The 57,671-nt window shown below is 38.6% G+C and carries 57 protein-coding genes, 1 tRNA gene, 1 pseudogene and 1 riboswitch (1 of these 60 running past the window's edge); of the genes and pseudogenes, 12 read left to right on the top strand and 47 right to left on the bottom strand.

Annotation, left to right across the window (positions count from 1 at the left end; all coding sequences use genetic code 11):
- From PCY08_RS07770 to PCY08_RS07750, 5 genes are all read right to left on the bottom strand, one after another.
- On the bottom strand, positions 1-283 hold the beginning of the coding sequence (locus PCY08_RS07770; RefSeq protein WP_000254784.1) for a formate/nitrite transporter family protein. Its footprint begins 515 nt before the window's first position; the window shows 283 of its 798 coding nt (coding positions 1-283); it begins with the start codon at positions 281-283; the stop codon falls past the left edge of the window.
- Between the two features lie 388 nt (positions 284-671).
- The gene (locus tag PCY08_RS07765; RefSeq protein WP_301559974.1) at positions 672-1,469 is read right to left on the bottom strand and encodes a formate/nitrite transporter family protein; all 798 of its coding nucleotides are present in this window, start codon (positions 1,467-1,469) and stop codon (positions 672-674) included.
- A gap of 71 nt (positions 1,470-1,540) precedes the next feature.
- Positions 1,541-2,188 carry a hypothetical protein gene (locus PCY08_RS07760; RefSeq protein ID WP_301559973.1) on the bottom strand — a complete coding sequence of 216 codons (648 nt, stop codon included), beginning with the start codon at positions 2,186-2,188 and terminating at the stop codon, positions 1,541-1,543.
- A 66-nt stretch (positions 2,189-2,254) separates the two neighbouring features.
- Complete coding sequence (locus tag PCY08_RS07755; RefSeq protein WP_148131272.1) at positions 2,255-2,728, bottom strand: hypothetical protein; 474 nt, start codon at positions 2,726-2,728, stop codon at positions 2,255-2,257.
- A gap of 60 nt (positions 2,729-2,788) precedes the next feature.
- Positions 2,789-3,298: a QueT transporter family protein gene (locus PCY08_RS07750; RefSeq protein ID WP_045763277.1), complete on the bottom strand. Its 510-nt coding sequence runs from the start codon at positions 3,296-3,298 to the stop codon at positions 2,789-2,791.
- A riboswitch (PreQ1 riboswitch) is annotated at positions 3,299-3,396 on the bottom strand.
- A 28-nt stretch (positions 3,397-3,424) separates the two neighbouring features.
- Here PCY08_RS07750 and PCY08_RS07745 point away from each other — a divergent pair.
- The 3 genes from PCY08_RS07745 (at position 3,425) to PCY08_RS07735 (ending at position 4,490) form a co-directional block, all read left to right on the top strand.
- Positions 3,425-3,859 carry a GtrA family protein gene (locus PCY08_RS07745; RefSeq protein WP_301559972.1) on the top strand — a complete coding sequence of 145 codons (435 nt, stop codon included), beginning with the start codon at positions 3,425-3,427 and terminating at the stop codon, positions 3,857-3,859.
- A gap of 70 nt (positions 3,860-3,929) precedes the next feature.
- Positions 3,930-4,310 (top strand): large conductance mechanosensitive channel protein MscL, encoded by a 381-nt coding sequence (gene mscL / locus PCY08_RS07740; RefSeq protein ID WP_045763279.1) that lies wholly within the window; start codon positions 3,930-3,932, stop codon positions 4,308-4,310.
- Between the two features lie 108 nt (positions 4,311-4,418).
- Positions 4,419-4,490, top strand: a tRNA-Arg gene (locus tag PCY08_RS07735).
- A 45-nt stretch (positions 4,491-4,535) separates the two neighbouring features.
- Here the strand turns inward: PCY08_RS07735 and PCY08_RS07730 are convergent.
- The 3 genes and pseudogenes from PCY08_RS07730 to PCY08_RS07720 form a co-directional block, all read right to left on the bottom strand.
- Positions 4,536-5,701, bottom strand: a pseudogene (locus PCY08_RS07730) (MFS transporter).
- A 75-nt stretch (positions 5,702-5,776) separates the two neighbouring features.
- Positions 5,777-6,640 (bottom strand): XRE/MutR family transcriptional regulator, encoded by an 864-nt coding sequence (locus PCY08_RS07725; RefSeq protein WP_301559971.1) that lies wholly within the window; start codon positions 6,638-6,640, stop codon positions 5,777-5,779.
- Position 6,641: 1 nt separating this feature from the next.
- Entirely contained in the window at positions 6,642-8,543 is a 1,902-nt protein-coding gene (locus PCY08_RS07720) for an ABC-F family ATP-binding cassette domain-containing protein (RefSeq protein ID WP_301559970.1), read from the bottom strand.
- A 150-nt stretch (positions 8,544-8,693) separates the two neighbouring features.
- On the opposite strand from PCY08_RS07720, the gene PCY08_RS07715 reads away from it, so the two are divergent.
- Both PCY08_RS07715 and PCY08_RS07710 read left to right on the top strand, forming a co-directional pair.
- Positions 8,694-10,412 carry a phospho-sugar mutase gene (locus tag PCY08_RS07715; protein ID WP_301559969.1) on the top strand — a complete coding sequence of 573 codons (1,719 nt, stop codon included), beginning with the start codon at positions 8,694-8,696 and terminating at the stop codon, positions 10,410-10,412.
- A gap of 257 nt (positions 10,413-10,669) precedes the next feature.
- The gene (locus tag PCY08_RS07710; protein WP_301559968.1) at positions 10,670-11,017 is read left to right on the top strand and encodes a thioredoxin; all 348 of its coding nucleotides are present in this window, start codon (positions 10,670-10,672) and stop codon (positions 11,015-11,017) included.
- A 136-nt stretch (positions 11,018-11,153) separates the two neighbouring features.
- Here the strand turns inward: PCY08_RS07710 and PCY08_RS07705 are convergent, their stop codons facing one another.
- From PCY08_RS07705 to mutY, 7 genes are all read right to left on the bottom strand, one after another.
- The gene (locus tag PCY08_RS07705) at positions 11,154-11,927 is read right to left on the bottom strand and encodes a potassium channel family protein (protein ID WP_223140898.1); all 774 of its coding nucleotides are present in this window, start codon (positions 11,925-11,927) and stop codon (positions 11,154-11,156) included.
- Between the two features lie 52 nt (positions 11,928-11,979).
- Positions 11,980-12,234: a type II toxin-antitoxin system RelE/ParE family toxin gene (locus PCY08_RS07700; protein ID WP_045763285.1), complete on the bottom strand. Its 255-nt coding sequence runs from the start codon at positions 12,232-12,234 to the stop codon at positions 11,980-11,982.
- 1 nt (position 12,235) lies between these two features.
- Positions 12,236-12,478, bottom strand: a complete 243-nt coding sequence (gene relB / locus PCY08_RS07695) for a type II toxin-antitoxin system RelB family antitoxin (protein ID WP_223140897.1) — start codon at positions 12,476-12,478, stop codon at positions 12,236-12,238.
- Positions 12,479-12,567: 89 nt separating this feature from the next.
- On the bottom strand, positions 12,568-13,377 hold the full coding sequence (locus tag PCY08_RS07690) for an MBL fold metallo-hydrolase (RefSeq protein WP_045763287.1): 810 nt from the start codon (positions 13,375-13,377) through the stop codon (positions 12,568-12,570).
- A 1-nt stretch (position 13,378) separates the two neighbouring features.
- Entirely contained in the window at positions 13,379-14,728 is a 1,350-nt protein-coding gene (gene vicK / locus PCY08_RS07685) for a cell wall metabolism sensor histidine kinase VicK (protein ID WP_223140896.1), read from the bottom strand.
- Positions 14,721-15,425, bottom strand: coding sequence for a response regulator YycF (yycF, locus tag PCY08_RS07680; RefSeq protein WP_000722070.1), 705 nt, complete (start codon positions 15,423-15,425; stop codon positions 14,721-14,723). Before yycF ends, vicK begins: the two co-directional genes overlap by 8 nt.
- Positions 15,426-15,489: 64 nt before the next feature.
- The gene (gene mutY / locus PCY08_RS07675) at positions 15,490-16,653 is read right to left on the bottom strand and encodes an A/G-specific adenine glycosylase (protein WP_301559967.1); all 1,164 of its coding nucleotides are present in this window, start codon (positions 16,651-16,653) and stop codon (positions 15,490-15,492) included.
- A gap of 177 nt (positions 16,654-16,830) precedes the next feature.
- On the opposite strand from mutY, the gene PCY08_RS07670 reads away from it, so the two are divergent.
- Entirely contained in the window at positions 16,831-19,170 is a 2,340-nt protein-coding gene (locus tag PCY08_RS07670; protein ID WP_301559966.1) for a Xaa-Pro dipeptidyl-peptidase, read from the top strand.
- Positions 19,121-19,591: an arginine repressor gene (locus PCY08_RS07665; protein WP_001030117.1), complete on the top strand. Its 471-nt coding sequence runs from the start codon at positions 19,121-19,123 to the stop codon at positions 19,589-19,591. Before PCY08_RS07670 ends, PCY08_RS07665 begins: the two co-directional genes overlap by 50 nt.
- 35 nt (positions 19,592-19,626) lie before the next feature.
- On the opposite strand, the gene PCY08_RS07660 is transcribed toward PCY08_RS07665, so the two are convergent.
- From PCY08_RS07660 to ybeY, 31 genes are all read right to left on the bottom strand, one after another.
- On the bottom strand, positions 19,627-19,791 hold the full coding sequence (locus PCY08_RS07660) for a hypothetical protein (protein WP_000502583.1): 165 nt from the start codon (positions 19,789-19,791) through the stop codon (positions 19,627-19,629).
- A gap of 9 nt (positions 19,792-19,800) precedes the next feature.
- Positions 19,801-21,111 carry a GTPase ObgE gene (obgE, locus tag PCY08_RS07655; protein ID WP_301559965.1) on the bottom strand — a complete coding sequence of 437 codons (1,311 nt, stop codon included), beginning with the start codon at positions 21,109-21,111 and terminating at the stop codon, positions 19,801-19,803.
- A gap of 75 nt (positions 21,112-21,186) precedes the next feature.
- A complete protein-coding gene (locus PCY08_RS07650) occupies positions 21,187-21,321 on the bottom strand; it encodes a DUF4044 domain-containing protein (RefSeq protein ID WP_000863850.1) in 135 nt (44 codons plus the stop codon).
- A 29-nt stretch (positions 21,322-21,350) separates the two neighbouring features.
- The gene (locus PCY08_RS07645; protein WP_301559964.1) at positions 21,351-21,542 is read right to left on the bottom strand and encodes a PspC domain-containing protein; all 192 of its coding nucleotides are present in this window, start codon (positions 21,540-21,542) and stop codon (positions 21,351-21,353) included.
- 25 nt (positions 21,543-21,567) lie between these two features.
- A complete protein-coding gene (locus tag PCY08_RS07640; RefSeq protein ID WP_301559963.1) occupies positions 21,568-22,884 on the bottom strand; it encodes a glycosyltransferase family 4 protein in 1,317 nt (438 codons plus the stop codon).
- 8 nt (positions 22,885-22,892) lie between these two features.
- Entirely contained in the window at positions 22,893-23,945 is a 1,053-nt protein-coding gene (locus PCY08_RS07635; protein ID WP_261673717.1) for a glycosyltransferase family 4 protein, read from the bottom strand.
- Positions 23,946-24,045: 100 nt separating this feature from the next.
- Positions 24,046-24,375, bottom strand: coding sequence for a metal-sulfur cluster assembly factor (locus tag PCY08_RS07630; protein WP_000331926.1), 330 nt, complete (start codon positions 24,373-24,375; stop codon positions 24,046-24,048).
- Positions 24,376-24,392: 17 nt separating this feature from the next.
- Positions 24,393-25,502: an RNA polymerase sigma factor RpoD gene (gene rpoD / locus PCY08_RS07625; RefSeq protein WP_000201894.1), complete on the bottom strand. Its 1,110-nt coding sequence runs from the start codon at positions 25,500-25,502 to the stop codon at positions 24,393-24,395.
- Between the two features lie 2 nt (positions 25,503-25,504).
- Positions 25,505-27,265 carry a DNA primase gene (dnaG, locus tag PCY08_RS07620; RefSeq protein ID WP_301559962.1) on the bottom strand — a complete coding sequence of 587 codons (1,761 nt, stop codon included), beginning with the start codon at positions 27,263-27,265 and terminating at the stop codon, positions 25,505-25,507.
- Between the two features lie 180 nt (positions 27,266-27,445).
- The gene (locus tag PCY08_RS07615) at positions 27,446-27,877 is read right to left on the bottom strand and encodes a hypothetical protein (protein WP_049503529.1); all 432 of its coding nucleotides are present in this window, start codon (positions 27,875-27,877) and stop codon (positions 27,446-27,448) included.
- 160 nt (positions 27,878-28,037) lie between these two features.
- Entirely contained in the window at positions 28,038-28,796 is a 759-nt protein-coding gene (locus PCY08_RS07610) for an ABC transporter ATP-binding protein (RefSeq protein ID WP_070459428.1), read from the bottom strand.
- On the bottom strand, positions 28,793-29,659 hold the full coding sequence (locus PCY08_RS07605; protein ID WP_301559961.1) for an ABC transporter permease: 867 nt from the start codon (positions 29,657-29,659) through the stop codon (positions 28,793-28,795). The genes PCY08_RS07610 and PCY08_RS07605 overlap by 4 nt, the downstream gene beginning before the upstream one ends.
- 61 nt (positions 29,660-29,720) lie before the next feature.
- Positions 29,721-30,722 (bottom strand): tryptophan ABC transporter substrate-binding protein, encoded by a 1,002-nt coding sequence (gene trpX, locus PCY08_RS07600; RefSeq protein ID WP_301559960.1) that lies wholly within the window; start codon positions 30,720-30,722, stop codon positions 29,721-29,723.
- Positions 30,723-31,156: 434 nt separating this feature from the next.
- On the bottom strand, positions 31,157-33,982 hold the full coding sequence (gene ppc, locus PCY08_RS07595) for a phosphoenolpyruvate carboxylase (protein WP_301559959.1): 2,826 nt from the start codon (positions 33,980-33,982) through the stop codon (positions 31,157-31,159).
- A 25-nt stretch (positions 33,983-34,007) separates the two neighbouring features.
- Positions 34,008-35,219 carry an FtsW/RodA/SpoVE family cell cycle protein gene (locus PCY08_RS07590; protein WP_301559958.1) on the bottom strand — a complete coding sequence of 404 codons (1,212 nt, stop codon included), beginning with the start codon at positions 35,217-35,219 and terminating at the stop codon, positions 34,008-34,010.
- A 271-nt stretch (positions 35,220-35,490) separates the two neighbouring features.
- Positions 35,491-36,432 carry a peptidylprolyl isomerase PrsA gene (prsA, locus tag PCY08_RS07585; protein WP_301559957.1) on the bottom strand — a complete coding sequence of 314 codons (942 nt, stop codon included), beginning with the start codon at positions 36,430-36,432 and terminating at the stop codon, positions 35,491-35,493.
- A 73-nt stretch (positions 36,433-36,505) separates the two neighbouring features.
- Positions 36,506-37,219, bottom strand: coding sequence for an O-methyltransferase (locus tag PCY08_RS07580; RefSeq protein WP_083500989.1), 714 nt, complete (start codon positions 37,217-37,219; stop codon positions 36,506-36,508).
- 5 nt (positions 37,220-37,224) lie between these two features.
- Positions 37,225-39,027, bottom strand: a complete 1,803-nt coding sequence (gene pepF / locus PCY08_RS07575) for an oligoendopeptidase F (protein ID WP_301559956.1) — start codon at positions 39,025-39,027, stop codon at positions 37,225-37,227.
- An 18-nt stretch (positions 39,028-39,045) separates the two neighbouring features.
- Positions 39,046-40,002 carry a competence protein CoiA gene (locus tag PCY08_RS07570; RefSeq protein WP_301559955.1) on the bottom strand — a complete coding sequence of 319 codons (957 nt, stop codon included), beginning with the start codon at positions 40,000-40,002 and terminating at the stop codon, positions 39,046-39,048.
- A 95-nt stretch (positions 40,003-40,097) separates the two neighbouring features.
- Positions 40,098-41,246 (bottom strand): hypothetical protein, encoded by a 1,149-nt coding sequence (locus PCY08_RS07565; RefSeq protein ID WP_301559954.1) that lies wholly within the window; start codon positions 41,244-41,246, stop codon positions 40,098-40,100.
- 198 nt (positions 41,247-41,444) lie between these two features.
- Complete coding sequence (tehB, locus tag PCY08_RS07560) at positions 41,445-42,305, bottom strand: SAM-dependent methyltransferase TehB (RefSeq protein ID WP_301559953.1); 861 nt, start codon at positions 42,303-42,305, stop codon at positions 41,445-41,447.
- Between the two features lie 14 nt (positions 42,306-42,319).
- The gene (smpB, locus tag PCY08_RS07555; RefSeq protein WP_153224728.1) at positions 42,320-42,787 is read right to left on the bottom strand and encodes an SsrA-binding protein SmpB; all 468 of its coding nucleotides are present in this window, start codon (positions 42,785-42,787) and stop codon (positions 42,320-42,322) included.
- On the bottom strand, positions 42,750-45,095 hold the full coding sequence (rnr, locus tag PCY08_RS07550; RefSeq protein WP_301559952.1) for a ribonuclease R: 2,346 nt from the start codon (positions 45,093-45,095) through the stop codon (positions 42,750-42,752). Before rnr ends, smpB begins: the two co-directional genes overlap by 38 nt.
- 98 nt (positions 45,096-45,193) lie before the next feature.
- A complete protein-coding gene (gene secG / locus PCY08_RS07545; RefSeq protein ID WP_000282514.1) occupies positions 45,194-45,427 on the bottom strand; it encodes a preprotein translocase subunit SecG in 234 nt (77 codons plus the stop codon).
- A 39-nt stretch (positions 45,428-45,466) separates the two neighbouring features.
- Positions 45,467-45,616, bottom strand: coding sequence for a 50S ribosomal protein L33 (gene rpmG / locus PCY08_RS07540; protein WP_001809104.1), 150 nt, complete (start codon positions 45,614-45,616; stop codon positions 45,467-45,469).
- Positions 45,616-46,815 carry a multidrug efflux MFS transporter gene (locus PCY08_RS07535; protein WP_301559951.1) on the bottom strand — a complete coding sequence of 400 codons (1,200 nt, stop codon included), beginning with the start codon at positions 46,813-46,815 and terminating at the stop codon, positions 45,616-45,618. Before PCY08_RS07535 ends, rpmG begins: the two co-directional genes overlap by 1 nt.
- On the bottom strand, positions 46,802-47,407 hold the full coding sequence (gene coaE, locus PCY08_RS07530; protein ID WP_301559950.1) for a dephospho-CoA kinase: 606 nt from the start codon (positions 47,405-47,407) through the stop codon (positions 46,802-46,804). The genes PCY08_RS07535 and coaE overlap by 14 nt, the downstream gene beginning before the upstream one ends.
- On the bottom strand, positions 47,407-48,231 hold the full coding sequence (gene mutM, locus PCY08_RS07525) for a DNA-formamidopyrimidine glycosylase (protein WP_301559949.1): 825 nt from the start codon (positions 48,229-48,231) through the stop codon (positions 47,407-47,409). Before mutM ends, coaE begins: the two co-directional genes overlap by 1 nt.
- A gap of 48 nt (positions 48,232-48,279) precedes the next feature.
- Entirely contained in the window at positions 48,280-49,179 is a 900-nt protein-coding gene (gene era / locus PCY08_RS07520; protein WP_301559948.1) for a GTPase Era, read from the bottom strand.
- Between the two features lie 16 nt (positions 49,180-49,195).
- Positions 49,196-49,591 (bottom strand): diacylglycerol kinase family protein, encoded by a 396-nt coding sequence (locus PCY08_RS07515; protein WP_000378151.1) that lies wholly within the window; start codon positions 49,589-49,591, stop codon positions 49,196-49,198.
- On the bottom strand, positions 49,572-50,069 hold the full coding sequence (gene ybeY, locus PCY08_RS07510; protein WP_075229443.1) for an rRNA maturation RNase YbeY: 498 nt from the start codon (positions 50,067-50,069) through the stop codon (positions 49,572-49,574). Before ybeY ends, PCY08_RS07515 begins: the two co-directional genes overlap by 20 nt.
- 104 nt (positions 50,070-50,173) lie before the next feature.
- Here ybeY and PCY08_RS07505 point away from each other — a divergent pair, with 104 nt between their 5' ends.
- Both PCY08_RS07505 and PCY08_RS07500 read left to right on the top strand, forming a co-directional pair.
- Complete coding sequence (locus tag PCY08_RS07505; protein ID WP_301559947.1) at positions 50,174-51,829, top strand: NFACT family protein; 1,656 nt, start codon at positions 50,174-50,176, stop codon at positions 51,827-51,829.
- 62 nt (positions 51,830-51,891) lie between these two features.
- Positions 51,892-52,749 carry a YitT family protein gene (locus tag PCY08_RS07500; protein WP_301559946.1) on the top strand — a complete coding sequence of 286 codons (858 nt, stop codon included), beginning with the start codon at positions 51,892-51,894 and terminating at the stop codon, positions 52,747-52,749.
- 93 nt (positions 52,750-52,842) lie between these two features.
- Here the strand turns inward: PCY08_RS07500 and nox are convergent, their stop codons facing one another.
- A complete protein-coding gene (nox, locus tag PCY08_RS07495) occupies positions 52,843-54,222 on the bottom strand; it encodes a H2O-forming NADH oxidase (RefSeq protein WP_049525814.1) in 1,380 nt (459 codons plus the stop codon).
- Between the two features lie 317 nt (positions 54,223-54,539).
- On the opposite strand from nox, the gene PCY08_RS07490 reads away from it, so the two are divergent.
- Genes PCY08_RS07490 through PCY08_RS07480 form a run of 3 tightly spaced genes read left to right on the top strand, consistent with a single transcriptional unit; the run spans position 54,540 to position 57,362 of the window.
- Positions 54,540-55,460 (top strand): FAD:protein FMN transferase, encoded by a 921-nt coding sequence (locus tag PCY08_RS07490; protein ID WP_301559945.1) that lies wholly within the window; start codon positions 54,540-54,542, stop codon positions 55,458-55,460.
- 34 nt (positions 55,461-55,494) lie between these two features.
- Complete coding sequence (locus PCY08_RS07485) at positions 55,495-56,100, top strand: NADPH-dependent FMN reductase (protein ID WP_000915942.1); 606 nt, start codon at positions 55,495-55,497, stop codon at positions 56,098-56,100.
- A gap of 17 nt (positions 56,101-56,117) precedes the next feature.
- Positions 56,118-57,362 carry an NAD(P)H-dependent oxidoreductase gene (locus PCY08_RS07480; protein WP_223140874.1) on the top strand — a complete coding sequence of 415 codons (1,245 nt, stop codon included), beginning with the start codon at positions 56,118-56,120 and terminating at the stop codon, positions 57,360-57,362.
- Positions 57,363-57,671: the final 309 nt, after the last annotated feature.

The following is a 57,671-nucleotide window of genomic DNA, read 5'->3' as shown; positions in this document are numbered from 1 at the left end:
TACCAGCTGTCAAGAACATCATGTTAGATGTTACCAATTCAGCATTTAAGAATACAATGTAAGCCAATCCCCAAGCGAAAACAAATGGGAAGAGGAAGCGTCCACTACCTGGAGCAATTTTATTAATCAAGTCAGCTCCAACTGCACCAGCTGCTGTACTAAATGTTAAGAATGCACCAGCAAACATTGAACGGATAGCATACTTGAATTTACTTTGACTGTAAAGACTTTCCTTTTTCTTACAAGCAAACTCAATTTTTGAGATAAATTCTGAAGAAACCATATTAACTCCTAAAACTTTTATTTGTGAATATTATAACATAAAATCGAAATTATGGGAAGGCTTTCTTAATTCTATTTACAATATTTTTATCACTTTTAGCAATCGTTTCCATTTGCTTTGTATCAGCATATTTAATGTTTTCAACTCTTTATTTTCAAATTCTCTACTCTATATATTTAATATATGTTTTTCGCTTTGATCTATATGGAATTTACAAAAAATTCTCTTTAGTTTTCAGCTAAAGTCCATGTACTAATAATTTGTTTAAATTTATAGACAGAAAAAATAACGTTTTTATCAAAAGCTTCTTTGGAAAAAAATCGAGGTCTGGATTTTTAGTCCCGACCTCCTCAATTATTAATATTCATTTTATTTTCAAAAGCTTGTCCTAATCAACATAGGTCTCTTCATTTCTATTAAGATAAGCGTATGGTAAACCTATCAGGAATCCTCCACCAATCAAGTTAGCAATGAAGGTAACACTCCAATGACGTAGGATATTTGGAATATCAAAGTTTGCAATCTGATCAGCTACAATACTAAATTTAATAATACTAAAAGATGAAAAGTTAGCTGCAATATGCTCGTTAGATAAGAAAACAAACATAGAGATAGCTGACAAGATAATCCAGAGTTTGGCATTGCTATCCTTAACCAAAATTGAAGACAGAATGGCAATATTTACGAACATATTTGCCAAAATCCCTTCCAACAAGACCAACTCACTAGGTCGTGCCAACTTCTTGGCTACAATCTTTGGAAGATAACTGTCGTGTGTCAGGTGTGAAAAAGCCGATGAATTAGCAAAGCACCAACCTGCTAACAGAGCGCCAACTAAGTTGAAAAAGGCACAATAAAGTAAAATGATAAAAGTTTTTTTCCAATCAATCTTCTTCAAAAATGTTCCAGCTGTCAAGTACATCATATTTGAGGTAACCAACTCGGCATTCAAGAAAACGATATAGGCAAGTCCCCAAGCAAATACAAAGGGAAATAGGAAATATCCAGCACTTGGAACGATGCTATTGAGTAGATCAGCACCTATGGCCCCAGCGGCTGTACTAAAGGTTAAGAAAGCACCTGCAAACATCGAGCGAATGGCATATTTAAACTTACTTTGGTCAAATAGACTCTCTTTCTTATGGCAATAATAATCAATCTTTGAAATAAATTCTGACGAACTCATATAAACTCCTTAAAATATCATTGTTAATATTATAACATAAAATATTTTAAGTGGAAATAAATTTTTGTCCTTTACATTTGATTGTTTTTAGTGCTAGCAAAAGCTTCAATTTCTTCTGCAGTCAACCCTACCAGCTCTGAAACCCACAAGCCGACAATATCTGACAAAACAGAATCGCAGACATATTCATTCTCACCATGACCATATTTACAAGTAAATAGTGGGGTTCTTATCGCGGATTGATAAAAATTGAAAGCTAACTCTTGCAGTTTCTCTGGCTGAAATTCAAGTCCCAACTCTTGTGCGAGTCCAGCTCTCACTTTGTCCCACTTTTCGCCTTTTGACTGGTAGTTTTGTCGTGCTTTATTGATAAATCCCTGACAAAATTTTGACAACAAATGCTTGTTTTGATAGAGCAAACGACAGGAAAAGTCTGAGATAGAACCAGCATGAAGTAAGAAGGTAAGCAGGTCATCAAGGCTTTCTGCAACTCTCCCAACTTGGCCTTCACTCCCTATAAATCCGATACTATCATCTTCAAGAATTACATATTCTCCCCCACTACCGTCTTTAGCAAAGGCTATGGGCGAAAGAGAATAAACTTCATTGTTCTGAGAAAATTCAACCTCTTTCAACTGGTCATAAAAGAGAATATCGCATTCTTGCATCAATAAAATTCTTAGTTGTTTATCTTCTCTTATTACTTGTAGTTGATTCATATTAGCTACTCTCCTAGCTTTGACAACTGTCACAAGTGACAACAATCCAATTTTAGCAATCGACTCTTAATAATAATAATAGATTTTAATATGGCACTTCTTGGCCACATTGGCAAGATTTTTCAATAACTCCTCGTTTCTTTTGCTTTTTCCAAAATGAAAAGTAAAAGATTTTCCATCTTTCCTTGTAAAGTACAGATGATACCTGTCCCCATTCATTCTTCTCCCACGAACGTAATCAATATCAATCTGTCTAATTTCAGCTAGAGGAACAATCCTTTTTCTAAAAAGAATAATCGTGTGAATGTATAATCTTCCCTTTGCAATATGAAAAGGATCCAACATACTCCCACCACTTTTTAAAGATGTCTTAACTCTTTGGAAAAAAAGATAGAAATAAAATAGTGCTAAAAAAATTAACAAAAATCTAATGACCTGATTTTTCCAAAGGACTTCAAAAACTGAAATACGATAACCATACATATTAAAATAATCCCTTTTTTCTTTATTATACCACTTTTGTTGAGCTTCTAGGTTCATGGATAAAGAAAAAGACTGAACAATGTTCAGCCATTTTCAATAATATTTCATGTGATATCTTTATCTGGTCAAATCAAGACGTTTACCGATTTTACCGATAAGAATAGCACCAACAATGAGTGAAGCGAATTCCCCGATAGCAGTTGTAAACCAAGTTAAGAAGAAAGGTGCTTCTGCTACGATGTTCAATTCAGCAGCAATGGTGATCATTGAAATCGAAAAAAGAATTGAAAAGAAGAAATGATCTTTTCGAATCAATCCATTAAAAAGATAGTCTTTTTTATATTTGCTAAACAACCATACACCTAAACTTAGGAAGACAAGAGTTGATCCTCCACCAACCGCGACATCGATGATTCCAAAACTGAAGAAATTAGCAATCATACAGCCAAGAGTAACACCGATAATGTACTTAGGATTGTAAAAGGCAAGAAAATTCATCATTTCAGAGATACGGAACTGATAAGCACCGTAACTGATAGCATTAAGGGGTGGTGTGATTGTCAAAACCACATAAATTGCTGCGACAATGGCAATATCTGCCAAATCACGGACAGTAAGTTTTTTCATCTATTATTCTCCTTTAGCGATTAACCCGCGTATAATATGCTTGGTGAAAGAAGCTAAGCACCAAGGGTTGAACAAGTCAACCTTTCAAGTATAGCACATTTATGTCCTTTATGCTATACTATTTTTATGAAAACATGCATAAAAAATTTTTTCGATAATGAAATCCTCTCCTACTTATTTTTTGGAGTTGCAACGACACTTGTTTCTATCATTGTTCGTATCACTATTTTTTACTTTTTCCAACAAGAATTATGGGCGACTGCGCTGGGAAATATAGCTGGAATTCTTTTTGCTTTTTTCACCAATGATACCATTGTTTTTAAACAAAAACGAAAACATTGGTTCAAGCGCCTGATAAAGTTTACGACTGCAAGATTCATAACCTTCCTATTAGACCTACTTCTGACCTTTATTTTTGTGACTAGTTTCCCCCATATTATAGGTCAATTCGTAGGTGATAATCTCAATACTATCAATTCAATTGAGACTATTTTTGCACAGGTCACCATCATAGTCCTCAATTACATCTTCAGTAAAGTTTTTGTTTTTAAAAAACAATAAGCATACTTCTTGCATTCTAATAACTATTATACTATAATTAAGACTGTTAAATTACGAAAGGAAAAAGAAAATGTTAAAAGATCTTAAAGAATTTTTGCTCCGCGGTAACGTTGTAGACCTTGCTGTCGGTGTGATCATTGCATCTGCTTTTGGTGCTATCGTAACTTCATTTGTTAATGATATCATCACTCCACTTCTATTGAACCCTGCTTTGAAAGCAGCGAAAATCGAACGTATTGCTGAACTTTCATGGAATGGGGTTGCTTACGGTAACTTCTTGAGTGCTGTTATCAACTTCCTTGTAGTTGGTACTGTTCTATTCTTTGTGATTAAAGCAATGGAAAAAGCTCAAAACCTTCGCAAAAAAGAAGAGGTTGCTGAAGAAGCACCTGCTGGTCCAACTGAGTTGGAAGTTCTTCAAGAAATCAAAGCTCTTCTTGAGAAAAAATAATCATCTAGAGGATTCGGTTCAATACTGAATCCTTTTTTACTTCCCCTTTTGCTGAGTTTAGAAAAAACTTGAGTTCAGCTCTCTTTTTTGATATAATAATTAAAGTTTCCACCCTTAGTGTAATGGATATCACGTAAGATTCCGGTTCTTGAGATGGGGGTTCGATTCCCTCAGGGTGGATAGATGTAAACAAAAAAGCAACGGCGCCGTTGCTTTTTTTCTGTGTTACCCTTGTCTTTGAATATAGAAGATTGATACTAAAGAAAGAAAAATAACTCCAAGACCGATAATTAAAAAGGAACCTAAATGAACACTTGGTAGAAAGGTCATTAACCCTTCGCAATCGGCATAAAGAGAATTGCCAGTGTAAAAATGGTACTCAATACCCTCCCCAGATAGTCTCCGTCAACCTTGGTCTGTACTTGTGTAAAGAAGTGAATATTAAAAATTGTCATAAATAATTCACAAACTAGGTTTCCTGAAAAAGTGAGAAAATTAGGTAGTGGCAAGCCCATCATGAAAACTCCTACTCCTGTGAGGATCAATAAGAACAAAAGTGTATTCATACTGGATTTAAATTTATTTGCAATCAATGCTCCGATGATTGAGCCAATTGCACCCATGGTTAAGATAGTTGCATAGGCTCCTTCTACACCATAGAGTTTATTTGAAAAAGGGAGCAAAAACTCAAAAGCTGCAAAAAAGAAATTCACACTGGAAGCCACTAACAAGAGAAAGAAAATTTCTTTTTGATGCCAGATATAGTGCAAGCCATCTTTGATATCTGCAAAAATATCTTTCCCTGTAAAACTCTTCTGCTCTTGAACCTTTGGTTCTTCTTTGGGAAGTAAAGCGACTAGGGCAAAAGCGATGAAAAAGGTCAAAGCATCTAATAAGAGCGTCAGATGGAGACTAGCAAATTGTAAAACAAGGAAAGAAAGCACTGGAGAACTGACTCCTACAACCTGTAAAACTAACTCCAAGCGAGAGTTATATATCACTATCTCGTCCTTTGCTACAACTTCAGTTATAATAGCTTTATTGGCAGTTCGAGAAAATGCAAAGGCAATCGCTTGAACAATATTAGCAAAGATCAAAGCTCCAATCATCCAGTTATCATTTCTGATAAAGGAAATGGTCAGACAGAGAATCCCACAAACCAAGTCTGTTGTCATCAAAATCTTGCGACGGGAAAAACGGTCTGAAATCACGCCTCCAAAGGGATTAACTAGTATGGATGTAACGAGTTCAGAGATCTGATAAATCCCTAGAACGGTTTGCCCAATCGTTCCCATTGATGCCAACCAAACACTATTCCCATAATCATAGAGCATATTTCCTAGTTTGTTAATAGCTCCACGACTAATCAACTGTACTGCATATCGATTCATAAAAACTCCTCTCAAATTTTGAAACTATTGTATCAAAACTTGAAGGAGTTTCTCATTTTTCCCATATTTGGGAAATTAATCTTTTACAAATTTATCGTAATGTTCCTGATAGTAAGCTACTTGCTCCGGAAGACCTAGCAGGTCAAAAATATGCATGGCTTCCTGCATTTGTTTACAACCTTCTTCTTTTTGCCCCTTCTGATAAAGAGAGAATCCTTTAAGATAGTGGAAAACATTACGCTCATAGAGTTTGATGCTCTTACCTATAATCTTCTCTATATAAGCTTCAAAGTAGCTGGCATTTTCAAAAGCAAGATGTTCTAAACAATGCTGGTAACAATTAAGAGCTAAAATCAAGACCAGTTTTCGATGGCGGCCAATTTCTTTGTAGAAATCTTCCCTCTCCATCACTTCTCTACCAAGGCGAGCAACATAGTCCACATCATAAAAGCTGTAGAGATTGCCAAACAGAATCAACTCATACATGGTCCATTCGTCTGTTTGAAAAAGATAATCCGCCACCTTATCCAGATCTGCTTGCTTCATAGTGAAGCTAGCAGATCTTTGACAAATCAGACCTTGTAACAAAATCCAGTTCAGCTCAAAATAGAGGGGATTAGTTGAACTCTTTGCTTTTTCAAGTTGTTCTTCTTGAAGTTTTTGAAAACCTGCAATATCATTTGAGTAGTAAAGTGGAATAATCTGAGCCATCAAGCTCACATGCTCATGATGTTGAAAATTTCTAGTCTTATCCATAAAATTCTCAATCGTCACATGAATATTATCTAATATTTCAAAGAAACGAGATGCAGCTAGATCCGACTCCCCCAATTCAAAGCGGGATAATTGGGAGGTAGAGCAAGCCTCTCCCGCAGCTTCTTTTAGAGAGTAATTTTTACTGATTCGAAATTCACGAAAAACTTTTCCAAGATTTTCCATCTTACACCTGCTCCGACAATTCTTCCCACTCCAGCATAGCTTCTTCCTGACGATGGCTAATTTTATCCAGTTCCGCTTGTAATTGCATGAGTTCATCCGCATCATTGGTGGTATGCATTTGTTCAGAGATAGCTTGGGCTTGAGTTTCCAGCTCTTCGATTTCTGTCTCAAGACTTTCGATTTGTCTCATCAATTTACGCAGTTCTTTTTGATTCTCTTTTTGCGCTTGGTAGTCATTAACTGGAGAAGCCTCTTTTTCTTGGCTATAAGCTGAAGCTTCTTCTGCTTGGCTAGCTGCTAGCTCTGCTTTTTTATCAACATAATAGTCATAATCACCCAGATAAAGTGTTGATCCATTCTCAGATAATTCCAGCACATGAGTGGCTACACGGTTGATGAAATAACGGTCATGGCTGACAAATAGAAGAGTACCATCAAAGTCAATCAGGGCATTTTCCAGAACTTCCTTGCTATCGATGTCTAAGTGGTTTGTCGGCTCATCGAGAATTAAGAAGTTATTGTTTTCCATGGAAAGTTTAGCCAGAAGCAAACGCGCTCGCTCACCACCTGAGAGCATTCCAACTGATTTTTTAACATCATCACCAGAGAAAAGGAAGGCACCTAGGCGATTACGGATTTCAACTTCTGGCGTCAATTTAAAATCATTCCAGAGTTCGTCTAAGACTGTATTGCTCGGTGTTAACTTACTTTGAGTTTGGTCATAATAACCAACCTCAACATTGGCACCAAAGCGCTTTTCCCCCTTGATAAAGGGAATCTGGTCCACAATGGATTTAATAAAGGTTGACTTACCAATACCATTAGGACCAACAATGGCAATAGCGTTCATCTTACGAAGGTCGAGGTTGATGGGTTCTGATAAAATTTCACCATCATAGCCAATGGCAGCATTCTCCACTGTCAAAACAACATTACCAGATACTCTATCAGAATGGAAGGTCATATTAGCTGATTTTTTACCAGCTTCGGGTTTATCTAAGCGCTCCATCTTCTCCAGTTTTTTTCGTCGGGATTGCGCTCGTTTGGTTGTCGATGCTCGAACAAGATTTCGATTGACAAAGTCTTCTAAGGCAGCAATTTCCTTCTGTTGCTTTTCGTAGTTTTTAGCTTCAGTTGCGAGCTTCTGCTCCTTCTGCTCCACAAAGCTCGAGTAGTTTCCTACATATCTGTCCAAAGAATGTTTTGTTAAGTCGAGTGTTATGGTCGCAACCTTATCGAGGAAATAGCGGTCGTGACTTACGATAATGAGGGCACCGCTATAGTTTACAAGGTAGTTTTCTAACCAGGCAATGGTTTCAATATCTAGGTGGTTAGTCGGCTCATCCAAAACCAAGAGATTAGGCTTTTCAAGAAGCATTTTGGCAAGGGCTAAACGAGTATTTTGACCACCAGATAACTCTGCAATTTTCATCTGCCACATAGACTCATCAAACTTAAAACCATTTAAGATAGCACGGATATCAGCTTCATAAGTAAAGCCTCCAGCCTGACGGAAATTTTCTGATAGGCGATCATAGTCAGACATGAGTTTATCTAGTTCTTCACCAGTCTTTTCCCCCATCTCCAACTCCATCTGTCGAAGTTGTCTTTCAGTACGACGCAAGTCATCAAATACATGAAGCATTTCATCATAGATGGTATTTTCAGACTCAAAGCGACTATCCTGTGCTAGATAAGAGAGGGAAATATCTTTTTTCTTATTGATTTCACCAGTGGTTGGCTCCTCTTCTCCAACCAATATCTTGAGCAAAGTAGACTTCCCAGCACCATTTTTTCCAACGAGGGCAATACGGTCTCTTTCATCTACTTGTAGGTTTATATTATCAAAAAGAACCTCTCCTGCAAAAGAACGTTCAATTTTATTAGCTTGTAAAATAATCATACAGTTAGTATAGCATGTTTCGGTAAGCCGTTCAAGACTTGTGGTTTAGCTCTATTCATAACTTTTCAGAAACTCACGCTAACGTTTTACTAAAACTTCAAATCGTGGTATAATGTAAGCGATTAGATTATATATTAAAGGAGATTTCCTATGGCTTATCAAGAAAACTACCAAAAATGGCTTGATTTCGCAGAACTTCCAGATTACCTTCGTCAAGATTTGGAAAACATGGACGAGAAAACTAAAGAAGACGCATTCTATACCAATCTTGAGTTTGGTACTGCAGGTATGCGTGGACTGATTGGTGCTGGTACTAACCGCATTAACATCTACGTTGTTCGTCAAGCAACTGAAGGTTTGGCTCGTTTGATTGAGTCAAAAGGTGGAAACGAAAAAGAACGTGGTGTAGCCATCGCTTATGATAGCCGTCACTTCTCTCCAGAATTTGCCTTTGAATCTGCAGCAGTTCTTGCTAAACACGGTATTAAATCTTATGTTTTTGAAAGTCTCCGTCCAACACCAGAACTTTCATTTGCCGTTCGTCACCTCAACTGCTTCGCAGGTATCATGATTACTGCTAGCCACAACCCTGCTCCATTTAATGGTTACAAGGTTTACGGAGAAGACGGTGGTCAAATGCCTCCACACGATGCTGATGCTTTGACAACTTACATCCGTACTATCGAAAATCCATTTGCTGTTGAAGTTGCTGATGTAGAAGCAGAAAAAGCATCTGGTTTGATTGAAGTTATTGGCGAAGCAGTCGATACCGAATACCTCAAAGAAGTTAAAGATGTGAACATCAACCCAGCTTTGATTGAAGAGTTTGGTAAGGACATGAAGATTGTCTACACTCCTCTTCACGGTACTGGTGAAATGTTGGCTCGTCGTGCTCTTGCTCAAGCAGGATTTGACTCTGTTCAAGTCGTTGAAGCTCAAGCAACTCCAGACCCAGATTTCTCAACTGTTAAATCTCCAAACCCAGAAAGCCAAGCAGCCTTTGCTCTTGCAGAAGAACTTGGTCGCCAAGTAGGAGCTGATGTTCTTGTGGCAACTGACCCTGACGCTGACCGTGTCGGTGTTGAAGTCCTTCAAAAAGACGGTAGCTACCTCAACCTTTCAGGTAACCAAATCGGTGCCATCATGGCTAAGTACATCTTGGAAGCTCACAAAAATGCTGGTACACTTCCAGAAAACGCAGCTCTTTGCAAATCTATCGTATCAACTGACTTGGTAACGAAGATTGCTGAAAGCTACGGCGCAACTATGTTCAACGTCTTGACTGGTTTCAAATTTATCGCTGAAAAAATCCAAGAATTCGAAGAAAAACACAATCACACTTACATGATGGGATTTGAAGAAAGCTTCGGTTACTTGATTAAACCATTCGTACGTGATAAAGACGCTATCCAAGCTGTTCTTGTTGTTGCTGAACTTGCAGCTTACTACCGTTCACGTGGTTTGACTCTTGCAGATGGTATCGAAGAAATCTACAAAGAGTACGGCTACTATGCTGAAAAGACAATCTCTGTTACCCTCTCTGGTGTTGACGGTGCTGAACAAATCAAAGCAATTATGGCTAAATTCCGCAACAATGCACCAAAGGAATGGAATGCAACAACTATCACTGTCGTTGAAGACTTTAAAGCACAAACATCTACTGCAGCTGATGGAACAGTTACAGCTTTAACTACTCCTCCAAGTGATGTGTTGAAATACACACTTGCAGATGGTTCATGGATTGCAGTTCGCCCTTCAGGTACTGAACCAAAAATCAAGTTCTACATTGCAGTTGTTGGTGAAAGTAACGAAGATTCACAAGCTAAGATTGCTAACATCGAAGCTGAAATCAATGCCTTTGTAAAATAATCAACTATTTAAAGGTCGGGAAAAATCCTGACCTTTATTTTTGATGATAAAGTAAAAGCTGACTGTAATTTATGTCTTCTTCTATCTCTTTTGACCAGAACTTTAGTTGCTATTTCTTTAAAGATACAGAAATATAGGACTAGAAAATCAGACTTAGTCTACTACTTTCTGCACCACCATCTATTCTCGTATCAAAACTGAGCAATTTTAGAAACTTTATGGCATACTAGACATAGCAATGAAAGCGAGGTAATCTCATGGAACAATTTTTAGAAAACATCAAAGATCTTGAAGTTACAACTGTAGCACGTGCTCAAGAAGCACTTGACAAGCAAGAAACAGCAACTTTCTTTATCGGACGCAAAACTTGTCCTTATTGCCGTAAATTTGCTGGTACATTGGCTGGTGTGGTGACTGAAACCAAAGCTCACATCTACTTCATCAATAGCGAAGAGCCAAGTCAACTTGAAGCTTTACAAGACTTCCGCTCACGCTATGAAATCCCTACTGTACCAGGATTCGTCCATGTTGCAAATGGACAAATAAATGTCCGTTGCGACTCTTCGATGTCAGCTCAAGAAATCAAAGAATTTGCAGGGTTGTAAGAAACTTAGTTTAAATTGAATTTTAGGAGATAATCCAATAATTTTTTTCATGTTAAAACGCATAATATCAAGGTTTATGAACACCTGATATTATGCGTTTTTTGATTTTATAGACTGTTGAAGAACTATTTGTTTGCTAACTTTTTTTCAGCAATTCTTTAACCATCTGATTCAGCTCCTCAAGCTTTTTATCTTGTGATTCTATTAATTGTCTTTGATTCTCAATTTCCTTATAAAGTTTATCAAGATTTATTTGAGTTTTAGATTCATCCTTAACAAAAAAATTAGTTAAAGAACTTGTTAGCATTCCTATTGTTCCAATTCCAACTAGCATCAATAATACAGCTAGCCATTTTCCAAATAGGCTACTCGGTACAATATCCCCATATCCAACAGTTGTAACTGTAACAAGTGACCACCATACACTATCAGAAAATGACTTCTCTTCAACAACCGATAAGATTGAACTACCAACTAGAACGATAAAAAAATTGACATACAGAATGTAAATTAATCCATTTGTTCTTAGAAAAATTTTTAGCTTTTTCTCTAATTTGCCAGTAAGACCTATAATTCTTAATAACCGACTTAGTTTTACTAACTTTGTTAAGCGTGCAAGACGGAAGATCCTCCCCAAACGAAAGACTGTAAAAATAGCATTCAAAGGCAGAATTGCAAGCAAGTCAAAAATGTTGTTTATAATAAATGACCATTTACTTTTGGAAATACTAAATCTCCAAATATAATCGACAAGAAAAACAAACCATATGACTAAGTCTATAATACTGTATGGAGGTTTCTCAAGATCAATTAAATCTGTAAAACCAAGTATTACTAAAACAACTGATATTAAAGCTAATATTATAATACTAGTATCGTAATAGGCTTTTATCTTCCACTTGTTCTGCAATCTGTAAACTCCTCTTGTTATAAAAAGTAAATAAAATAGTTTAATGGGAATTCTAATAAATATCTCTACGATGACCAACTTCCAGAGTAGAGACTATCAGTTCATCATCTACAATTTGCACAATAACTCGATAATTACCAATCCGGTACCTCCATTGACCACCTCGATTCCCCACCAAAGCTTTCCCATGACGTCTTGGATCCTCTAAAACGTTATTTTCTAGATACTTTGTAATTAATATTTGTGTATAACGATCTAATTTCCTTAGTTGTTTAATAAATCGTCTTGTTGGAACTAGCTTATACAAGTTAATCTTCCTCCAGACCTAGATCATGCATCATTTCTTCCCAAGTAATGGGTTTAAGCCCTTTTTCCAAATCTTCTAAATACTCTTGATAAGCTAAATCTGCTACACGAGCATCATATTCATCCTCTAAAGCTTCTAAAGTTTTTGTCCGTATCAACTCTGATAGAGAAACTCCTTCAAACTTAGCCATGGCTTTCATAAATGTTTTATCTGCTTCGGAAACTTTTAATGTAATAGTCGTCATGTTTCTTCTCCTATAACTATTGGTAACACTATTGTATTACTTTTTAAGAGCTCAGTCAAGATAAAAAGAACACCTCTCGGCGTTCCTTGCTATATCTCCGTCAATGGTGTTGCGGTATCTGGTGAAGTATCGTAAACTTGAAAGTCTACTCCAACTCCCAGATCTGCCTGAGCTAACTGATTGACCATGGTCATGTGGGCCAGCTCCTTGATATTATTTTCCTTAGACAAATGGCCTAGGTAAATCTTCTTGGTACGATTACCTAGTGTGCGAATCATAGCATCTGCTCCATCTTCATTTGAAAGGTGACCAAGGTCAGACAGGATGCGTTGTTTGAGTCGCCATGCGTAAGATCCTGCTCGCAGGATTTCCACATCATGATTTGACTCGATTAGATAGCCATCTGCATTCTCGACAATGCCAGCCATACGGTCACTAACATATCCCGTATCCGTCAACATAACAAAGCTCTTATCATCCTTCATAAAACGATAGAACTGGGGCGCAACTGCATCATGACTCACACCAAAGCTCTCAATATCGATGTCGCCAAATGTTTTAGTTTTTCCCATCTCGAAAATATGCTTTTGCGACGAGTCAACCTTACCAAGATACTTACTATTTTCCATAGCCTGCCAGGTTTTCTCATTGGCATAAAGATCCATGCCGTACTTACGAGCCAGAACGCCCACACCGTGGATATGGTCTGAATGTTCATGCGTAATCAAGATAGCGTCTAAATCCTCTGGTTTACGATTGATTTCACTCAAAAGGCTTGTAATTTTTTTGCCAGATAGGCCCGCATCTACTAAAATTTTCTTTTTTGGTGTTTCCAAGTAAAATGAATTTCCACTGGAACCCGATGCTAAAATACTGTATTTAAAACCGATATCACTCATTCTAGTCTTCTAGTTCATCCTCCCAAATCTCTTCTTTCACGGCATCCTTATCGTATGGCAGTACGATAGTAAAGGTTGAACCCTTACCGTATTCACTCTTAGCCCAGATAAATCCCTTATGTTGTTTGACGATTTCTTTAGCAATAGCAAGTCCTAGACCAGTACCACCTTGAGCACGACTTCTTGCCTTGTCAACACGATAAAAACGGTCAAAAATCTTTGGTAGATCTTCTTTAGGAATCCCAAGCCCTTGGTCCGAAATTGATAAAATCATCTGATCATCTGTAGTCTTCATGCTTACAGTGATTTTTCCACCATCTGGTGAATACTTGATAGCATTATTTAAAATATTATCAATCACCTGGGTCATCTTATCCGTATCAATCTCAATCCAAACAGAGTTAATCGGATAATCTCTCACCAACTCGTACTTCTTCTCCTCATCCTGACTTTTCATTTTATCAAAACGATTAAGGATAAAAGTGATAAAGGCCGTAAAATTAATCAATTCAACATCTAAGTGACTAGTTGCATTGTCAATCCGTGAAAGATGCAAGAGGTCCGTCACCATCCGCATCATACGGTTGGTTTCATCCAGAGAAACCTTGATAAAGTCTGGAGCAACCGGTTCTGTAAGAGCTCCTTCATCCAAGGCCTCAAGATAGGATTTTACACTGGTCAAAGGTGTACGCAACTCATGACTAACGTTCGAAACAAAAAGCCTTCTCTCTCGTTCTTCCTTCTCTTGTTCAGTTGTATCATGTAGAACTGCTACTAAACCAGAGATAAAGCCAGACTCTCTACGAATCAAGGCAAAACGCACGCGCAAGCTGATATACTCCCCATTCACATTTTGCGAATAAATCATCAATTCAGGACTTTGGGTAATGAGATCTCTCAGCTCATACTCTTCTTCAATCTTGAGTAACTCTAAGATATTTTGATTAAGAGCATCATCCCTTTCAACTCCAAGTTGTCTCTTAGCCATATCATTAATCATGATAATCTGACCACGACGATTGGTCGCAAGTACTCCGTCTGTCATGTAGGACAAGATACTATTCAACCTTTTACTCTCTTGTTCCAGATTTTCTTGAGTCAAACGGATTACTTCTGACAAATCATTAAGATTGTTAGTGATATTAGTTATCTCTGAGCTTCCCTGCATATCCAAAACCTGAGAATAATCACCAGCAATCAAATCCTTAACCTTCTGGTTTAGCTGTCTAAGGCGAATATTATCACGACGGCTCTCAAGCAAAAGAAAAGTCACCAGCATAATAAAGCCAATTAGGATGAGGATAAAGATAAAGTCACTCGTCAAAATTGTTTGTTTAATTACTTCAATCATTATTTCTCATATAATATCCTACTCCACGACGAGTTAGGATGTATTCAGGTCTACTTGGTGTGTCTTCAATCTTCTCGCGCAAACGTCTAATTGTTACATCAACTGTACGGACATCTCCAAAATAGTCATATCCCCAAACAGTTTCAAGAAGATGTTCTCGGGTAATAACTTGACCAAGATGAGAAGCTAAATGATGTAAGAGTTCGAATTCTCGGTGGGTTAGGTCTAACTCTTCACCATATTTCTTAGCCACGTAAGCATCGGGTAAAATCTCCAAATCGCCAATCTGCAGACTTTGTAATTTCGTTTCAGGTTCTTGGTTATCAACTGAGACAATATCTGTACGACGGAGAAGAGCTTTAACACGGGCCTGTAGTTCACGATTTGAAAATGGCTTGGTTACATAGTCATCCGCTCCAAGTTCAAGCCCAATAACCTTATCAAACTCGCTGTCCTTTGCTGAAAGCATGATAATAGGAACACTACTTGTCTTACGAATAGTTTTTGCAACTTCAAGTCCATCAATCTCTGGAAGCATCAAATCCAAGATAATAATATCTGGTTGCTCAGCTTCAAATTGTTCAAGAGCTTCACGACCATTAAAAGCAGTTACAACTTCATAACCTTCCTTGGTCATATTAAATTTTATAATATCTGAGATGGGTTTTTCATCATCTACAATTAGTATTTTTTTCATTTAGTCACCTTTTTCCTTATCTCATTATACCAAAAAAATGTAAAGAAGACACGAAAGACCGATACTAGCAGCTTCTTTTCAAGTAGGCTTGCCAAATCTTTTGCTGAGGTTTAGCTAGGGGATAATTGATAAATTCTTCCGGACTTAACCAAAGGACTTCTCTATCTGCATATTCCTGTGTTTCAGTAACTCGGCCTGCAATTATCTGGATATGCCATTTACGATGGCTAAAAATGTGCTTGACCTCTTCAAATCGTAGATCTTGCCAATCAACTTCAAGATCATAGTCCTGTTCAAAACTCTCCTGTGGAGATGGTCCCAGTTCTAGAATTGGCTCCGCTACTTGACTAAAAAGGTCCAAGTCCTGAGTCTGGTCTGAGAATTCATCAACTTCAATCAAGGGAAAATGCCAAAATCCAGCCAAGAGTTTTTCACTCTCATTCTTCTCTAATAGAAACTGCCCCTGATTGTTTTGCACTACAAGAGCCTTTAGATAAATAGGGATTGGCTTTTTCTTGGGAGCCTTAATGGGATAGCGATCCATGGTCCCATGTTGGTAAGCAGCACTGAACTCCTTAACAGGACTCTCCTCCGGTCTTGGATTAACAGGTGCCTCAATATCTGAACCTAAATCCATCAAAGCCTGATTGAAATCACCTGGACGATTTGGGTCAATCAAGATTTCCATCATTGCTTGAAAAATCTTGCGATTGCTAGGATTTCCAATATCATGATTGACTTCAAATAAACGTGCCAAAACACGCATGACATTGCCATCTACTGCAGGCTGCGGAAGGTTAAAGGCAATACTAGAGATTGCACCAGCTGTATAAGGACCAATCCCTTTTAAGCTTGAAATACCTTCATAAGTTGACGGAAACTTGCCTTCAAATTCATTCATAATCTGTTGAGCAGCTGTTTGCATATTGCGAACACGAGAATAATAGCCAAGTCCTTCCCAGGCTTTTAATAAGCGTTCCTCAGGAGCATTTGCTAAACTCTCTACAGTCGAAAACCAGTCTAAAAAACGTTCATAATAGGGAATGACGGTATCAACTCGAGTCTGCTGCAACATGATTTCAGATACCCAGATATGATAAGCGTTCTTGCTTCGTCTCCAGGGTAAATCCCGCTTGTTTTCGTCATACCAAGCTAATAGTTTTTGACGGAAAGAGAGAATCTTGTCCTCTTCCCACATGGTCACACCATATTTCTCCAAATCTAACATATTTCTAGTATAGCATAACCTTTTAGGATACTCAAAAAATCAAGATAAGGCCAGATAAAACACTCTCTTAAACTCTATTAGAAAATTAGCAATTTAGCCTTTACAAACCAGCTGATCCTATCATTTTCCCTACTTTTTTGATATAATAAATTTAATGATTCTTCAAAGGAGGCATCTATGCGTTTTAATCAATTCAGTTACTATCCTGTAAGCCAGCAAGAAGCTTTACAGGAATTATCCAGCCTTGGATTCAAGCTTGACCAATCAAATTCTGATAAAGAACTGTTTGAAGCTTTTGTTAGAACTTGTTTTTTCAATTACAAAAATACGGATTATCCCTTCTCAACTTTAGCTGTTGATAAAGAAACTGATCTGCTCACTTTCTTCAATTCTGATCGTGAATTAACTGCAGAAATTTTCTATACTGTTGCCTTTCAGTTGCTTGGTTTCAGTTACTTGACAGACTTTGAAGATTGTCTTGCTTTTCATAAAGAAACGGCATTCCCTATTGTATACGGAAATTTGATTGACAATCTCTATCAACTCCTTAACACGCGCACTAAAAAGGGAAATACCTTGATTGATCAATTGGTTAGCGATGGTCTTATCCCTGAGGACAATGATTACCACTACTTCAATGGCAAGAGCTTGGCAACCTTCTCTGCAAACAATGTTATTCGTGAAGTTGTTTATGTAGAGAGTCGTATTGATTCTGATAATGATGGACTGCCAGATCTTATCAAGGTAAACATTATTCGTCCATCTTACCACGGCAAAATTCCAGCTGTCATGACGGCAAGTCCTTACCACCAAGGAACCAATGATAAGGCAAGCGATAAAGCTCTTTACAAAATGGAAGCTGAGCTAGAAGTCAAGGAACCGCATGAAATTTCTCTAGAAAAACCAACATTAGACTTGGTTGAACCTGTTGGAGAAGCTGAACTTGTTTCAGAAGCTGAAGAAAGACTCACTCATATCAATAGCAGCTACACACTTAATGACCACTTCCTTCCAAGAGGATTTGCAAATATCTACGTATCTGGTCTTGGTACCAAGGATTCTCAAGGTCAAATGACAAACGGAGATTACCGCCAAGTTGAAGCCTATAAAAATGTTATTGATTGGCTCAATGGTCGTTGTCGTGCCTTCACAGACCACAGTCGTAAACGTCAGGTCAAGGCTGACTGGTCAAATGGTAAAGTAGCAACTACTGGTCTTTCTTACCTAGGAACAATGTCTAATGGTCTGGCTACTACAGGAGTTGATGGTTTAGAAGTCATTATTGCTGAAGCAGGTATTTCTTCTTGGTACAACTATTATCGTGAAAATGGTCTGGTAACAAGCCCTGGTGGCTATCCAGGGGAGGACTTCGATTCATTAGATGAATTAACTTATTCTCGTAATCTCTTAGCTGGTGACTTTATCCGTGGAAACGAGGCTCATAAAGATTCTATAGAAGAACTGAAGAAAAATCTAGACCGTAAAACTGGTGATTATAACCAATTTTGGCATGACAGAAACTACCTACTCAATGCTGAAAAAGTTAAGGCTGAAGTCGTCTTTACCCACGGTTCGCAAGACTGGAATGTAAAACCACTTCATGTCTATCAAATGTTCAATGCTCTTCCAAAGCATATTAATAAACATCTCTTTTATCATAACGGTGCACATGTTTATATGAACAACTGGCAGTCTATTGATTTCCGTGAATCTATGAATGCCCTTCTGACACAGAAATTATTGGGGCAAGAAACTGATTACCAGCTTCCAAGAGTCGTTTGGCAAGATAACACCAGTCCTCAAACTTGGATGACATTAGATGATTTCGGAAATCAAACTGACCACAAAACTTTCACATTAGGTACTGAAGAAGCTGTCATTCAAAATCACTACCAAGATTCTGACTTTGAACGTTTTGGAAAGACCTACCAAACCTTTAACAATGAACTCTATCAAGGGAAAGTCAATCAGGTTACCATTGACCTGCCAGTGACAGAAGACCTTCATCTCAATGGGCGTGTTAAACTAAACCTCCGTCTCAAATCAAGTACAAATAAAGGCTTACTATCTGCCCAACTTCTCGAACTTGGTCAAAAGAAATACCTACAACCGTATCCAGGAGTCTTGTCTGCTCGTACCATTGATAATGGTCGTTACCACATGCTGGAAAATCTTTGCGAGCTACCATTTAGCCCAAGTGCACAGCGCGTTATCACCAAAGGTTATCTCAATCTTCAAAATCGTCATGATTTATTGAAAATTGAAGAAGTTAAGCCTGATGAATGGATGGAATTCCAATTTGAACTCCAACCAACTATTTACAAACTAAAAGAAGGCGATACAGTACGTCTCGTTCTTTATACTACAGACTTTGAGATTACTGTACGTGACAATACAGACTATCACTTGACTGTCGATCTTGCACAGTCCAATCTTGAGATACCTTTTCAAAGGGAGGTAACTGTAGATGAACAAAGCCGAGCAAAGACACCAGCTCATCCGAGCCCTAATCACTAAACAAAAAATTCATACCCAAACTGAATTACAAGAACTACTGATTGAAAACGGAGTACAGGTCACACAAGCAACACTTTCAAGAGACATTAACCTGATGAATCTTTCTAAGATTCGTGAAGGTGAACACTCCTATTATTCAATAAACACTGGCTCTACATCCAAGTGGGAAAAACGGCTAGAAGTCTATATGGAGGAAGCCCTCTACATGATGCAACCCGTCCAACACCAAGTTGTTATCAAAACCTATCCAGGTTTGGCACAATCCTTCGGATCTATCTTGGACGCCCTAAATTTTCCTGAAATAGTCGCTACTATCTGTGGAAATGATGTCTGTTTGGTTATCTGCGAGGATAAGGAGCAAGCTCAATCTTGCTTTGAACGCCTCAAACAATTTGCACCACCTCTATTTTTTGATCGGTAACAAAAACCCGTGATGACTTTCATCACGGGTTTATTTTATGATTTGCTATTTTCAGCTTGCTTTTTAGTTCTTGCAAGTCTCAAAGCTCTATTTGGATTGAGACGATTAAACAGTTCTTCTAACTTCTTCTCATTCCAGACATCTGCTGCAGAAACAAAATTTCCATCAGCATCACGGAAAGATATCGGTTTATCTCCCATAGCTATCTCCTAGTCCACAAATTCAAACTCAAACTTACCGATACGAACCAAATCTCCATCCTTGGCGCCACGGGCACGGAGAGCTTCATCAACTCCCATACCACGCAACTGACGAGCAAACTTCATAACAGACTCATCACGGTCAAAGTTAGTCATGTTAAAGAGTTTGATGAGTTTTTCACCTGAAAGTACCCAAGTTGCATCATCATCACGACTAATTTCAAATGGTTTTTCTTCTTCATCAAAGCCATAATAAACTTCTTCTTCCATTTCTGACTCGTCATAAAGAAGGAATTCTGGGGTCTTCTCAAGAAGTTCAGCCGTTGCGTCCAATAAAGGTGCTAAACCTTGCTTGGTCAAACCTGAGATTGGGAAGATTGGCGGTAATTCTTCAAATTCATCATAATTAGCAGCCAATTTTTTCTTGAACTCTTCAAGGTTTTCCTGACTCTCTGGCATATCCATCTTATTAGCAACAATGATTTGGGGACGCTCCATCAGACGAAGGTTGTAAGATTCCAACTCTTTGTTAATAGCTAGATAATCTTCGTAAGGATCGCGACCTTCACTGGCTGACATATCGATGATGTGAAGGATAACTCGAGTACGCTCAATATGGCGAAGAAACTGAGTTCCCAAGCCCACGCCTTGACTAGCACCTTCAATCAATCCAGGTAGGTCTGCCACTGCAAAGGACTCCCCTGATTGGGTACGGACCATACCAAGATTAGGAACGATTGTTGTAAAGTGGTAGGCACCAATTTTAGGTTTTGCAGAGGTAATTACACTGAGCAAAGTTGATTTTCCAACTGAAGGGAATCCAACCAAACCAACATCAGCAAGGATTTTAAGTTCTAACTGTAATTCGCGCTCCTGACCAGGTTCTCCATTCTCAGAGATCTCTGGAGCAGGATTTTTTGGTGTTGCAAAACGGATATTTCCACGACCACCTCGACCACCGTGAGCAACGATAAACTCTTGGCCGTGCTCAATCAAGTCAGTGATGACTTTTCCAGTCTCAGCATCACGCACAGTTGTCCCTTGAGGTACACGAACAATCAAGTCTTCTGCCCCTCTACCATGCATTCCTTTAGTCATCCCTTTTTCACCCGATTGGGCCTTGAAATGACGATTGTAACGGAAGTCCATCAGGGTACGTAAACCTTCATCTACAACAAAGACAACGTTACCACCACGGCCTCCATCACCTCCCCATGGACCGCCATTAGGGACGTATTTTTCACGGCGAAAGGCAACCATCCCATCGCCACCATTTCCAGCCTTGACCTTGATCTTGGCTGTATCTAAAAACATACTCATATTCTTTTCTCACTCTAAAAAGGGCTGGGAAATCCCAGTCACCAACTATTACTACTTGCTAGAAAATCTAGCATTTTAAAATCTGCTAAATACACCAATGGCTGTAGCAAAGATACCTGCTAGGGTTACAAATAACATGATTAACACGACAAACATTGTTAGTTTTTCAAAGAAAGTTTTTTTACGTTTCCCATTATCACCAAATGCCATTTTTTCTCCTTTACTATAATACTCTAATCTTAAAATTCATCTGATACAGGAGCGATTGCCCACAAAATCAAGTAAGCAATTAGTCCAGCACCATAACAGAAAGCTAGAACTCCCCAAACCACACGTACAATTGTAGGGTCAATATCAAAATAATTAGCTAAACCAGCGCATACACCACCGATTTTTTGATCTCTACCACTTCTCATAAATTTCTTTTTCATATTTTATTTCCTTTCTTTGATTCGATTAATCGTTCAAATATTTTCTTAAATGACTCAACTGTTTTCTAGAAGCTTTCAACATACGTCTTGAACCCTTGACCGGCATAGACACTGCTTGTTGTGGTATATAAAATACTGTCTTTAAAATGCGTTTCGTAACAGGTTCATCTGCAGTCAATTCTTTTTCAAAATTATTTGAAATAATAACATCTAGATAGAATTCATGCACTCTCTTAGCAAAATTCTCAGCTGAAATTTCATACAATTTTTCAGCCAAAAGTTTCTCATCCATCTTTGGAGTTGCAATTAAAGCTTCTAAAATAGCCCCTGCTAGATCTCTCTCTTCATAATAAAGCGTTCCAAACATTTTATGATTGATGAGGTTATCAAGATAGGGATTTCCATGAGCTATTACCGGAGTCTTACTTGCAAGACTTTCAAGATAGGTCAAGCCTTGCGTCTCACTAGTTGAAGCTGAGATAAAGAAGTCAGCCGCCTTATAATAGAGCGCTGTCTCACTTGGGGCAACCATACCAGTAAAGATAACAGAATCTTGAATCTGAAAATCTGCTGCTTGCTCCTTGAGATTTTCCAGATAAGGACCATCTCCAGCTACGACTAATTTAACATTTTGCTCTTCTTTTAGAACTTCTGGAAATGCTGCCAGAACAGCTTGAATGTTCTTCTCGTAAGAGACACGTGAAAGGCTAAGAAGCATCTTTTCATCTTCCTTAATACCTAGTTTAACCCGTAAGTCTGCGATATGTTCTGGTCCAATCTCAGGTCGTTCAAACTTGGCTAGCTCAATCCCTGTAGGAATAACTCGTTTTTCAACTTTTACCTTATAATCTGATAGAAGGTCTCGCACGATCTCACTTGGACAAATCACACCATCAACATCATGAAGGAAGCCTCTCACAAGGTACTTTACCATACCTGGACGAATCAACATCCCTTTAGCGATATAGTGGACATAATCTTCGTACTGGGTATGATAGGTATGAATAACAGGGATTTTCAACTCACGCGCTATCCAAATCCCTAATAAACCAAGAGAAAACTCAGTCTGCGTATGAATAATATCCAGCTTATATTGTTTTGCTATCTCAAGAGCTTTCGTAAATCCACGATAGGCGAAACGACGATCCTTAAAGGCAAAGAAAGGAACACTAGGGATACGGATAATCTGCCAGTCTTCATAACGATTAACATCCTTGTCTGTTGTTGTAAAGATAAAGACGGCATGTCCTTGCTTTTCAAGTTCTGTTTTTAAGGTTCGAATACTGGTCGCAACACCCGAGACCTGCGGGAAATAAGTATCTGTAAATAATCCAATTCGCATATACTACCTCATTTTTTTCCTAAAGCTGCTTGCTCCCGATAGAATTTTAGCCAGATTTCAAGAAGATGTTCTTCTGAATATTCTCTTGAAATGGCCTTAGCCTTTTCTTTTAATTCTTTTAGTGTTTCTGGATGCTCTCGATATTCCAAGATAGCCTCTTTCATCTCTTCTACATCACTTGTTGGTCTGTAATTTCCTTCAAGAATGACCTTGTAAAGATCTAGATCACGAAGCATAATGGGTGCTTCACAACTCGCAGCTTCTAAAATAGTCATTGGAAAGAGCTCGTTATAACTTGGAAGCAAGAAAAGATCAGCCAAGGCATAGAGTTCTCTCATCCGTTCTGGATCTACAATCCCTGGGAAAATTAGATTTTCTGGAGGATTATCCATAATCTTTTTATAGCGCTCATAACCATCGGTTATTCCCCCAAAAGAGAATCCACCAGCCCAAATAAAAGTGATATCAGGTAATTCCTCAGCTAGAGTGATAAAGTCATCTATTCCTTTACGCTTCTGAACCTGACCTGCACCAACTACTACAAACTGATTCTCATCAATTCCCATATCTTTACGAAGTTGTTCAACTTGCTCTATAGGAAGTGGATGCCATTTTTCTTTGTTGACAAAGTTAGGAATATAGGTCACTTTTTCACGTGGAATTCCAGCAGCAACCAAATCCTCAATGAAGGTAGGATTGACCACAACCAGATGCTCCATACGGTCGTAAAAAGAAAATACATAGCGTTTGACAATCCCCTTTAAGAAGAATGGAATCTTCAAACTACCTTCCAAAGTATCCGGTAAGAAGTGAACATAGCCAATCTTACGTCCAGAACGTTTTTTCTGAAAGGTCGAGAGGTAATAAGGAAAATCAATCGTATGAAAATGAGTAACATCCGCTTCGATTGGAAGATTTTCTGTTACGATCAGTTGGTCTTTCGCATCTCGTTTTAAAAGCTGTACCAGTTCACGGTATGCACCAGACACACCTTGGCCTGCTACTTTTTCACTTGAACTTAGCATGTTGATGCGTAATTTCTCTTTTTCCATAGTAACCATTATACCATTTTCTTCAAATAAAATCAGCAAATAAAAAGAGAGATAGTATAAAAGCTGGGAATTTCCTGGCGTCTACACTATTTCTCTTTTTATCATTTACTTACTTGATGCCTAAAGCGATACGAGCGTAACGACTCATTTTCTCAACTGTCCAAGCTGGATACCATACTAATTTGACTTCAACGTTAGTAACTTCTGGAACATCTGTCATAGCATCATAGATTTGGTCAGTTAAAAGATCTGCCAAGGGACAACCCATGGTTGTCAAGGTCATATCAATTTCAGTCTCACCTGTATCGCCATCAAAACGAATCTCGTAGATCAAGCCTAGATTGACAATATCAATCCCTAATTCTGGGTCAATCACTTCTTCTAAGGCTGTCAAAATACGTGTTTTGATATTTTCAATTTGCTCTTCTGTATAAGCCATCTTCACTCTCCCTCAACTTAATCTTCAATGAAATCACGAAGTGGTTTGCTTCGACTTGGCTGGCGAAGTTTTCTCAAAGCTTTTGCCTCAATCTGACGGATACGCTCACGAGTCACGTTGAAGACTTTACCAACATCTTCCAAGGTACGCATTTTCCCATCATCAAGACCAAAACGGAGACGCAAGACATTTTCTTCACGATCTGTAAGAGTATCCAAAACTTCATCCAATTGTTCGCGCAAAACGATACGAGTTGTATAGTCCACTGGATTTTCAATCACTTCGTCCTCGATAAAGTCACCAAGATGGCTATCATCTTCTTCACCGATTGGTGTTTCAAGAGAAACTGGTTCTTGGGCAATCTTGAGGATTTCACGGACCTTGTCTGGTGTCATATCCATGCGTTCGGCGATTTGTTCAGGAGTTGGATCTTGTCCCAACTCTTGAAGCAGATTACGTTGTTCACGAACAAGCTTGTTAATGGTTTCAACCATGTGTACGGGGATACGGATGGTACGAGCTTGGTCAGCAATTGCACGAGTAATAGCTTGACGAATCCACCAAGTCGCATAAGTTGAGAATTTGAACCCTTTAGAGTAGTCAAATTTATCAACGGCCTTCATCAAGCCCATGTTTCCTTCTTGGATCAAGTCAAGGAACTGCATTCCACGTCCAACATAACGTTTAGCGATAGATACTACCAAACGAAGGTTAGCTTCTGCAAGGCGTTGTTTAGCTTCGATATCACCCGCTTCAACAGCAAGAGCTAATTCTTTTTCCTCTTCATTTGTAAGCAGAGGTACAACCCCGATTTCTTTCAAATACATACGGACAGGGTCATTGACCTTAGCTGAGGTTGAACCGATCAAATCTTCATCAGTCAACTCTGGTTCTTCCTCAGTGCTCAAAACACGCGCACTTGGATTTCCTTCGTTGTCCGTAATTGAGATGCCAGCATCTTGAATGCGTTGCAAAAGATTCTCAATTCCTTCCACATCTAAAGTAAAGGGAATTACCAGGGCGTTATTGATTTCGTCATCTGTAGCCGTACCAGTTTTTTTATGATTGCGAATAAATTCCGCTACTTGGACGTCAAAGGTTGTTACTTCTTTTTGTTTTGTTGCCATTCTTACTCCATTCTTCTTTTTTGGGCAATTAAGCGTTCTAGCTCTTCTAATGCGGTGTCTGTATCACCGACATGGCTAGCTTCCTGAACTTTCTTTTTAATTTGCAGATTTTCCTGATTCAAGAGAGCTCTTTTTCGAGACTCTTCCACTTCAGCTAACTCGTGAGGGGACATCTCAGGTGGCAAATCTAAGGCTAGGACTTGATACCAAGCACTTTCCACTTCTCTAGTCTGATGAGCCAAATCCTCAGACGAGATACTTCCATTATCAATCAAGAGTCCATACAAGGTCTGAAACTCTGGAGTTTCAAAAATAAAGTCATCTCTTAAGCGGTAGTCATTGAGCACCAAAGGATGTTCCATCATTCGGTAGAGGATATGAGCCTCCGCTCTCATCACTGCTGTCAGCTGCTTGGAGACAGACATGGTGACAGGACTCGGACTATAGGTCTCCTTGACCTTCTCCTTTCTCTGTCTAACACGACTTTCATTGACAATATGTTCGACTTGCTGATAGTCAAAAGATGGCAAGTGATCCGTCAAAATGTGAATGTAGGAATTCTGAGCTGTGATAGAGGGTTCCTTGGCGATTAAGGGAGCAATTTTCTCTATAAATTCAATCTGAGCTTGTAGATTTTCACTATTTTCAGGTCTGAAATGATGGATGTAAAACTCAACAGGACTAATGCGTGTATTGGTTAAGAGATAAGCCAAGTCTTGAGGAGAGTTTTTCTGCAAATATTCATCCGGATCCATCGCGTCAGGAATCTGGACTACTTGGACAGGTATATCTTTAAGCTCGTCCAAGGCTTTAGCCGTCGCAGCTTGCCCAGCCTTATCTCCGTCATAGGTGACGATCACTTTTTTGGTAAAGCGTTTCAGATGCTCCACATGTTCACCCGTCAGTGCGGTCCCCATAGAAGCAACTGCATTTTCAATACCAGCACGATAAGCCGCAATGACATCCATAAACCCTTCCATCAGGTAGATTTCAGGAGCCTTGCCCGATCCTTTTTTTACCCTCTCCAAATGATATAATTCGTAACTTTTGTTAAAAATTGCCGTCGCTCGACTATTTTTATACTTTCCAGTTTGAGAATCAGTCTCTTGCCATACACGACCAGAAAAGGCAATCACCTTTCCTTGATCATTTGAAAGAGGAAACATAATGCGATTATGAAAGGTATCAAAGAATTGGTTACTCTCAGATAGATAAAACAAACCTGAATCCAGCAAGTCCTTCTCACTATAATCATCGGCTAAACGCTGATATAGATAAGAGCGTTCTGCTGGAGCTAAACCAATCATAAAATGCTTGAGAACATCATCTGTTAAGCCACGTTTATAGAGATAGTTTCTCGCCTCTTCACCCATCTTAGTCGTCATGAGAATAGCATGATAAAAACGAGCTGCTTTCTCATGCATATCGTAGAGATTTTGATGGGGCGAACTAGGCTGTACAGAACTTTGAACAGGCGCTGCCATCTGAATCCCAAGTCTCTTAGCTAATATCCTCACTGCATCCGCAAAGGTTACCTGCTGATACTCCTCAATAAACTTAAAAACATCTCCAGAACGACCACAACCAAAACAGTGGTAAAACTGCTTATCCTCGACCACGTTAAAGGAAGGGGTCTTTTCACCATGAAAAGGACAGAGCCCTAAAAAGTTCCGTCCAGATTTTTGTAAAGAAATCACTTCTCCTATGATTTCGACAATATTGGTATTGTTTTTGATCTCTTCGATGAGTCTCTTGTCAACCATAGACAATACCTCCATTTTATCACAGTTTACACTAACTAGTATAGCTTATTTCTGAAAAAAAGTAAACCATTTCATACACTTTACATGAGACTATTTCATAAGTTTCCAGCTATCATGAAAAACTGAATCTTCTGAGGAAATCATTCTAATATTTGAAAGAAAAACAAAAGAAATAAAATCCTATTTCACTTGATCTTCGAGATTATTTTTCAATATTCTGCTAATATACTGACCATCTTTTCTACTAATACAAGCCGTTGCAAAAGTCATAGGTGCTATATAAACTTCTCCTCTATATGATGGGTCGGTCAATACAGGCATAGAATAATAGGCATTCTTTTTATTTTTAAGGTCAATAAACCATTTACCTCCTAGATGCTTACGGAAGGTTTCACCGATATAAACGGTCAAATAATCCAACATCTGGCGGTCTGCTATCAAAACATGGTGGTCTTCGTAGTGAGCCAAGATCCAGGCCTCCAAATCATCCAAAGACTTCATGCTATAGTCTAAATGAAGGCCTTGTTCCTCAGCAAACTCCCTAGTAAAATAGTCCATCTTAAATCCAATCTGAAAAATCCATTCTTGAAAATCTTCTTGTGTGTAAGTCATCTTTTTATCTCCTACTCCTATCCAAGTTTAAGATTCTTATACTGATTATACTCCAAAGTAAAACTGACGAAAAGGAAAAAAAGCAATATTTAAAATTCACCAAAAAACTTAGAAGCAAAAGCCTACTTCTAAGTTTTTTATCTCAATTATTTAAAATCAATTACTCAAACAGTTGATAGTAATCGGAAATTTTCATCTTGGCTTTTTCATCCTTGTTTAAATCTTGGATGATTTGTCCATCTTTCATAACAATCAAGCGATTTCCATACTTGAGAGCATCTTCCATATGGTGAGTAATCATCAAAGCTGTTAGATGGTCCTTGTTGATAAAGTCATTTGTCAATTCCATCAAGGCAACACTTGTTTTAGGGTCAAGTGCAGCTGTATGCTCATCTAACAAAAGGAGTTCTGGGCGCTTCAAGGTTGCCATCAATAGACTCAAGGCCTGTCTTTGTCCACCTGACAAAAATTCAATCGGTGTATCCAAATGCTTCTCTAGACCATTGCCAACCTTCTCAATGGTCGCTTGAAATTCTTCCTTATAGGATGACAATTTTCTTGGGAAAAGTCCACGTTTTTCTCCACGGAACTTGGCAATCAAAAGATTTTCTGCAACTGTCATACGTGGAGCTGTTCCCATCTTAGGATCTTGGAAGACACGAGAGAGATACTTGGCACGTTTCTCAGGGCTGAAATGAGTCACATCCTCACCCATGATACGAATGCTACCACTAGTCAAGGGTAGCGTTCCTGCAATGCTATTAAAGAGGGTTGATTTCCCTGCACCATTTCCACCCAAGATTGTGATGAAGTCATGTTCATAAATATCAAGTGAAACATCGTTTAGAATAATCTTTTCTTCGTCAAAGCCATTTGTCACAATTTTTGTGGCATTTCTTAATTCTACAATTGCTGTCATTTGCTTAACTTGACTCCTTTCAAGTATTTATCCTTAAGGGTTGGAATTACCAAGCAAGTTGCTAGGATAAGGGCACTATATAGACGGAGGTAGCTAGTGTTAAAGCCGAGAGCAATGACTCCCCATACCAAGAATTGATAGCTGATGGAACCAACTACAATTGTAATCAAGCGTTCTGCTAGGGTAAGACTCTTGAAGAGGACTTCACCGATAATCAAGCTGGCAAGACCAACAACGATAACACCGATACCACGAGAGACATCGGCATAGCCTTCTTGTTGAGCGATAAGGGCACCAGCAAGTGCGATTACACCATTTGACAAGACCAAGCCCATAAGCTCCATACGTCCTGTATTGATACCAAAACTACGAGCCATGTCTGGATTATCCCCTGTAGCGATATAGGCCTGTCCAAGTTTGGTATCTAGGAAGAAAAGCATGAGAAGGATAACCAAAGTCACAAAGATTAAACCTGTCAGTAATTGATTAACCTCTGATGAAAATGGAAGAACATCCTGGATTTGTTTTGTTCCTAAGAGCCCAAGGTTAGCTCGTCCCATAATCATAAGCATGATAGAATGACAAGAAGTCATGACTAAAATTCCTGATAGAAGAGTTGGAATCTTCCCTTTGGTATATAATAACCCCGCTGCTAAACCAGCAAGACACCCTGCCCCTACAGCCGCTAAAGTCGCAAGAAAAGGATTAACTCCTTGCGTAATCAGAGTCACTGCTACAGCTCCTCCCAAGGGGAAAGAGCCCTCCGTTGTCATATCTGGAAAGTTCAAGATACGAAAGGTCATAAAGATTCCTAAACCTAGGATAGCCCAGACCAATCCCTGTGAAATAATAGATATTAGCATGTTTGATTCATTTCCTTTATTTTAAAAATTGGAGGAGATGTCTCCAACTCCTCCTTCATTCTTATTCGATTACTTGACCAGCTTCTTTGAGAACTGATTCAGGAATAGTGATTCCAAGTTCTTGAGCAACTTTTTTGTTGATCACTGATTTACCAGTTGAGAAGACATTAACTGGTGTATCTGCAGGTTTTTCCCCCTTCAAGACTTTGGCAATCATTTTACCAGTAGCAACACCAAGATCGTGTTGGTCAACAACGACTGATGCCAAGCCTCCAGCTTCTACCATGGCAGTCGCACTTGGGTAGATTGGTTTTTTAGCTGTTTGATTGCTTGAAACGACAGTTGAGAATGCAGATGCGATTGTGTTATCGATTGGAACCCAGATTGCATCTACTTTACCAGTCATAACGTTCACTGTTGAAGCAATTTCGTTCGTTGAAGGAACTGCGAATGTTTCGACTTTCAAACCAGCTTTTTCAGCGTAAGTTTTAAATTCTTCAACTTGTGATTTTGAGTTATCTTCACTACTTGAGTAAAGAGCTCCAACCGTCTTGACATCAGGTGTCAAAGTTTTGATCAATTCAACCTGTTGTTCAGCAGGGTTGTGGTCAGATACCCCTGTGATGTTCCCACCTGGTTTTTCCAAGTTTTGTACAAGGTTAGCACCAATTGGATCTGTGATAGCAGCCATGATAACAGGAAGGTCTTTTGTTGCACTTGCAAGACCTTGAGCTGCTGGTGTTGCAATACCAACAACTACATCATTTCCGTTTGCCACCAATTGTTTACTCATTGTGGCAACCTTACTTTGGTCACCTTCTGAGTTCATAAAGTCGATTTTGACTTGGTCACCTTTATAACCTTCTTCAGCAAGTCCATCTTGGATACCTTGGTAGATCAAGTCAAGCGATGGGTGGCTTACAAACTGAAGAACACCAACCTTAGCTGTTTTATTAGCTGTCTCAGTTTTAATTTCTTGTTTCGTTAAGCTAGAATATACCAAGCTTCCTCCAACTACAAGTGCTAATGCTACGATAATACCGAGTAGACGTTTGTTTTTCATAATTTTCTCCTTATTTCTTCTTAACTTATTATTTTTTTATTCAATCACTTATTCAAGCGACGCCATCGTTTGATTTCCATAATTTTTTCCTCCCATAGAAAAAGTCCTCACACAAAAAACTTGTGTGAGGACGTCGATGCGCGGTGCCACCTCAATTATAGGAACTAGTCCTATCGCTCTTACTCGCTAAAACGAGTTGCACTGTAAGGTGTGCTCACCGAATTCTTATGATTTCAAATTCTTAATAACATTCAGCCCAATTTTCATCACTTCCACCTATCTGTTTCCACCAACCACAGACTCTCTAAAAAATTTCAATGATTACTTTCTGAATGCTTAAATTATATCATTTTACTAAAACTTGTCAAGGGTTTTCATAAAATATTTTAAATATTAACAAAAATTCCTACGTTTTTTATAAAATCTAACTTGTATCAGCCTGAATTACGTAATCCTGTAGCAATTCCGTTAATGGTCGTATGGATCAATCTTTCTTCATCTGAAGATAGCTCACCTCGACGTTGACGCTTAATCAATTCCAACTGAATATAGTTAAGGATATTGAAATAAGGCATGCGGTAGTTGAGACTGTCTTTCAAATAAGTATTTTCTGCCAAGAGCTCCTCATGGCCTTCAATAGCCAAGATAACGTCCTTAGTCAACTGCCATTCATCTAAGATAGTATAGTAGATTGCTTGAACTTCTTCACTTTCACACAGTTTAGCGTACTCAAAGGCGATATTCATATTTGATTTAGATAATACCATGTCTACGTTAGATAGGAGTGACTGGAAGAATGGCCAATTTTGATACATATCACGAAGATATTCGATATTTTTTGGATCTTGATCGATGAATTCTTTGAAGCTTGAACCAACACCATACCAACCTGGGAACATAACACGACTTTGTGACCATGAGAATACCCAAGGAATAGCACGTAGACCACCGATTTCAGTGATCGTTTTACGAGCTGCTGGACGAGAACCAATATTGAAACTTGAAATCGCCTTGATTGGACTAGATTCAAAGAAATAATCATAGAAATGGTCATTTCCGAATACGAGTTCACGGTAGATATCGTAACTGCGTTCCACCACTTGATCCATGATGGCTTCATAGCGATTTGACGTATTGGTATCACTCTTCTTCTTGGTAATCATACGGTTGATAGCTGCTGAAACCAACATTTCGAGGTTATAGTAGGCTGCATCCTTGTTTCCGTATTTGTTGCCGATAACTTCCCCTTGCTCTGTCAAACGGATACGATCCTTGATAGACTTGAGTGGTTGAGAAGCAATGGCATCATATGTAGGGCCACCACCACGGCCAACGGTACCACCACGACCATGGAAGAAGGTTACTTTGACTCCAAATTCGTCACCAATAGCAGTCAATTGTTGTTGGGCCTTATAAAGTGTCCAACAAGATGATAGATAACCGCCATCCTTATTACTATCAGAGTAGCCAAGCATGATTTCTTGGTAATTGTTTTTAGAAGCAATCCATTTCTTAGCAAGTGGTAGAGAGAAATACTTTCTCATTGTTTCTTCAGAATGGTCCAAGTCCTCAATTGTTTCAAAGAGTGGAACAATCTGAACACGCGCTTTTTCAGCATCTACCAGACCTACTTCTTTGAGCATGATAGCCAACTCCAGCATATCTGACACGCTAGTTGCATGAGAGATAATCGTTTGACGAATGACATCTTCTCCCAAACGGTCTTTTAATTCACGTGCTGTTTGGAAAATAGCCAGTTCTTTTTCGAGAAGTTCAGACTTCTCAGCATGAGTTGCAGACAAGATTCGAGGATCTTCTAATAATTCATGCAATAGCAAGTCACATTTTTCATCTTCTGACAAATCGCTATAGTGGTCATTGATTCCAGCAGATGCCAACAATTCAGCTACACAGGCTTCGTGGACGCTTGAATCTTGACGCATGTCGATGGAGGCCAAGAAGAAACCAAATACTTCTACAGCTTCTAAAAGTTCTGCAAATTCACCTGTGAGTAAGGACTCTGCCTTGTTTTCAAGTAATGAATCCTTAATGGTATATAGATCTTTTTTGAACTCTTCAACTGTTTCGTAAAATGGTGGACGATCTTCAGCTAGCTCTTGAATAGCTCCTGAAAGTCGATTACTAATATAGTCTGTAATCACTCCTTGTTGATGTCCTTGAGTACCTAGAAGACGTTCAACAGGATGACGTTCATCAGCTGACGAGCCAACAACAGACCATTCTTTTAAATTCAAGAGTGTTTGAATCAATTTGGATTGAATCAAATGAAAGGCGCGACGATAGGGTTCTTTCTCACGAAAGACTGATGTATCACCAGATTGAGCAGCCATTTCTTCAACAGCTTTACTAGTTTTTGATAAATTAGTCGAGAGAGAGAAGGTACGATAGAGACTAGAAATCTTGCTAATATAGTAGTTCAAGATCACTTCACTTTGGATAGTAGCAGAACGCAGAAGCGTCTCAGCAGTTACAAATGGATTTCCATCACGGTCTCCACCAATCCACATTCCCATAGTAATAGGTTTTGCTTGTTTAAGATCAATTCCTTGCTCTTTTGCTAGACGTTTGTACTCTAACATCAAGTTAGGAACAGCCTGTAGGAAGGAACTATTATAGTATTCCATCACATTGGTGATTTCGTTGGTTACTTTTAGTTTCTTCTCACGAATCATATCTGTCTGCATGATAATCTCAATATAGCGACGAAGATCATTATGCCATTTTTCTTTGTTGATGAGTCCCATTCTCACGTCACGATATTTACGCAAAAGGGTATGGATATGAGTGGTCAAATCCAACATACTCTTACGTTGAACCTGAGTTGGGTGGGCGGTCAAAACTGGTACCACGTTCAAGTGTTCAAGAATCTCAGCAGCGTTTTCTTTTTCAGCCACCATTTTGATCGTTGTTGACAATTTACCCAGATAGTCTTGATCGACATTATTTAGATGGTTAATCTCATAAGCCAAGTCAACATCTTCTGAGATGTTAATTAAGAGAGGCAAAATAGAGAAATATCTAGAAATGTAGACCATCTCATCATTTGAAAGACCTGTTACTACTTTATCTAGCCCTTGATAGTCAAGTTTTGACGAAAGTTCCTTCAAGTGCATAATCTTATCAAAGGTTTCAGCAGGAAGCATATTTTTTGTGATATCTTCCAGCATATCTGTCAAGATTTGAACTTCTTCTTGTACGACCGTTTTGTTACTATAATTTTCTAACTTTTGAAGAGACATTTTTTTTCTCCTTGTTATCTATGTCTTAAAGCTGTGCTTCGTATTCACTAAAAAGTCGCGCACGCTTTTCACTGGCATCAATATTTAATACAAATGCTATGGCTACAGAAAGAACCAAGAGACTATTCCCCCCTTGCGAAAGGAAAGGGAAGGTTACCCCTGTTGAAGGAATCAAGCCTGATATACCCCCAATGTTAACAAATACCTGTATCAGGATCATTCCCCCAATACCTATTGCTACCATTGAGTTGAAAGGATCCCTTGCGCGAATTCCTACCAAAATGATTCGTAGAATTAAGAAGAATAGGAGAGCGAGAATAAGACTTGCTCCTACAAATCCAAACTCTTCAATGACAATCGAAAAGACAAAGTCCGTATGGGCTTCTGGCAGATACCCTCGTTTTTCAATAGAATTTCCTAATCCCAGACCAAACCATCCTCCATTAACCATAGCATAGTAGGAATTGGCCAACTGGTGTCCAGCTCCAGCCAAGTCATTAAAGGGGTTGAAAAAAGCACTGAACCGCTTGGCAACATAACCAAATACAGGAATTTTAGAGAATTTCTCAACACCGATTATCCGAATGGCTGTTAAGGAAATCATAGAGACACCAGCTAGTAAGCCCAGAATAGTTGTGAACCATCGATAAGCTATTCCACTGATAGTATACATGAGCAAGGATACTAAAATCAAGATAGTAGCATTTCCTAGGTCTGGGAAAATCGCCAAACTACCAATCATAACCAGTAGAACAAAACGCCAATCATTAAATGCTCGAGGAATCCACTGATTAAGGGTTAAAACTTGGAAGTCGTAAACAGCTATCTCATCCTGTTGTTTTGAAAAACGCTGTGCTAGATACCAGACAATGATAATTTTTAAATACTCTGCTGGTTGAATCGTTATTGGACCAACCTTGATCCAGCCATAGGCCCCATTGACAGGAATCCCAATTAAACGCGCTAGAGCTAGCAGTATCAGCTCAACAAACATGACGATAAAGAGTAATCGCTCATTTCGCAGAAATCCTAATTTCAATTTATAAATCAAGGCAATTAAAAACAAACTGGCTATCCAGAAAATTCCTTGATTTCGAACCAGTTGCAGGGTACTTTTTCCCTCTTGGATAAGAGTTGCACTAGTTGTCGAATAAACTACTATCAATCCTAAAACGGATAACAGTAAATAAGGAATCAAAATGGAATAATTCAGCAAGTGCCTTTTACTTATTTTCATATGTCACCTATCTTTCGGAAAAATATTTTAATTTTCCCATATTATTTCTAGTTTTACATGCTATTATACCATTTTTTAGCCTAGAAAAAAACTCTTACAGTATAAACATTCGAATTTTACTCAAAACGGACTCTGAACAAGAATGTCTTGAGTGGTCCCTTATCCGACCTATCGATTGTTTTTAGTTACTAGGACTTATAAAACTATAATGTTGATATTTTATAAACTTAAAAACTACCTTCCAGACAGAGGAAGGTAGTTCATTACTATCTTAGTTTGAGGCGCTACTGCTGCTGTCAGAAGTTGTTTCGCCTTTGATGTATTGCGTAAAGATATTTTGGAAGGCCGGATCTTTAACTTTAATGTTGGCATCTTGCAATTCTTTACTAATAACACCTTGAACAAAGGTTGCATCATTTTGTTTTTGAGTCAAAATGATTGTTTTAAGTTTTTCTTTATAATCATCCAAGTTAGAAGATTTTTCTGACTTCTTCGTCAACTTAACAATGTAGAAACTACTTGTATAAGCTTGAGTTCCTGGAGCAGTGATAACATCTGAAATTCCGTTGACATCAAGCGCAAAAGCAGCTTTTTTAACCACGTCTGGCAATTCTGTTGATGCAGAGTCAAAGGTAATTTCTCCACCATTTTCTTTAGTCTTTTCATCTGTAGAATTGTCTTTTGCAAGTTGTGCAAAATCAGCTCCAGATTCTTTTGCTTTGGCAAGAACTTCCTTAGCCTTATCTTCACTGTCAAGTTTAATAATTTGAGCCGTTACTTCTGGAGTATACTCTTCAAATGCTTTTTTATAGTTTTCATCTGTTAATTCAGATTCAGCGGCTTTCTTAACAGCATACTCAACTAATTTACTGGTACGAATTTGAGCTTTACGGCTTTCTGCAGTCATACCTGAACGGGCGAGAATCGTTTGATAGCTATCACCGTATTTCTTTTGTTCTTCTGCAACGGCATCCTCTACTTCTTTATCGCTAACTTCTGAACCATATTGTTTTTCAAAAACTTTTTGAATGGTCATATTCAGCAAGACTTGTTGAGCAGTTGGATTATTTTTAACTTCTTCGTAGAATTGATGTTCTGTAATCACATCACCCTTCATACTGATCAAGTCTGCTCCTTCAGAGCTATTGGAACAAGCAGCCAAAGTAGCTACTGACAACAATGTGATGGCTCCTGCCATTAGTTTTTTCTTCATGTTTACTCCTTTTGTTCACTAATTAAAGGTTTACCTTATCTATTTTACCAAATTGTCTTAAAAATATCTGAAATCAATCAATATCAGGCAGTTCTACTTCTGCTTGATTTTTTCTCAGCATGAGAATTCCGTCTCCAAGAGGAACTAAAGTAGCGGTTAATCCTGAATTGTCCAAAGTCGCATCAAAGAGTCGTTGCAAGCCACGATAAATCGTTCTTTGTCCTCGACGGACTTCCATGATATCCCTAGCAATATCTCCTCCTTGGAAAATATCATCTAAGACAACCACTCCACCTACTTCTAGGTGTTTGAGGATTTCTGGTAGAAAGATGATGTATTTGGACTTAGCAGAATCCATAAACACAAAATCATAGGTCTCTGTCAACGTTGACAAGACATCTACCGCATCACCTTCTAAGAGAGTGATTTGTTTGCGTTGATCAAATTTTGCAAAATTTTCCTTGGCAAAACCAATCATCTCAGGATTTCGGTCAATAGTGGTGATTTTTGACTTGGGTGAATGCTCTGCCATCAAAAGTGCTGAAAATCCAATCGCCGTACCAATCTCTAAAATATTTTTTGGTTGAATGGTTTCCATAAGGAAACGAAAGTAGGCGACGGTTTCATGAGGAATGATGGGAATATTTTCCTTGCGAGCAAAGTTTTCTAGTTCTTTTAGGGAACCTGTCACCTGCTTTTGTCTGTGGCGCATGAACTCGACAATCTCATGCTTGACAACAGGACGTCGCATGTTATGATTGGCATTTTTACTATAAGACTTTACCATCTGCCTTATGCCAATCCTAATTTTTCAACAAGGGCTTCAAACTCATCCAAACGGCGTTCAAAGACTGCAAAGGCATCGTTGAGGTAATCTTCTTTTTCCATGTCAACACCAGCTTTACGCATGATATTGAGTGGATAGTCTGACTTCCCTGCTTTGAGATAGTCGATATAGCGATCACGATCCTCTTGGCTACCATGAACAATCTTTTCAGCCAAAGCTGAAGCTGCTGCAAAGCCTGTTGAATATTGATAGACATAGTAGTTATAGTAGAAATGCGGGATACGAGCCCACTCGTACTGGATTTGAGGATTGTCTTCCTTGCTCAAGCCATAATATTCTTGGTTCAAGTCAGCATAGAGATTGTTTAGGAACTCACTTGTCAAGACTTCACCATTTTGATCGGCTTGGTGGATAGCATGTTCAAATTCTGCAAATTGAGTTTGGCGGAAGACTGTTCCACGGAAACCATCCAAGAAGTTGTTGAGAATGGCAAAGCGTGTTGCATCGTCTTGAACTTCTTGCAATAATTTTTCTGTTAGGATGTTTTCATTAGTAGTTGAAGCAATTTCTGCCAAGAAGATTGAATAATCACCGTATACATAAGGTTGTGTTTCACGTGTATAGCTTGAATGCATACTGTGACCAGTCTCATGTACAAGAGTAAAGAGATTATCTAAGTTATCCTGCCAGTTAAGGAGCATAAAAGCGTTGGTATCATAAGAACCACCTGAATATGCACCTGAACGCTTGCCTTGATTTTCATAAACATCAATCCAACGTTCGCTGAAGGCACGTTTAACTCGGCTCAAGTAATCCTCACCAAGAACTGACAAAGCTTCTTCTGCTTTCTTCAAGGCCTCCTCATAAGTAAAGCTGTATTCCACTGAAGACAATGGTGTATAGACATCATACATTTTGAGGTCTGGAATACCCAAGATTTTTGAGCGAAGAGCCAGATAACGATGCAAGAGTGGCAGGTGCTTACGAACAGCAGATACTAGATTGTCATAAACACTTTCTGGCACAAAGTTTGCTGCAAGAGCTGCTTCACGCGCACTCTTATAGTTTCGAACTTTTGCACGATAGTTTTGCACTTTAACATTGGTCTGCAAGGTTTTAGCGTAAGTGTGCTGGTATTGCTCATAAGTAGCATAGAGGGCTTCATAAGCTCCACGACGAACCTCACGATTCTTAGATTCTACCAAGCGCATATAAACGCCGTGTGACAATTGTACTTCATTTCCATCTTCATCTTTAACAAATGGAAAGACGATATCTGCATTATCTAAAATAGCAAAGGTTTCACTAGCAGCACCGAAGATTTCACCAGCACCTGCAAGTAACTCTTCTTCACGTTGTGAAAGGACATGGTCCTTATTTTGCAATAGTTTATCAAAGAAGTGTTTATAAGGCTGGAGTTTTGGTTCTTCTGTTAAAAAGTTTTGATACTGGTCTTCTATTATAGCCATAAATTCTGGTTCATAGAAAGAGAAGACCTGATCAAGTTGACTATAAAGAGCCATTGCTTTTGCATAGTATTCTTGATACTTAGCTACTCGAGTATCTTGGTCGTTTTTCATATGTGCATAGACATAAAGTTTTTCAAGACGACGACTCAAGTCCAGATAACGCTCTGTAATGTCAAGAAGACTCTCTGCACTATCCAAGAGATGTCCTTCAAGACTAGCTGCTTGTTTTGTATCTTCCGTTAAAAGGGCGAGTTCTTCTTCCCATTTCTGGTCAGTTTCAAAGATCGTTGATAGATCCCATGTATCTTTTTCATTGATTTCATTTCGTTGTAATACCATAAGTTTCCTCCATCCTTTCTATTTTACCATATTTTTTAAGAAATATTGCTGATAAAAGGCAGGTGGATAGAGCTTTTGTAACTCTGTTTGAGGATTTTTTTGATAATAAATTCGAAAGTTGCGATAATAATCACTAATATCCTGTTTAATTTGACAAAAAGAATCATGTTCTATCGGCCTTACTTGAGGATACCAGTCCTGATTCTTCAGATTCAAAAGGTTCTCCCCTCTCAAGTAGGCCTTGGCTTGTTGCTTCATCCAATAGGGATTTTGATAGTAGAGTTGTTTTTGAATGTAACGACAAATGTTCTTATCTTGTTCAACCGAAAAAGTGATAAGATTTTGTTGCTGATAAGGAGTCCGTAATATTTCTAGAAGATTTCCTTTGTCATAAGAAAATTCCTTGATTTGATAATGGAGTTTCCCTTTCAAATCTTGGTGAAGGAGGTACTTAAGTCTCAAAACTTGTTTTTTATGGTCTAACTCCCAAATATGAAAGCCCATGTTATTACTAAAGTAAAGAAAATCTCTCTGAAGTTGAGTTAGCCGCTCTTTTAGCCAGAGCTTTTCTCCTAGTAGCCAAAGAACTTGAATTCCCAAACTTCGATAACCATTGCTTCTCTCCCGTAAAAGTTCACAAGAAATGGGACTACACTGAATTTCTAGAGCTAGTTGCTTGTTGATAAAGATATCTGCGATTTGCTTCAGTTCAGGTATGGGATATTCCATCTCAACCGCATCATTCTCCTTAGCCCAATAAAACAGTCTTTTCTTGTTTTCCAGATGCTCTGGTCCTTCATTTTCATGGAAAAAATCACATTTTTTGAGACTTTCATGCGCAAAATGCCTTCTCACATTTTTTCCTTTTCTCATGCGGACACTTGTTCCACAAGCTGGACAATAATAATCTTGTTTGACTAGTTCATCCTCCAAGGCATTGACTAGGTGCCCATTTTCATCTCTAGCAAAAAACATAAAACCTCCTTTTCTACTTTATTCGAAAAGGATAAGAAAAAGGCTGAGAAAACCAGCCTTCCTATTATATTTTGAGGATAATCCTTTAACCCAGCTCATATTTTATGCTTCTTGATATGTTTTTGTAACATGGGAATCAGATTTGAAATTTGATCTTGTTTAATCACCAGCACACCATACTCTTGACAACGATGATTATATACGGGATTGATTTTGCCAGAGCAAACAATTAATTTCAAACAAGTTTCACCAGCAAAATGATTGGCATATACCTCTAGTTCATTAATAGCTTCTACAGACAAGTCTGTCATTTTACAAGATATAAAAATAATGGATTGACCTTTACGGAGGACAACATCAATTTCATTTTGTACATTATCGACCTCAGGGAAAATACCATTCCAGTCAATTTCAGCCCCTATCATACATTCATCAAAATACTCTGACTCTATCGCTAAAAGATAGAGATATAATTCTAAAATATGACCTTTTGTGCGACAGAGTAATTGTGCCTCGGGGCTAGAAAAAGTGTAACTAATATGATCGGAACTTTCCTCTTCAATATGAATCAAGTTAGCTTCTGTTAGTAGAGGAATTATAGATTCTGGATAAAGGTACTTTTTACCGTTACTTTCCAAAACTTTTGCTGTTTCAGCGTGAAAATCAGCTGTTTTTGCTAATGCAAAGAATTGAGTGATCTGATACCATTCTTCTGGGTTTAAAATTGCATAGTTTGCTAGTTTTTTGATGGTAGTAATTTGTTTCGGACTGTATTTAGGTTGTTTCGATTTGATGAGTTTACCACCCCGTAAGGCCATCAACTGTTCAATGGTTAGGTTAGGAATCACTAACTCTTCCTTCTCCACTTTACCCATTTTCCATTTAAATTGTTTTCCTTTCTCAATATCTATTGCAATAATCGGTAATTGCTTTTCCAAACCATACTGATACAGAAAAATAGCTAATATCGAATCTCCTCCAAAAACATCTAAGGTCACTGAATCATAGTTAGTCAAGAAAAGATTCAAATCATTCGTAATCTTATCTAGACTTATTTGCCGAAAATGCACTTGCTTTACATGGGAAACTTGATTCAGCAAAAAATGTTTCAAGGACAACCTTTCTTCTTCTGTAATTTTTTTCAGGGAGAGAAATAAAACCTCATCACAATCACAAATAAAAGTCTGATAAACATTTTTCTCGATAGTGTGATGATCAAAAAGTTCGACTAAAAGACTAGGCATGGCGCTACCTCCCTATTAAAAATTTGCTAGTTGTATGGAAAATTTAAAATTTCTTATTATAAACTTCATAGAAATACGGGTTAAGAAATTGTCTTTAGCATCGTCTACACATCTAGTATAGCATAATTCAGTTGATTGGCCCTCAAGTCTTTATATAAAAAAACGAATAGAAATGGATAGCTATTCGTTTTAAGATTTTTATTTTACTTTTCTTGCCAACATGGTCGCAAAGCGTAGTTGTATACGATTGCCATTTTCGTCACGACGATGTAAATGACCTGGATTTTCATTGTACTTGATCAATTCCCAGTCCTGGTAGTAATTTGCCAATTCCCCTTCTTTAAAGGTGAATGGGAAGTTCACTGAGCAAGGATAATCCTCCGTGTCCATGGCACAAACGATAAGATTGTAGCCACCGATAGAGGTTTGTTCCTGCATATTTTGAACTATAGCAGGAATACGATCTGCTTGTAAAAACATGAGCACAACCGTTGATACGATAAAATCGTAAGTTTGTCCAATGCTAGCTGAATTAATATCGTAGAGACCTACAGGCATTTCTAAATCTTCTTGCTCTACGATACTTTGCAAAATTTCAAGGGATAGCTCATTTTGGTCCACTGCTGTGACATCAAATCCATGTTGAGCTAGAAAAAGTGCGTTTCTTCCTTGACCACATCCTAGGTCTAGTGCCTTACATGGCTTCACCGTCTGCATAGCTTCTAAAACCTCAGAATGAACTGGATTGGTATTGTATTTCTTGGGGAAATAATCTTCTGGTTTACAATAAAATTCCAAGTACCATTCCACATCTTCTGTGACAGCTTCTACACGGTGCCATGCTTGAGGTTGCGCCATCGGATTATCAGCACCCGCTTCAAAGAGGTGCTCAGCTATAACTTCCCCCTCCTCAGTCAATTCAATAAACTTAAGAGCCCCTTTTAATACGGTAATCTTGCCCCAGGTTCCGACCTTGGTATTGTGTTTTCTTTGAACAGCTTCAGGCATGGTGTCTTTATTCCAGACAGGCATGCGTTTATAGGCAACTAGTTTTTCCATATTCTTCACTCTTTCTATCGATGGTTAACTGCTTTCATAACACGCGCGATATCGCGATCTTGCTCACGACGTTTGATTGACTCACGTTTATCGTAGTCATGTTTTCCTTTAGCAAGTCCTAAAAGAAGCTTGGCATAGCCGTCTTTGATGTAGACTTTAAGTGGAACCAGAGTCATCCCTGTCCCTTTGGTTTCTTGCTCCAATTTCTGGATTTGTTTTTTATGAAGGAGAAGTTTACGACGACGTTCTGGTTCCTGATTCCAGATATTGCCTTCCTCATAGGGTGCAATATGAACATTGCTCAACCAAACTTCCCCATTTTTCACTTGGGCAAACCCATCTTTCAGATTGATGCGGGCTGCTCGTACACTCTTGATTTCTGTACCAGTGAGGACCATTCCTGCTTCAATGGTATCAACAATTGTATAATCGTGGCTTGCTTTCTTATTTTGTGCGACGACCTTTCCCTCGCCCTTTGCCATGCTTAGCTCCTTTCTTTGCTACTTCCTTATAAAAAGGTTTCTTGCTCTTTTTCTTCTTGTCTTTAGGAGAATGCTTGCGCTTATCACTTGAGCGACCAGCTTTTCTCTTGTCTTCTTTCTTATCTGAACGACGACCTCTATCCTTACTACGACCAGACTGTTTCAACCCCTTCTCAATGACATCAAATTCGCTTGGAATAAAAGAAAAATCAATCTCGCCAGTCATCTTATCGGCTCTTTCGACACGAATGCGTATCTGTTGTCCCACACGGAAGGTTGTCCCTGATTTCTCCCCACGAAGAGTCAAATCACGTTCGTTAAAATGATAGAACTCAGGTAAATTAGTAATGTGAATCAAGCCTTCGACTGTATTTGGCAATTCAACAAAAAGACCAAATTTGACGATACTTGATACTACTGCATCATACTCTTCACCCACAAACTCTTCCATGTATTCAGCTTTTTTCATGGCTTCAACTTCACGCTCTGCCTCAATAGCTCTGCGCTCACGATTTGAAGACTGGGTCGCAATCTCTGGAATGACCTGTTCAAAATGTTCTGCTATTTCCTTGGAACGTCCATAGTCACGAATCATTCGGTGAACCAAGAGGTCCGGATAACGGCGAATCGGACTGGTAAAGTGGGTATAATATTCCGCTGCTAGGCCATAGTGACCATGATTATGCTCAGAATAACGAGCCTGTTGCATAGAACGGAGAAGCATCATAGAGAGAACATCCGCATAAGGCTCACCTTCAACAGCACTCATGATGTCTTGAAGAGCTTCCTGACTAATCTCACTCGCAGTTCCATAGATTCTCAAGCCAAAACTAGAGGCGTAATCAATAAACTTCTGAACTTTTTCAGCTTTAGGTTCCTCATGGATACGATAGATGAAAGGTAAATCAAGCTTGCTGAAATGCTCAGCAACTGTTTCATTTGCAATCAGCATAAAGGACTCAATCATACGTTCTGCAGTCCCACGATGACGAAGAACAATATCTACTGGTTTCCCTTGCTTGTCAACCAAGATTTTAGCTTCATTGGTATCAAAATTGAGAGCCCCACGCTTAATCCGCATACCTTCAAGAATTTCATGAAGCTTGGCCATTAACTCGATACTAGGAACAATTTTCTTATACTCTTGTCTCTTCTCCTCATCACCTGCTAGGATATCATTCACATCACTATAGGTCATACGGAAACTTGTCTTGATAACTGTCTGCGTAATAGTATAATTACGAACCCGACCATTTTTATCAATTTCCATGATAGCTGATTGGGTCAAACGATCTACTTGAGGATTGAGGGAACAAATACCATTTGAAAGGCGTTCTGGTAGCATTGGAACTACACGATCTGTCACATAGACAGAGGTCGCACGATTAAGGGCTTCCTTATCAAGGGCAGAACCCTCAGTCACATAGTAAGAGACATCAGCGATATGAACTCCAAGTTCAAAATTTCCATTCTTCAATGGCTTGATGTGAACTGCGTCGTCCAAGTCCTTAGCATCTGCTCCATCTATGGTAAATGTAATTTCATCTCTCAGGTCCAGACGTCCCTCCATGTCCTTTTGGGATGGAGCATCAGGTACACTTTCCGCTTCTTTAATAACAGCCTCTGGAAATTCTGAGACAATGTCCATTGATTCCAAGACCTCAAGAATGTCAATTCCTGCATCTGTTGAATGTCCCACAACATCTAGGACACTCGCCACAAAGAAGTCGTGTTTCTTACTTGGGTACTTGTCAATAAAGACCTTGAGTACTTCTGTCCCTTCTAGTTTGAGAGATGGCTTTTTCACATAAATCGGTTGACTAATCTTTTGATTTTTAGAACGGATATAACCCGCATACTTTGGTTTCTCTTCATCAAGAATAATTTGCCCGACAACTGTCGTGAGACTGTGCTCTAGGATGTCGATAATCTTTGCTTCTGCAGCAGTTCCTTTGTTACGGTCAGCAACTTTCTTGATGACAACTTCAACAGTATCTCCATCAATGGCATAGTTAACATCACTTTTTCCAACAAAAAGATCGTCTTCTTCGCCTTCAAGACTTACAAAACCGAACCCATTTTTATGGGCATGGAAAATTCCTTTTAGGGTAATCTCATGTTTTTTCTTCTGTTCTAGGGTTAAACTACCATCTTCTTCAAAGCGAATCTGGTGCTTACGTTCCATCAAGGAAAGAGTTTTGATTAACTCACGGAAGTCCTTTGAACCATCCTTCCCGAGAGCACTGGCCAAGTCATTAACTGTGACACTCCCCTTCTCTTGTAAATATTCTTTTATTTTATCTTTCATGTTTACTTTCTAGATTTATAATATTTTCTTTTTGGTGTAAAACCTTATTTCTTTTAAAAATAAAAATAGGCAAAGACCTAGTCCTGCCCATTATTTTCTTATCTACTTGATAATACCGTCAATGCTAAGGCAATGGCTAGCCAGAAAAAGACTAAAATTCCTGTCAAACGTTGCATCACAGCTTCAAAACCGCGCGCTTTACTACGTTCAAACAAATCACCTGCACTGGCATCAAATACATTGCTAGATTGGTTTTTAGTTGGTTGCATAAAAATTGCAATCACAATCACAACAGATAATACTAATAAAATGGTTAATAATAGGTTATACATATCAAACTCCTTAAAATCTCTATTATTCTACCATAATTTCTACTTAGATTCAAGATGTAGAGTCACTTTTCTTTCTTTAGGACAATACTTTAAGACTTCAATCTTGTCTGGATGGGTTTTGGAGTTCTTACTGGTTAGATAATTGATGCTGCCACAAGAGGAGCATTTGAGATTGATTTTTACTCGCACTAGATTTCCTTCACTTTTAATAATGTTCTAAATTGGATAAGATTAAATAAACAACTGAGAGCTACACAAAGAGCTGTTGCATAAAATACTGAGTGATAGCCAAATTGTCCCGCTACTGCTGATCCTGCTAAGGGACCTATCACTCCTCCTAGATAAAAGAATACTTGATTAAAGGCAAATACCCTTGAAATGCCAACTTTAGGAGTCATTTTGCTTAGGAGAGCATTGACACCAGGTATTAGAGCTCCTGTTCCCAGACCAAATAGAAAACGATAGAAGCCTAATTGGAATGGGCTAGTCGCATTTGCACATAGTAGATAAATACAAACTGAATATACCTGAGCTAGGACAAGGAGTCGATGATTGCCCACTTTATCACCTAGTTTCCCCATGATACCTGCACTCATCATACTTGAAAATCCCATGCTGGATACAATCAAACCAGAGACAAAAAGAAGATTCTCTTTCTGTCCAAGGTCTCGTACATACAGGGCAAGGATGGGACCGATAGATTGGGCAGCAAATTGAATCACAAAGCTAGTTAGAAATAAATTTATCAGGAGAAAAGGATATTTAACAGAAGTAAAGAGCTCTCTTGTAGGGAGTGCTTTTTCTTTTGGCACTGGTTGAAAGTTTTCTTTGATAAAAAGAATGGTTAAGATAGCTGCAAAGAACAGGAAACCACCAACCAATAAAAAGACATTTCGAATTCCAAAAATTTCGGCAATGAAACCACCGACAAAGGGACCAGTCAAAGTTCCAGCGACAACACCAGTTGATAAAGTCCCTAGAGCGTATCCCGACCTATCTTTGGGGACTTGACTTGCAATTAAAGCTGTCGCATTGGGTACAAATCCTGTAAAAACACCATTAAGAAAGCGTAAGAACAAGAGCCAGAAAACATTTGGAACAAATGCCAGACCTCCCATAGTAATAGTCATGGCTAGCCCTGCACGAATCATCATGGGTTTTCGACCATACTTGTCTGCTAATATTCCCCAAATTGGTGATACAAAGGCTGCAGAAATGGCTGAGACTGATATAGCTAAACCTGAATAAAAGGCAACTTGATCTCCTTCAATTCCTAACTGTTCGACAAAAATAGGCATGAAAGGAACAACAAGAGAAATGCTGGCTCCTGTTAAAAAACAACCAAACCAAGCAATACGAAGATTATCCTTCCAACTAATCTCTTGCATGGACATTGCCTCCTTCAAGTAAGGTCACTACTTGACTCAAAAGCTGCTCTCGACTACCATTATTGTCTAATATATAAGTAGCAAATTTCTTCTTTTTTTCTAAAGGCCACTGTGAAGCTAAACGAGTTTCAGCTGACTCTTGGGATAACTGATCACGGTTCATTAAGCGATCCAGCTGGGTATCTCGCCTTACATAAACTAGCCAAGTTTCATCGAACCATGAAGCATAGTCCTGTTCAAAAAGCAATGGAATATCCATGAAAAATATGTCCTCTGTCTGAGATAACTTGTCTCTCAAAGAGCCCAATTCTTCACGGATGATTTGTCCTTGAGTCTGTTTAGACCATTCTCTCTCATCAGAGTTAGAAAAGATCAGACTGGCAAGTAATGGTCGATTCAATTCCCCATCTTCTAGAAGGACTTTTTCACCGAAATGCTCTACTAAAATCTGAAAAAGTCGTCCACCAGGTTTTTGAAGTTGGTGAACAAGAGCATCCGCATCTACCACTTCAAACCCTTTTTGTCTTAGAAAATTTGTGACGGTGGACTTCCCAGATGCAATACCACCAGTGATTCCAATAATTTTTCCCATCACTTTCTCCTTTGACATTTTGGGCAAAAATGGGTTCCACGACCACCGAGTTGAATTTTTTCGATAATGGATCCACAACGTGAACAAGCTTGTCCAGCTTTATCATAGACCTGATGAAAATCTTGCATGGTCCCATCTTCACCAAATGCATTGGTATAGGTGCGAATGGTTGAACCGCCTTTCTCAACAGCCTGCCCCAAAACTTCAATGGTTTGATCATGGACTTTTCTAGCCTCTTGGGCGCTTAAACTTTTAGAAGTTCTAGAAGGATGAACTTTCGCTCTCCAGAGAACTTCATCCACATAGATATTTCCCAATCCAGCAACCAAAGTCTGGTCGAGAAGATGCGATTTGATAGGTTTTTTAGATTTCTTCAAGGCACCTATAAAAATCTCTAAGTCAAAATCCTGTTCAGTAGGTTCTGGTCCAAGCTTTTTAGATACAAAGTAAGCATCTAAGAGTTCAGGAGCAAGCAATTCCATAGTGCCAAACTTACGTACATCCTCATAAACTAAAGTGCCACCGTCTTCAAACTGGATGAAAATATGAGCATGCTTACGTTCAGGAACATTGGTTGGATAATAAAAATACTTGCCTTCCATCCTTAGATGAGAAATCAAGACCTTGTCTGTCAGGTAGAAAAGTAAATACTTGCCACGGCGCCCCGTCGATTGAATTTCTTGACCAGGTAATTCTTTCTGAAACTGATCCAAATCTGTCTTAATCATCTTAGGATAACGAATATCAAGACTAGCAATCTTCTTCCCTAGAATCAGTTTTTCAAGACCTCGTCGAACCGTTTCGACTTCAGGTAATTCAGGCATAACTCCTCACTCTCTAAAAACAAGAAGCAGGCTATTGCCCACCTCTTCTTAATATTCTTTTTCGTTATAGCCAAAGTCAGCCAAATCTAGCTTCTTATCGCGCCAGTTTTTCTTGACCTTGACCCAAGTTTCTAGGAAGACCTTGTCTCCTAGCATGAGCTCGATATCACGACGGGCCATAGTCCCAATTTTCTTGAGCATGGCACCACCTTTACCGATGACAATCCCTTTTTGGCTGTCACGTTCAACCATAATGGTTGCTCGAATGTGAACCTTGTCTGTCTCTTCATCTCGCTTCATAGAATCCACTACTACTGCAACAGAATGCGGAATTTCTTCACGAGTTAAGTGTAAAACCTTTTCACGAATCATCTCAGAAACCAAGAAACGTTCTGGGTGATCGGTAATTTGGTCCGCTGGGAAATATTGGAATCCTTCTTCCAAATTTTCACTCAGAATATCGATTAGACGAGAAACGTTATTTCCCTGAAGGGCTGAAATAGGAACAATTTCCTTAAAGTCCATCTGACTACGGAAATCATCGATTTGAGCCAAAAGCTGATCTGGATGAACTTTGTCAATCTTATTGACGACCAAAATTACAGGAACCTTAGCAGCCTTAAGGCGTTCGATGATCATATCATCACCCTTACCCCGCACCTCATCCGCAGGCACCATAAACAAAACGGTATCTACTTCACGAAGAGTGCTATAGGCAGATTCCACCATAAAATCTCCAAGAGCCGTCTTGGGTTTATGAATCCCTGGAGTATCGATAAAGACGATTTGCTCCTTATCAGTGGTGTAAATCCCCATGATTTTATTGCGCGTTGTTTGTGCCTTATCACTCATGATAGCAATTTTTTGCCCCATAACATGATTCAAAAACGTTGACTTCCCTACATTTGGACGTCCTAAAATGGCTACAAAGCCTGATTTAAATGTCATAATTTCCTCTTACTGTTTAAAATAATAAATCCCAAATTCGTGGGAGAAAGATGAGTGCACCTGTCAAAGCGGCAAAAAGAGAAACCACAAGTACGGCACCAGCCGCCATGTCCTTAGCTTTTTTTGCCAACATAGAAAAGTGATAGTGACTAGCCAAATCTACTACATTTTCAATAGCTGAATTAATAATCTCAAAAGCTACTACCATGAAAATGCTCAAAAGTAGAAATAACCATTCGATTCGTGACACCTGAAAAACAAAACCTGCAAGGACAACTATTAGAGCCGTCACTGCATGCTTTCTCATGTTACGTTCTTCCTTAATCGCAGTAAAAATCCCTGTAATGGCAAATTCTAAACTGGAGATTAGGTCACGATTTTTCCATTTTCGTTTATTGTCTTGTGAGTCCATAGGCTGTCAAAATTTCTTCTTGTAAACCGAACATCTCCGCTTCTTCCTCGGGAGTGTAGTGATCATAGCCGTTAATGTGTAAAAAGCCGTGCACTGCCAAGAAGCCCATTTCACGTTCAAAACTATGACCGTACTCCTCAGCTTGCTCATGTGCCTTATCAATGGAAATGAAAAGCTCACCGATATAAGCATCAAATTCTGACATCATATCTGCCAAGTCAGGATCATTTTCCAGATCTTCCTTATCAAAGGCAATCTCTAACTCCGGCTTATATTCAAGACTGATGACATCTGTTGGACGATCGGTATCACGAAACTCTAGATTGAGTTCATGGCTTCGTTCGTTGGTCACAAATGTGACCGCCATTTCCTTGTCTTCTTTTCCAATTTTTTTTGCAGCAAATTCTAAAATTTCCTGTGTTTGTTCTAAAATTTCTTTTGAAACTTGTCCAGTTTCATCTACCATTTCAATATACATGTGTTTCTCGATTCTCTTTACTTGGCTTTATTATATCACATTTCTATGATTTTATTCTACCTTTTTGATATAATACTATGGAATACATTCACGAGGAGAGAACCATGTCATTTGATGGATTTTTTTTACACCACATGGTTGAGGAATTGCGAACTGAACTACTAAATGGTCGCATCCAAAAGATAAATCAACCCTTTGACCAAGAATTGGTCCTGCAAATCCGTAGCAATCGTAAAAGTCATCGTTTGCTCCTGTCTGCCCATCCAGTTTTTGGACGCATCCAGTTAACAGAGTCCACCTTTGAAAACCCTGCTCAGCCATCTACTTTTATTATGGTATTGAGAAAGTATCTTCAAGGAGCAGTTATTGAGTCAATCGAGCAAATTGAAAACGATCGTATCGTGGAAATCACGGTTTCCAATAAAAACGAGATTGGGGACCATATCCAGGCCACGCTTATTATCGAGATTATGGGCAAACATAGCAATATTCTCCTTGTAGATAAGTCTAGTCACAAAATTCTTGAAGTTATCAAGCATATCGGTTTCTCTCAAAATAGCTACCGTACCTTATTACCAGGTGCTACTTATATCGCTCCTCCAAGTACAGAAGCTCTCAATCCTTTTATGGTCAAGGACGAAAAACTCTTTGAGATTCTACAAACCCAAGAGTTAACTGCTAAAAACCTTCAAAACCTCTTTCAAGGTTTGGGAAGAGATACAGCAACTGAGTTAGAAAGACAACTGCTTAATGATAAACTAGCCACTTTCCGGAACTTCTTTGGACAAGAAACCAAACCTTGCCTAACAGATAAATCCTTTTCTTGTGTGCCTTTTTCTAGTAAAACAGCGGAGAATTTTGACAGTCTTTCACAATTACTTGATATCTATTATAAGTATAAAGCCGAACGTGACCGTGTGAAACAACAGGCTAGCGAACTCATACGTCGAGTTGAAAATGAACTACAAAAGAATCGTCAAAAACTGAAGAAACAAGAAAAAGAACTTCAAGCTACTGAAAATGCAGAGGAATTTAGACAAAAAGGTGAGTTGCTGACAACCTTCCTTCATCAAGTTCCTAATGACCAAGATCAGGTCATTTTGGAAAACTACTACACCAACCAGCCTATCACGATTGCACTTGATAAGGCATTAACGCCAAACCAAAATGCTCAACGCTACTTCAAACGCTATCAGAAATTAAAAGAAGCTGTTAAATACTTGACTGACCTGATTGAAGAAACCAAGGCAACCATCCTCTATCTAGAAAGTGTCGAAACAGTACTCAATCAAGCCGGACTCGATGAGATTGCTGAAATTCGTGAAGAATTGATCCAAACAGGATTTATCCGTCGAAGACAAAGGGAAAAAATCCAGAAACGACAGAAACCAGAGCAGTATCTAGCTAGTGATGGAAAAACGATCATCTATGTGGGGCGCAATAACCTACAAAACGAGGAATTGACCTTTAAAATGGCCCGTAAAGAAGAACTCTGGTTCCACGCTAAGGATATCCCTGGAAGTCATGTTGTTATCTCAGGCAATCTCAATCCTACTGATGAGGTTAAAACAGACGCAGCAGAACTTGCAGCCTACTTCTCTAAGGGACGTCTCTCTAACCTCGTTCAGGTTGATATGATTGAAGTTAAAAAACTCAACAAACCAACTGGTGGGAAACCTGGTTTTGTCACCTATACTGGGCAAAAGACCCTCCGTGTTACACCCGACCCTGAAAAAATTCAGTCCATGAAAATCAAATAAAGTCTTGTATACTGGTGGGCTGTTACTGCTATAGACTCAAATTAAAATGGGAGGTGCGTTCAATGCTACGGCATATCAAATCTATTTTAACCATTATATTCGGAGCTGCCATTTATGCCTTCGGACTCACGTATTTTGTTGTTCCCCACCACTTATTCGAAGGTGGAGCAACGGGAATCACCTTGATTACCTATTATCTCTTTAACATCCCTATCTCCGTGATGAACCTCATCATTAATATCCCATTATTCATTCTAGCCTGGAAAATATTTGGTGCAAAGACCCTATACAGTAGCCTGCTTGGTACTATTTCCTTATCCATTTGGTTAGCAATCTTTGACAAGATTCCTCTCAGCTTTAATCTTGAGGGAGATCTTGTCATCGTTGCTTTAGTTGCGGGTGTTCTTTTAGGACTTGGTCTAGGTATTATCTTCAATGCTGGTGGTACCACTGGTGGAACAGATATCGTCGCTCGAATTCTTAATAAGTACACCAATATCTCCGTGGGGAAATTACTCTTTGCACTAGACTTTCTCATCTTAATGCTCATTTTAATAATCTTCCAAGACCTTCGTCTCGTTACTTATACACTTCTATTTGACTTCATCGTCTCTAGAGTTATTGACTTGATTGGTGAAGGCGGATATGCTGGAAAAGGTTTTATGATTATCACTCAAAAGCCTATGGAAGTGGCAGATAAAATCAATGAAGAATTAGGTCGAGGTGTCACCTTCATATCTGGACAAGGTTACTACAGTCAAAAAGATTTAAAAATTATCTACTGTATCGTAGCAAGAAATGAAATGATTAAGATGAAAGAATTGATTCATACGATTGATCCTAAGGCCTTTATTACCATCACTGAAGCTCACGAAATTCTTGGAGAAGGCTTCACCTTTGTAAAAGAAGAAACTTCCTAATACATAGATAACAAAAATAGTAACTTCAAATTTGAAGTTACTATTTTTTTGATGATAAAAACGGAAGAAGCAAATCTTCCGTTTTACAAGTCATTATTTTTCAGCTGTAAGTGCAGCCATTGTGATGTAGTTGTATGGTTTGTTGAAGTGTGGCAAGAAGAATAGGTCTGTCAATGCCAATTTTTCAATAGTAACATGTTCTTGGATAGCCAATGAGAACATGTGAATTCCCATGCTGATTGCTGAATCACGAGATACCATTTGAGCACCAAGGATTTCACGGCTATCTTTATCAAAGACAATCTTGATGGCTACTTCATAGTTGTCATGTTTCATAAATTCTGGTTTTTGAAGATCGTTGAAGCCTGTTTCAACAGCATTGTAGCCTGCAGCTTTAGCTTTTTCAAGAGTCAAACCAGTTGAAACCATGTGAAGACCATAGATAGAGATACCGTTTGATCCTTGAACACCGATTCCTTCAAGTTCATGTCCACAAGCATTGTAAGCACCTACGATACCAGTACGTACAGCATTTGATGCAAGAGCGATGTAACTAGTGTCTTTACGAGCGTTGTCATAAACAGTCGCACAGTCACCCACAGCGAATACTCCTGGAAGTGATGTTTCTTGTTTCTTGTCTACAAGGAAGGCACCGTTGCGGAAAAGTTCAATCTTGCCATCAGCAAGAGCTGTATTAGGACGGAAACCAACTGCAAGAACAACCATGTCAACATCGAATGTTTCTTTGTCAGTGATCAAGCGTTCAACTTTACCGTCGCCTTCGATAGCTTTAACAGTTTGTCCAAGTGCCAAGCGGATGTTGTGGTCTTCCAAGTTCTTAGCCATTAATTGCGTGAAGTCTTTGTCGTAGTAACCGTTCAAGACTGTGTCTACGATATCAACAAGGACAACTTCTTTTCCAAGACGTTCGAATGCTTCAGCAAGCTCAACACCGATGTATCCACCACCGACAACAGCGATACGCTCAAGATGTTTGCTCTTGTCAGCAAGTTTGTTGATAACTTCTTCTGCGTTTTGGTACAATTTAACGAATTGTACATTTTCAAGAGTTGCTTTGAATTCGCGGTTACCCTTAACAATTTCAACACCTTCGATTGGTGGCAAGATTGGTGTAGAACCTGTAGCAAAGATCAATTTTTCGTATGATTCTTTGTGTTCTTTTCCATCAACTTCAGCAGTTACAACTTTGTTATCATAGTCAATTGAAAGAACTGGTGAGTTCATATAAACTTTAGCACCTTTTGCTTCCAATTTTTCTTTATCTGAGTAGAAGAGACCTTCTGGACCATCGATTTGCTCACCAATCCAAAGAGCCATTCCACATCCTAGGAATGAAATGTTTGAGTTTTGGTCAAAGACAACGATTTCATTTTCACTTCCAAAATTGTCCAACATAGTGTTGATACAAGCAGTTCCAGCGTGGTTAGCACCCACGACTACGATTTTACTCATAAGATAATTCCTACCTTTAATTTTTTATTTACCTTTCTAGTATATCATTATCTGTGAGCGTTTACAAGCTTTTTGACTAGTTTGCTGTTTTTTTGAAATTTTTTCGAAATATATATTAATTTATTTTCAACTTTTTCAAAGTTTTCTGCACATTTTTTATTTATCCAAGCATATTTCTTGACTTTTTGTAAAAAATAATTTGTGAAAACGCTGACTTTATGATATTCTATTTATATGGAAATGAAATTTAAATCTTCAGATTGCTTTCATATCTGGATTTACAACTATTTCCAATTGATTTGAAGGGAGTTGATTTTTTGCCTCTCAGTTCATTATCTGAACGGTTAATGGGAACTACGATTACTATTTCCTTGGTACATGAACAAGCGGACAATCTTCTCCGTCAAGCTTTTGATTTGCTCAAGGAACTTGAATTTCGATTCAATGCGAATAGCACCGAATCGGAATTGATGGAAATTAACTATCAGGCAGGAATTGCCCCAGTTAAGGTCCACCCTGATTTGTTTGAACTGATTTCTTTAGGATTAGAACACAGTCTAGCTCCTGGAAGTCATCTCAATATCAGCATTGGTCCCTTGGTACAAACCTGGCGTATTGGTTTTTCCGATGCAAAAGTTGCTAGTCCTGAAGAAATTTCTTCGGTTTTACCATTGATAGATCCCAGTTTTATCAAACTTGATTCAATTTCTTCTACTGTTTTCTTAGAAAAGAAAGGAATGAAAATTGATTTAGGTTGTTTAGCAAAGGGCTATAGCGCAGATAAGGTTGCTACTTTCTTAAAAGAAAATGGTGTCACTTCTGCTCTTATCAATCTTGGGGGAAATATCCTTACCATTGGTAATAACCAAGCCAGAAATGGACAACCTTGGCAAATTGGTATTCAAGACCCTAATCATCCACGTGGTAATCACCTGATGACCTTATCTATTACTGGAAAATCCGTTGTTACTTCTGGAATTTATGAACGGCATCTTGAAATCGATGGAAAGGATTATCATCACATTTTCGATAGTGAAACCGGCTATCCTATTGAGACGGATTTGGCTAGTTTAACGATCATATCTGACCGCTCAGTTGATGGTGAGATATGGACCACACGATTGTTTGGTGAACGTAGCGCTTCTATCATGTGGCAAATCGAAAATATCGATAGAATCGAAGCCATCCTTATTGATAAAGATGGACATATCGCTTGTTCATCCGGTATCCAAAGATAAATAATAAATAATGCAAAAAGAGAAAGGAAAGCTCATGCTAAAACTTATTGCTATTGTAGGAACTAACTCTAAACGTTCCACAAACCGCCAACTGCTTCAATATATGCAAAAACACTTTGCTGATAAAGCAGAAATCGAATTGGTAGAAATTAAAGACCTACCAGTCTTCAACAAACCTGCAGATAAACTTATTCCTGCAGAAGCCTTAGAAATTGTTGCAAAAATTGAAGCAGCTGATGGTGTCATTATCGGTACTCCTGAATACGATCACTCAATTCCTGCTGTTCTTATGAGCGCTCTTGCTTGGATTTCTTATGGAGTATTTCCACTTCTTAACAAACCAGTGATGATCACAGGTGCTTCATACGGTACACTCGGTTCATCACGTGCTCAATTGCAACTCCGTCAAATCTTGAATGCACCAGAAATTAAAGCAAATGTTCTCCCAGATGAGTTCTTGCTCTCTCATTCTCTTCAAGCCTTCGATAAGAATGGTGACTTGGTAGATCTTGATGTCATCAAGAAATTGGATGCCATCTTTGATGACTTCCGTATCTTTGTCAAGATTACTGAAAAATTGCGTAATGCTCAAGAACTTCTTCGTAAAGATGCAGAAGAATTTGACTGGGAAAATTTGTAAGATAGGAGATCGAAAGAATGAAATTTGTTGGACTTGTTGGATCAAACTACGACCAATCATATAACCGCAAACTCTTGGAATTCATCCGTCGTAACTTCAAACTGAAATTTGAATTAGAAGTTCTTGAAATCGATGAAGTTCCAATGTTTAACCAAGACGAAAAATGGGACGAAAGCTTCCAATTACGCCTTCTTTACAATAAAATTACTCGTGCTGATGGTGTGATTATTGCTACTCCTGAGCACAACCATACAATTTCTGCTTCACTCAAGTCAGTTCTTGAATGGCTTTCATATGAAGTACATCCATTCGAAAACAAACCAGTGATGATCGTGGGTGCTTCTTACTACGACCAAGGAACTTCTCGTGCGCAAGTTCACCTTCGTAAGATTCTTGACGCTCCAGGTGTAAATGCCTATACTCTTCCAGGTAATGAATTCCTTCTTGGAAAAGCTAAAGAAGCTTTTGATGCTAACGGAAATATTATCAACGAAGGAACTGTTAAATTCCTTGAAACTTGCTTAGATAACTTTGTCAAATACGTAGGAGTCGTTTCTAAATTGAAAAAACCAAAACCAATTGAACCAGAAGACTTGGATTGTGGAAAACCAATCGCTACAACTATTACAGAAGTTGATCCTGACGATCCAAACTGGGTAGAAAAAGTCGCAGAAATCACAGGTGCTGTTTCAGGTGATACATATGTTAAACTTGACCATGGTATCTTGACTGTTAACCAAATTGATATGTTCTTGAAAGCTATGCCTTTTGAATTGACATACGCTGACGATAACAACCAATTCCTCTACTACAACAACGCTCACCAAGATCCTGATACAATGTTTGCAAAACGTGTACCATCTCAATCTGGTAGCCGTATGTCAACAGTTCATGGATCACTTCCACCTGCACGTATGAAAAACGTTGAGTGGGTTATCGGAACACTTCGCAATGGTAACCAAGAATACGTACGTACAATCGTTCCTGGCTCACCTGCTGGTGTTATCAACACTCACAACTACCAAGCAATGTACTATCCTGACGGTTCATATGCTGGTATCAATGAAATTGTCTTTAACTTCCAACCATGGCTTGACTGGTACTTGAAAGAAACAGGTCAACGCTTGGTAGGAGGCAGCGGACCATTTGCTCCTGCTGGAGGCCACGGTGACGCAGATGCTACTTCAGGCGCATCTGATGCCGGAGGTCACGGTGATGGAGGTCATGGAGACGCGGATGCTACATCTGGGGCAAGTAACTAATACTCAATGAAAATCAAAGAGCAAACTAGGAAGCTAGCCGCAGGTTGCTCAAAGTATTGCTTTGAGGTTGTAGATAGAACTGACGAAGTCAGTAACATATATACGGCAAGGTGAAGCTGACGTGGTTTGAATTTGATTTTCGAAGAGTATAAAATTTTAAAAAAAAGGAACCTCTCTAGGTTCCAATGTCATTAAGTTAGTAATCTAACTATTTGAATAGGAGATAGGATTGAGATCATCAAAGTGATTCTCTATCCTATCTTCTATTTTTTTTGCATAACAAATAAAGGTTTTTTCACCCTATTTTTT

This window comes from Streptococcus sp. SO4 (genome assembly GCF_030440055.1).
In the GTDB taxonomy this organism is placed as follows: Bacteria; Bacillota; Bacilli; order Lactobacillales; family Streptococcaceae; genus Streptococcus; species Streptococcus nidrosiense.
This window is presented reverse-complemented; position numbering and strand designations above follow the sequence as displayed.

Excerpts from the sequence above, each read along its gene's own strand:
- nox (WP_049525814.1), bottom strand. The coding sequence starts at position 54,222 with ATGAGTAAAATCGTAGTCGTGGGTGCTAACCACGCTGGAACTGCTTGT.
- PCY08_RS07640 (WP_301559963.1), bottom strand. The coding sequence starts at position 22,884 with ATGCGAATTGGATTATTTACAGATACTTATTTCCCGCAGGTCTCGGGT.
- PCY08_RS07580 (WP_083500989.1), bottom strand. The coding sequence starts at position 37,219 with ATGGTAAAGTCTTATAGTAAAAATGCCAATCATAACATGCGACGTCCT.
- secG (WP_000282514.1), bottom strand. The coding sequence starts at position 45,427 with ATGTATAACCTATTATTAACCATTTTATTAGTATTATCTGTTGTGATT.
- dnaG (WP_301559962.1), bottom strand. The coding sequence starts at position 27,265 with ATGGTTGACAAGAGACTCATCGAAGAGATCAAAAACAATACCAATATT.
- PCY08_RS07765 (WP_301559974.1), bottom strand. The coding sequence starts at position 1,469 with ATGAGTTCGTCAGAATTTATTTCAAAGATTGATTATTATTGCCATAAG.
- ybeY (WP_075229443.1), bottom strand. The coding sequence starts at position 50,069 with ATGTATATTGAAATGGTAGATGAAACTGGACAAGTTTCAAAAGAAATT.
- coaE (WP_301559950.1), bottom strand. The coding sequence starts at position 47,407 with ATGGGAAAAATTATTGGAATCACTGGTGGTATTGCATCTGGGAAGTCC.
- PCY08_RS07590 (WP_301559958.1), bottom strand. The coding sequence starts at position 35,219 with ATGAAAATAAGTAAAAGGCACTTGCTGAATTATTCCATTTTGATTCCT.
- smpB (WP_153224728.1), bottom strand. The coding sequence starts at position 42,787 with ATGGCAAAGGGCGAGGGAAAGGTCGTCGCACAAAATAAGAAAGCAAGC.
- relB (WP_223140897.1), bottom strand. The coding sequence starts at position 12,478 with ATGACGACTATTACATTAAAAGTTTCCGAAGCAGATAAAACATTTATG.
- PCY08_RS07690 (WP_045763287.1), bottom strand. The coding sequence starts at position 13,377 with ATGAGTGATATCGGTTTTAAATACAGTATTTTAGCATCGGGTTCCAGT.
- PCY08_RS07480 (WP_223140874.1), top strand. The coding sequence starts at position 56,118 with ATGAAATTTGTTGGACTTGTTGGATCAAACTACGACCAATCATATAAC.
- PCY08_RS07745 (WP_301559972.1), top strand. The coding sequence starts at position 3,425 with ATGAAAACATGCATAAAAAATTTTTTCGATAATGAAATCCTCTCCTAC.
- ppc (WP_301559959.1), bottom strand. The coding sequence starts at position 33,982 with ATGTCTCTTCAAAAGTTAGAAAATTATAGTAACAAAACGGTCGTACAA.
- PCY08_RS07725 (WP_301559971.1), bottom strand. The coding sequence starts at position 6,640 with ATGGAAAATCTTGGAAAAGTTTTTCGTGAATTTCGAATCAGTAAAAAT.
- PCY08_RS07635 (WP_261673717.1), bottom strand. The coding sequence starts at position 23,945 with ATGGTTACTATGGAAAAAGAGAAATTACGCATCAACATGCTAAGTTCA.
- rnr (WP_301559952.1), bottom strand. The coding sequence starts at position 45,095 with ATGAAAGATAAAATAAAAGAATATTTACAAGAGAAGGGGAGTGTCACA.
- PCY08_RS07720 (WP_301559970.1), bottom strand. The coding sequence starts at position 8,543 with ATGATTATTTTACAAGCTAATAAAATTGAACGTTCTTTTGCAGGAGAG.
- PCY08_RS07665 (WP_001030117.1), top strand. The coding sequence starts at position 19,121 with ATGAACAAAGCCGAGCAAAGACACCAGCTCATCCGAGCCCTAATCACT.
- mscL (WP_045763279.1), top strand. The coding sequence starts at position 3,930 with ATGTTAAAAGATCTTAAAGAATTTTTGCTCCGCGGTAACGTTGTAGAC.
- pepF (WP_301559956.1), bottom strand. The coding sequence starts at position 39,027 with ATGGTATTACAACGAAATGAAATCAATGAAAAAGATACATGGGATCTA.
- PCY08_RS07500 (WP_301559946.1), top strand. The coding sequence starts at position 51,892 with ATGCTACGGCATATCAAATCTATTTTAACCATTATATTCGGAGCTGCC.
- PCY08_RS07645 (WP_301559964.1), bottom strand. The coding sequence starts at position 21,542 with ATGAAAAAGAAATTTATGAGAAGTGGTAGAGATCAAAAAATCGGTGGT.
- yycF (WP_000722070.1), bottom strand. The coding sequence starts at position 15,425 with ATGAAAAAAATACTAATTGTAGATGATGAAAAACCCATCTCAGATATT.
- PCY08_RS07515 (WP_000378151.1), bottom strand. The coding sequence starts at position 49,591 with ATGGACTCACAAGACAATAAACGAAAATGGAAAAATCGTGACCTAATC.
- PCY08_RS07750 (WP_045763277.1), bottom strand. The coding sequence starts at position 3,298 with ATGAAAAAACTTACTGTCCGTGATTTGGCAGATATTGCCATTGTCGCA.
- tehB (WP_301559953.1), bottom strand. The coding sequence starts at position 42,305 with ATGGAAAAACTAGTTGCCTATAAACGCATGCCTGTCTGGAATAAAGAC.
- PCY08_RS07760 (WP_301559973.1), bottom strand. The coding sequence starts at position 2,188 with ATGAATCAACTACAAGTAATAAGAGAAGATAAACAACTAAGAATTTTA.
- PCY08_RS07505 (WP_301559947.1), top strand. The coding sequence starts at position 50,174 with ATGTCATTTGATGGATTTTTTTTACACCACATGGTTGAGGAATTGCGA.
- PCY08_RS07755 (WP_148131272.1), bottom strand. The coding sequence starts at position 2,728 with ATGAACCTAGAAGCTCAACAAAAGTGGTATAATAAAGAAAAAAGGGAT.
- PCY08_RS07565 (WP_301559954.1), bottom strand. The coding sequence starts at position 41,246 with ATGCCTAGTCTTTTAGTCGAACTTTTTGATCATCACACTATCGAGAAA.
- PCY08_RS07485 (WP_000915942.1), top strand. The coding sequence starts at position 55,495 with ATGCTAAAACTTATTGCTATTGTAGGAACTAACTCTAAACGTTCCACA.
- era (WP_301559948.1), bottom strand. The coding sequence starts at position 49,179 with ATGACATTTAAATCAGGCTTTGTAGCCATTTTAGGACGTCCAAATGTA.
- PCY08_RS07610 (WP_070459428.1), bottom strand. The coding sequence starts at position 28,796 with ATGACAGCAATTGTAGAATTAAGAAATGCCACAAAAATTGTGACAAAT.
- prsA (WP_301559957.1), bottom strand. The coding sequence starts at position 36,432 with ATGAAGAAAAAACTAATGGCAGGAGCCATCACATTGTTGTCAGTAGCT.
- PCY08_RS07710 (WP_301559968.1), top strand. The coding sequence starts at position 10,670 with ATGGAACAATTTTTAGAAAACATCAAAGATCTTGAAGTTACAACTGTA.
- PCY08_RS07570 (WP_301559955.1), bottom strand. The coding sequence starts at position 40,002 with ATGTTTTTTGCTAGAGATGAAAATGGGCACCTAGTCAATGCCTTGGAG.
- PCY08_RS07605 (WP_301559961.1), bottom strand. The coding sequence starts at position 29,659 with ATGCTAATATCTATTATTTCACAGGGATTGGTCTGGGCTATCCTAGGT.
- trpX (WP_301559960.1), bottom strand. The coding sequence starts at position 30,722 with ATGAAAAACAAACGTCTACTCGGTATTATCGTAGCATTAGCACTTGTA.
- PCY08_RS07535 (WP_301559951.1), bottom strand. The coding sequence starts at position 46,815 with ATGCAAGAGATTAGTTGGAAGGATAATCTTCGTATTGCTTGGTTTGGT.
- PCY08_RS07715 (WP_301559969.1), top strand. The coding sequence starts at position 8,694 with ATGGCTTATCAAGAAAACTACCAAAAATGGCTTGATTTCGCAGAACTT.
- PCY08_RS07650 (WP_000863850.1), bottom strand. The coding sequence starts at position 21,321 with ATGGCATTTGGTGATAATGGGAAACGTAAAAAAACTTTCTTTGAAAAA.
- PCY08_RS07660 (WP_000502583.1), bottom strand. The coding sequence starts at position 19,791 with ATGGGAGATAAACCGATATCTTTCCGTGATGCTGATGGAAATTTTGTT.
- mutY (WP_301559967.1), bottom strand. The coding sequence starts at position 16,653 with ATGTTAGATTTGGAGAAATATGGTGTGACCATGTGGGAAGAGGACAAG.
- obgE (WP_301559965.1), bottom strand. The coding sequence starts at position 21,111 with ATGAGTATGTTTTTAGATACAGCCAAGATCAAGGTCAAGGCTGGAAAT.
- PCY08_RS07615 (WP_049503529.1), bottom strand. The coding sequence starts at position 27,877 with ATGACTTACACACAAGAAGATTTTCAAGAATGGATTTTTCAGATTGGA.
- rpoD (WP_000201894.1), bottom strand. The coding sequence starts at position 25,502 with ATGGCAACAAAACAAAAAGAAGTAACAACCTTTGACGTCCAAGTAGCG.
- vicK (WP_223140896.1), bottom strand. The coding sequence starts at position 14,728 with ATGATTGAAGTAATTAAACAAACAATTTTGACGAGTGACTTTATCTTT.
- mutM (WP_301559949.1), bottom strand. The coding sequence starts at position 48,231 with ATGCCTGAATTACCTGAAGTCGAAACGGTTCGACGAGGTCTTGAAAAA.
- PCY08_RS07630 (WP_000331926.1), bottom strand. The coding sequence starts at position 24,375 with ATGGCTTATACAGAAGAGCAAATTGAAAATATCAAAACACGTATTTTG.
- PCY08_RS07670 (WP_301559966.1), top strand. The coding sequence starts at position 16,831 with ATGCGTTTTAATCAATTCAGTTACTATCCTGTAAGCCAGCAAGAAGCT.